Source organism: Sphaerisporangium fuscum, assembly GCF_018531465.1.
In the GTDB taxonomy this organism is placed as follows: Bacteria; Actinomycetota; Actinomycetes; order Streptosporangiales; family Streptosporangiaceae; genus Sphaerisporangium; species Sphaerisporangium fuscum.
The window spans coordinates 1-49,016 of the sequence record NZ_JAHDTF010000052.1 but is presented as its reverse complement, the minus strand read 5'-3'; the positions used below and the strand labels follow the sequence as shown (position 1 = coordinate 49,016).

The following is a 49,016-nucleotide window of genomic DNA, read 5'->3' as shown; positions in this document are numbered from 1 at the left end:
GCAGGCCGGCGATCGCCTTGCCGACCAGCTCTTCGGAGTGGCCGAGTCCGTAGACGGCGGCGGTGTCGATCCAGTTGACGCCGGAGGCGATGGCGTGGCGGATCGCGGCGATCGACTCGGCGTCGTCAGTGGCGCCCCAGCTGAAACGCCAGCCGGACCCGGAGACCGCCCAGGAGCCGAAGCCGAGGCGGGTGATCTCCATGCCGGTGGTGCCGAAGGGGCGAGTGGGCAGCCGGTCGTTGCTCATGTCAGTGATGCTCTTTCCACAGACGTCCGGGACGGTCCCGCAGGCGAGGAGGCCGTGGCCGTCCCGCCCGATCGGGGTCCCGGTGCCGGAACCGTTCCGGCGAGAACCACTCTGGCGGCCCCGCGCCGGCCGACCCAGTGGCAGCCGGTGCCTGGGCACGGCGTGACCAGGCTGAGCCGTCCCTGGGGAAGGTGGGCGCCACGTGACCAGGCACCGGCGGCGCTCGGAGGGCGGCGGCCGGGGATACTAGAGCGCATGACACTGGACAGGCGTGCCGAGCTGGGCGAGTTCCTGCGATCGCGCAGGGCGCGGCTTCGCCCCGAGGAGCTGGGGCTGCCCTCCTTCGGCGGCCGGCGGCGCGTCCCCGGGCTGCGCAGGGAGGAGCTCGCCCAGCTGGCCGGGGTGAGCGTCGACCACTACGTCCGGCTGGAGCAGGGACGCACACTGCACTTCTCCGAGGAGGTGCTCGACGCCGTGGCCCGCGCGCTGCGGCTCGACCCGGTCGAGCGCGAGCACCTCCACCGGCTGGCGCGCCCCTGGTCGGAGTCCGACCGGGCGCAGGCCGCGCCGGAGCCGCAGCGGGTACGGCCCGGGCTGCGCCGGTTGCTCGACTCCGCGGCCGACGTGCCGGCGTACATCGTCGGCCGGAACACCGACGTGCTGGCCTGGAACCGTCTGGCGGCCGCGCTGATCATCGACTTCGGCGCGCTGCCGCCGCGTGAGCGGAACCTCGCGCGCCTGGTGTTCCTCGACGAGGGGATGCGGAGCCTGTACGCCGACTGGCGCGGCAAGGCGAGCGACGTGGCCGCCTACCTCCGGCTCGACGCCGGGCGTCACCCGGGCGATCCGCGCACCTCGGAGCTGATCGACGAGCTGTCGGCCGCGAGCCCGGACTTCCAGGAGGCCTGGGCGGAGCACAAGCTCAAGGACAAGACGCACGGCCGGTACGTGTACCTGCACCCGGTGGTCGGCCGGCTCGACCTGGGTTTCGAGACGCTGCGCCTGCCCGACGACCCCGACCAGGCGCTGATCGCCCACACGGTCGGGGAGGGCTCGCCGTCCGAGACCGCGCTGCGGCTGCTCGCCACATGGGCCGAGAGCCTCGCCCCGGTGCGCTGAACGCCGCAGCGGAGCACCGCGATGGTGTCGGGCCCGTTCGGCGCGACACGCCGGAGGGCGGAGCACCGGGCCGTCCCGGTCAGGCCGTGGCGGCGCTGTGAGCGGCTCAGGCCGCTCATGCCATCACTTCCGCGGGGGGGAGCGGGGCACGGGCCGCTGCCGGGCTCTGAGCCTCGTACAGCTCCGCCTCAGAGGCCGGCCCGCACACGCGACGGCGCCCCGATCACCCGGCCGAGCCGGGCCGTGCGATCGGGGCGCCGCAGGGAGAAGCCGTACGGCCGGGAGCGCCCGTCTCGGGACGCCCCCGGTGAGCCGTCAGGAGAACTCGGCGAGGGTGCGCTCGGCCTCCTCCAGCCAGGAGCGGCGGGCCGCGATGGCCTCCTCGGCCTCCTTGGCGTCCTTGTCCTTGCCGGCGGCCCGGGCCTTGGCCAGGCGGCCCTCAAGCTGCTCGATCGACTTGCGCAGCTGGTCGACGGTGTTCTGCGCCCGGGCGCGGGCCTCGGGGTTGGACCGCTTCCACTCGGCCTCCTCGGCCTTGCGGACGGCCTCGTCGACGCGGCGCAGCCCGCCTTCGAGCCGGTCCCTGGACTCGCGCGGCACCGGCCCGACGGCCTCCCAGCGCTCCAGGATCGCCCGCAGGGCGTTCCGGGCGGCGCGGGCGTCGGTGACGGGCAGGATGCGCTCGGCGTCGGCGAGGATGGCTTCCTTGGCCTCGGCGTTCTCGCGCAGCGAGGCGTCACGCTCGGCGAAGACCGCCGAGCGGGCCTGGAAGAACTGGTCCTGCGCGGCCTTGAACCTCGCCCACAGGTCGTCCTCGGCCTCCCTGGAAGCCCGCCCGGCGCTCTTCCAGCGCCGCATGAGCTCGCGGTAGGCCGAGGCCGTCTCACCCCAGTCGGTGGAGGTGGCGAGCGCCTCGGCCTCGCTGACGATGCGCTCCTTGATGTTGCGCACCGACTCGCGCTGCTCGTCGAGCCCGGCGAAGTAGGACTTGCGCCGCTTGGCGAACGCGGTGCGGGCCGCCGACAGCCGCTTCCACAGCGCGGCCTCGGTGACCCGGTCGATGCGCTCGGCGCCCTTCCACTCCTCGACGAGCTGCCGCAGCCGCTCGCCGCCGGACTTCCAGTGGGTCGTCTCCTCGGCGATCCGCTCCGCCTCGGTGACGATGCGCTCCTTGATCTCCCGGGACTGCGCCCGCGCCTGGTCGCGGGCGGCCTTCACCTCTTCGCGGCGCTTGCCGACGAGCTCGGTGAGCGCCCCGAGGCGTCCCTCGAGGGCCGCCAGGTCCCCGATGGCGTGCGCGCCGGTGACGGACTCGCGCAGCTTGGCGATCGACGCCTCGGCCTGCGCGGGCGGCAGGTCGGTGCCCCGGACGCGCTGCTCCAGCAGTTCCACCTGGGTCGCCAGCTCGTCGTACTTGCGATGGAAGTAGGCGAGGGCCTCCTCGGGTTCACCGGCCTGCCAGGACCCGACGGCCCGTTCTCCCTCAGCCGTACGAACGTAGACGGTGCCGTCGTCGTCTACCCGGCCCCACGGGTCGGTGCTCACCGTGTCCTCCCGCACTCGAATCAGCCTCCAGGACGCTACGCGCCCTTGGTTGTATTACGTCAGCTCTTGCCAGAGATTGTCACGCGTTTGATTTCGACCGGGTCCTTGGGAGCACCCGTGCCGTCGCCCGTACCCCCCGGCAGGACGCCCTTCTTACTTACATCGTCGAGGATTTTCAGCCCCTTTGTGACGGTACCGAACGGGGTGTAGCTGGGGGGCAGCTGGAGGTCCCCGAAGATGACGAAGAACTGGCTGCCGTTGGTGTTGGGGCCGCTGTTGGCCATCGCGACCACCCCGCGCGTGTACTTCGCCCCGCTGAGGTTCTCGTCGGCGAACTTGTAGCCCGGGCCGCCGGTGCCGTCGGTCTGGCTCTTGCCGTCGGCCTTGGCCAGCGGGTCGCCGCACTGCAGCATCGGGAACGCCGCCGGGCCCATCCGGTGGCACTTCGACCCGTCGAAGTACTTCTTCTTGGCCAGGAAGGCGAAGGAGTTCACCGTGCAGGGGGCCTTGTCGGTGGCCAGCTGCACCACGATGTCGCCGTGGTTGGTGGTGAGCGTCATGGTCTGCGCGGACTTGTCGGCCTTCGCCGGCGGCATGCCGACGTTCTTCACCTGGCCGCCCGAGCTGTCGGCGACGTAGTCACAGGTGCCGGTGGCCGCGTCGTACGGCTTGGGCGTGGGGCCCGCGGACGGCGCCGCGCTCGACTGCGCCGAGGGCGTGGCCGTGGCGGCCTCGGTCTTGGAGTCGCCGCCGCCGACGAGCGCGACGGCCGCGAAGATACCGCCCACGACGACCAGCACACCCGCGCTCGTGCCGATGATCGCTAGGCGCTTCTGCTTGGCCTGACGCTCGGCGCGCCGCGCCATCTGCCGTTCGTAATGCTCTCGTGCCAGCTGCTTTTGACGGTCCTTGCCGGTCGCCACGCTGTGCCCTCCCGACTGTCCGGATTGATCGCGTTTGGCGGCCTCGCAGGGTGACCGCCACCTTTATGGAGTGGGCGAATCGTATCGGCCTACGGGCGATGGTTCGCAGCCCGGCGACCCGCACCGGTACCCTTCGGTTACATTCCCATCCGCTTTCCTTGACGACAACGATCACACCGAGGACCGTTTCCGTGCTCATCGACGGCTTTCCCGCAGGCTCCTTCCAGGCCAACTGCTACGTCGTCGCTCCCGCCGCGGGCGAGGAGTGCGTGATCGTCGACCCAGGTCAGGACGCCGTCGCGGGCCTGGACGACATGCTGCGGAAGCACCGCCTCAAGCCGGTCGCCGTGCTGTGCACCCACGGTCACCTCGACCACGTGTGGTCCGTCGCGCCGGTCTGCGGAGCACGGGACGTGCCCGCCTGGATCCACCCCGAGGATCGCGAGCTGCTGACCGACCCCGGCAAGGGTTTCTCGCTCATGGCCCGGCAGCAGCTCTTCGGCGGGCTGACGTTCACCGAGCCCGACGACGTGCGCGAGCTGTCCGACGGCGCGGTGCTCGAGATCGCCGGCATGGCCATCACCGTCGACCACGCCCCCGGCCATACCAGGGGGTCGGTGACGTTCAGGCTTCCCGAGGAGCGTGTGATGTTCTCAGGAGACCTGTTGTTCGCCGGCTCCATCGGACGCAGCGATCTGCCGGGCGGCGACTACCCGACGATCCTCCGCAGTCTCGGAGCCAAGTGCCTGACGCTGCCGGACGACACGACGGTGCTGCCCGGTCACGGACCAGAGACGACGATCGGCCGCGAACGCGCCACCAACCCGTACCTCGCCGAGGCGGTGCCGTTCGCGGGCCCAACCAGGGGACTGTGATGAGCTTTCAGGCGCCCAAGGGCGTACCAGAATACTTCCCGCCGCGCTCGGCGACCTTCCTCGCGGTCCGCGAGGCGTTCGCCACCGCGGCGACCAGGGCCGGTTATTCCTACATCGAGGTGCCCGTCTTCGAGGACACCGAGCTGTTCGCGCGCGGCGTCGGCGAGTCGACCGACGTCGTCACCAAGGAGATGTACACCTTCGCCGACCGGGGCGGACGCTCGGTCACGCTGCGGCCCGAGTTCACCGCCGGAGTGCTGCGCTCGACGCTGGAGCACGGCCTGCACACCGGCCAGCTGCCGGTCAAGCTGTGGACCACCGGCCCCGCGTTCCGCTACGAGCGCCCGCAGGCGGGCCGTTACCGCCAGCTGCAGCAGTTCGACCTGGAGGCCATCGGCACCGAGGACCCCGCCGTCGACGCCGAGACCATCGCCATCGCGTGGGCCGGCTACCGGACGCTCGGGCTCACCCAGGTGCGGCTGCTGCTCAACACCCTCGGGTGCAAGCAGTGCCGCCCGGCCTACCGCGCCGCCCTGCAGGACTTCCTGCGCGGGCTCGACCTCGACGAGGCCACCCGGGCGCGCATCGAGGTCAACCCCCTGAGGGTCCTGGACGACAAGCGTCCCGAGGTGAAGGCCCAGGTCGAGAACGCCCCGCTGATCACCGACCACCTCTGCGCGTCCTGCAAGGCCCACCACGACAAGGTGCGCTCGCTGCTGGAGGACCTCGGCGTGCCCTGGGAGGACACCCCGCGGCTGGTGCGCGGCCTCGACTACTACACTCGCACCACCTACGAGTTCGACCACCCGCTGCTCGGCGCGCAGTCGGGCATCGGGGGCGGCGGCCGCTACGACGGGCTGTCGGAGGACATCGGCGGCCCCGCGCTGCCCGGCATCGGCTTCGCCGTCGGCGTCGACCGCATCATCCTCGCCGTGGAGGCCGAGGGCCTCGCCCGTGAGACCCCCGCCCGCGTCGAGGTGTACGGCGTGCCGCTGGGCGAGGATGCCGCCAGGCGCATGTTCACGCTCGTCCACGAGCTGCGCCGGGCCGGGGTCGCCGCCGACATGGCCTTCGACGGCAAGGGGCTCAAGGGGGCCATGAAGGGCGCCGACCGCTCGGGCGCCACCTACGCGGTGATCCTCGGCGAGCGCGACATCGCCGCCGGGTCCGCCCAGGTGAAGGACCTGGCGAGTGGCGAGCAGACCGCCGTGCCACTCGCCGAGATCGTCACGACCCTTAAGGAGAAGCTGACCACATGATCCGCACGCACACCGCCGGATCGCTGCGCAGGGAGCACACCGGCCAGCAGGTGACGCTGGCCGGGTGGGTGGCACGCCGCCGCGACCACGGCGGCGTGGTCTTCATCGACCTGCGCGACGCCTCCGGCACGGCGCAGGTGGTCTTCCGCGAGGAGGACCACGCGCACGACCTCCGCTCGGAGTACTGCGTCAGGATCGTCGGAGAGGTCCGCAGCCGCCCCGAGGGCAACGAGAACCCCGACCTGCCCACCGGCGAGATCGAGGTCGTCGCCTCCGAGGTCGAGGTGCTGAGCGAGTCGGCGCCGCTGCCGTTCCCGATCGAGGGGCACACCGGGGTGTCGGAGGAGGCGCGGCTGAAGTACCGCTACCTCGACATCCGCCGCCAGCAGGTCGCAGGCGCCCTGCGCGTCCGCTCCACCGCGACCTACCTCGCCCACGAGGTCATGCGCGAGCACGGCTTCGTGTACGTCGAGACGCCCGACCTCACCCGCTCGACCCCCGAGGGCGCCCGCGACTTCCTGGTGCCCGTGCGCCTGCAGCCCGGCAACTGGTACGCCCTGCCGCAGTCGCCGCAGCTGTTCAAGCAGCTGCTCATGGTCGGCGGCCTGGAGCGCTACTACCAGCTGGCCCGCTGCTTCCGCGACGAGGACCTGCGGGCCGACCGGCAGCCGGAGTTCACCCAGATCGACGTCGAGATGTCGTTCGTCGACCAGGAAGACGTTATGGCCCTCGGCGAGGCGCTGATCGGCCGTGTGTGGAAGGAGACGGTGGGGTACGAGCTGCCCTCGCCGCTTCCCCGGCTCACCTACCGCGAGGCGATGTCCCGCTTCGGCTCCGACAAGCCCGACCTGCGGTTCGGTTGCGAGCTGGTCGAGCTGACCGACTACTTCGCGAACACGCCGTTCCGGGTGTTCCAGGCGCCGTACGTCGGGGCCGTGGTGATGCCGGGCGGCGCCTCCCAGACCCGCAAGGAGCTCGACGCCTGGCAGGACTGGGCCAAGTCCCGCGGCGCCCGCGGCCTGGCGTACGTCCTGGTGGGCCAGGACGGCGAGCTGGGCGGCCCGGTCGCCAAGAACCTCTCTGAGGAGGAGCGCGCCGGGCTGGCCGCCGCCGCGGGCGCCTCACCGGGCGACGCGGTCTTCTTCGCCGCCGGTGTGCCGTCGCACTCGCGCGACCTGCTGGGCGCCGCGCGTCTCGAGATCGGGCGGCGCTGCGGCCTGATCGATGAGTCGCAGTGGAGCTTCCTGTGGGTGGTCGACGCCCCCATGTTCGAGCCGGTGCTCGACGAGGTGGGCCGCCAGACCGGCTGGACGGCCGTGCACCACCCGTTCACCGGCCCCAAGCCCGAATGGGCCGACACCTTCCACGAGCAGCCCGGCGAGGCCCTGGCGTACGCCTACGACATGGTCTGCAACGGCATGGAGATCGGTGGCGGCTCGATCCGTATCCACCGGGCCGAGATGCAGCAGCGCGTGTTCGAGGTGCTCGGCATCTCCAAGGAGGAGGCCGAGAGCAAGTTCGGCTTCCTGCTGGAGGCCTTCAAGTACGGCCCGCCGCCGCACGGCGGCATCGCCTACGGCTGGGACCGCATCTGCATGCTGCTGGCGGGCGGCGAGTCGATCCGTGACGTCATCGCCTTCCCGAAGACCGCCTCGGGCTTCGACCCGCTGACCGGCGCTCCCACGCCGATCACGGCCGAGCAGCGCAAGGAGGCGGGCGTCGACGCGGCCAAGGGGGCCGCGGCGGGCAAGGCCACCGAGGCCTGACGCCACCGCTCCACGACGAAGGCCCCGGCGCTCGGCGCCGGGGCCTTCGTGCGTCGCGTGGGCGACTAGTGGGAGACGGTCACGTTCTTGATGATGACGGGCAGCTTGGGCGCGTTGGAGCCCTCGCCCCTGACGTCGTTCAGCGGGTCGCCGTTGAAGGGGATGATGCCGCCCTTGGCGATCTTGTCGACGACGTCCATGCCCTTCACCACGACGCCGAACGGTGTGTACGGCTCGCCCTGGGCGGCGAGCTGGGTGTTCTCGTCGGAGAACGAGATCCAGAACTGGCTGCCGTTGGAGTTGGCGTCCTCGCCGCCCTGGGCCATGGCGACGGTGCCCCGGGTGTAGGGGATGCCGTTGAGGTTCTCGTCGCCGAACAGGTAGCCCGGTCCGCCGGTGCCGTCCTCCTTGCTCTTGCCGTCGCCCTTGGCCAGCGGGTCGCCGCACTGCAGCATGCCGAGCCCGGTGGTCTCCGGGGTCGCCAGGCGGTGGCAGCGGGTGTTGTCGAAGTAGTTCTTCTTGGCGAGGAACTCGAAGGAGTTGACCGTGCACGGCGCCTGTGCGGTGGCGAGCTGGATGACGATCTGACCCTGGCTGGTGTCGAGCGTCATCGTCTTGGCCTTCATGTCCGGCTTCGACGGCGGCATGCCGACCTTCTTGGCCGGCGAGCCACTGTCGTCCTTCCGGTATTGGCACGTCACAGCGGCCGGCTTGGCCGTGGAGCTGGGCAGCGCGACGGGCGCCGAAGCGCTGGCAGAGGCCGAGGGCGCTGCGGACGTGCTGGCGGCGGCGCTCGGCTTGGGGTCCGACTTGCCCCCCATGAGCGTGGTGGCGGCGATGACGCCGCCGACGACGACCACGACCCCCACACCGGCGCCGATCACGGTGTTCCGCTTGGACGTGCCGGTGTTGTTGGCGCGCTGTTCCTGACGCTCGCGGTGCTCCCGTGCCAGCTGGGTCTGGCGATCCACGTCGGTCACGGTATGCCTTCCATTTGCCGATAGATGACTTTAGGTGCTCGGGAATCGTACCGGGCCTTTACGTTGAGCCCGTATAAAACGCCCAGTTGGGGCCAAGTGGTAGATCATGGATCAGCACCGGCCCTACCATCCTTGACGTGCGGAAAGTTGTTGAGAGGAATTCCTTATGATGGCTTGACGACGGCTTGGGGATGATCTGATTCGCGTGTGGCCGGAGGGGGCGGCCGCGCGGCCAGGCCGTCCCGGGAACCGCGTGGAGCCGGTCCGCACAGGGGACGAGCCACAACGACCAGGAGCGCACATGTTCGACCAGATCTTCGGCCTACCGGCCCACCCCCTGATCATCCACGCCGCGGTGATGTTCATCCCGTTGCTCGCCGCCGGCTCGGTCGTCTACGGCCTCGTGCCGCGCGTACGCCCCTCGATCGCCTGGGCGGTGGTGCTGCTCGGCATCGCCGCCCCCATCACCGCCTTCGTCGCCAAGGAGAGCGGGGAGGCGCTCGAGCACGGGCGGTTCGCGGGCGCCGGCGGCGCGCTGCACGAGCGCATCGAGGAGCACTCCTCCTACGCCAACCCCCTGGTCCTGAGCACCCTCGGACTCGCCGTGTCGTCCCTGCTGCTCGTGTACGCCTCGCGCAGGCTCGGGAAGACCACCACCGCGATCCTCACCGTCACGACCGTCGTCCTCGCCCTCGCCGCCGGCTTCTTCGTCATCAGGGCCGGTCACACGGGAGCCACCGCGGCCTGGGCCCAGTAGCCGCCGCCGGCGGTAGTGTCGGGCGCGTGGACAGTTTGTTCGATTCCGCGGCGGAGGAGGCCCACAAGGGGCAGGAGCCGCTGGCCGTGCGCATGCGGCCCCGCAGCCTCGACGAGGTGATCGGCCAGCGCCACCTTCTCGGGCAGGGCACCCCCCTGCGACGGCTGGTCGAGAGCGACGCCCCCATGTCGCTGTTCCTGTGGGGCCCGCCCGGCACGGGCAAGACCACCCTCGCCTACGTCGTCGCCGGGGTGACCAAGCGGAGGTTCATCGAGGTCTCGGCCGTCTCCGCCGGGGTCAAGGAGGTCCGCGCGGCGATCGACCAGGCCAAACGCGACCTCGGCATGACCGGCCGCCAGACGGTGCTGTTCGTCGACGAGGTGCACCGCTTCAACAAGGCCCAGCAGGACGCCCTGCTGCCCGCCGTCGAGAACCGCTGGGTCACCTTCATCGGCGCCACCACCGAGAACCCCTTCTTCTCGGTGATCTCGCCCCTGCTCTCCCGCTCGCTGCTGCTGACGCTGGAGTCGCTGTCGGAGGACGACATCCGGGCCGTCCTCGAGCGCGCCGTGACCGATCCCCGGGGCCTCGGCGGCAAGGTGCGGCTCGCGCCCGAGGCCGCCGGCCATCTCGTACGCCTGGCCGGGGGCGACGCGCGCCGCTCGCTGACCTACCTGGAGGCGGCGGCGCTGCTCGTCCCCGAGGGCGAGATCACGGTCGAGACCGTCGAGAAGGCGGTCGACAAGGCGGCCGTCCGCTACGACAGGCAGGGCGACCAGCACTACGACGTGATCAGCGCGTTCATCAAGAGCATGCGCGGCTCCGACGTCGACGCCGCGCTGCACTACCTCGCCCGCATGATCGAGGCGGGGGAGGACCCCCGCTTCCTCGCCCGGCGCATCATGATCTTCGCCTCCGAGGACGTCGGCATGGCCGACCCGACGTGCCTGCAGGTCGCGGTGGCCGCGGCCCAGGCCGTGCAGATGGTCGGCCTCCCCGAAGGCCGGCTCAACCTCGCCCAGGCGGTCATCCACTGCGCGCTCGCCCCCAAGTCGAACGCCGTCATCAAGGCCATCGGGGCCGCCGCCGACGACGTGCGGCGCGGCCTGATCGGCCAGGTGCCCAACCATCTGCGCGACGGGCACTACCCCGGCGCCGCCAAGCTCGGCCACGGCAAGGGCTACCAGTACCCCCACGACTTCGAGCACGGCCTGGTCAAGCAGGACTACGCCCCCGAGGAGGTGCGCGGCCGCCGCTACTACGAGCCCACGAGGCACGGCGGCGAGGCCTACTTCGCCGACCGCTGGGTGAAGATCCGCGAGTTCCTGCGCGGCCGGTCCTGACCGTCCCCGCGGCGCCCCGGACGTTCCCGCCATGGCGTGCTGGGCACGGGCCGGTGGTCAAGGCGCGATAGGGTCTCCCCATTCCACCGACCCAGCCGGGCCGCACAATCCGTAGGTCACCTACGAGGGGACGCACCGTCATGCTTACCGCGGGAGAGGTCGCCGGCCTCATCGTCGCAATGTTCTGGGCGATACTCGTCTGCTTCCTTGCCGTCGTGCTCGTGAGGCTGGCCCGGCTGATCACCCAGACCACCAAGATGGTCGCCGACCTGAGCGACAGGGTGGTCCCGCTCCTCGACGACGTCAGCGTCACGGTCAACGAGACCAACCGGCAGCTGGTCACCGTGGAGGCCATCGCCGGGAACATGAAGGAGGTCAGCGGCGACATGGCGAAGGTCACCGGGGTCGTCTCCACGGTGTTCGCCACGCCGCTGATCAAGGCCGCGGCGCTCGTGCACGGCCTGCGCGTGGCCGCCGCCCGCAGGCGGCAGGCGGCGCTGCCCTCGTCCGAGAGGCGGCACCCGTGATCCGGCGGCTGTTCTACATGGCCATCGGGGCGTACATCGCGCTCTGGGTGCTGCGTAAGCTGCAAACGTTGAAGCCCGACCACGTCGCGCGCCGCGCCGCCGACCGGGCCACCGGTCTCCTCGGTGACGCGCGCCTGTTCGCCGGCGAGGTCCGGCGCCTGGCGGCCGGCAGGGAAACCGAGTTGCGAGAGCGCTTCGGCATCGACAGTGTTAAAGAAACCCACCGTAACGACGAAAAGGATGGCCGCTGAAATGGAGTCGGCAGAGATCGCCCGCCGCTTCCTGCGCTTCTTCGAGGAGCGCGGACACACTGTCGTGCCCTCGGCCAGCCTTGTCGCCGAGGACCCGACTCTGCTGCTGGTCAACGCGGGCATGGTGCCCTTCAAGCCCTACTTCCTGGGCCAGAAGAAGCCGCCGTACCCCAGGGCCACCAGCGTCCAGAAGTGCGTGCGCACCCTCGACATCGACGAGGTCGGCAAGACCACCCGGCACGCCAGTTTCTTCCAGATGCTCGGCAACTTCTCCTTCGGCGACTACTTCAAGGAGCAGGCGATCCCGTACGCCTGGGAGCTGCTCACCAAGCCGGAGTCCGAGGGCGGCTTCGGCTTCCCCGAGGAGCGCATGTGGGCCACCGTCTACCACGACGACGACGAGGCCTACGAGATCTGGCGCAAGGTGGGCGTGCCGGCCGAGCGCATCCAGCGCCGCGGCCTGGCCGACAACTACTGGCACATGGGCGTGCCCGGCCCCGGCGGCCCCTGCTCCGAGATCTACTACGACCGCGGCCCCGAGTACGGTCAGGACGGCGGCCCCGAGGCCGACGAGAACCGCTACCTCGAGGTCTGGAACAACGTCTTCATGCAGTTCCAGCTCAGCACGGTCCGTAGCAAGATCGACTTCGACATCCAGGGCGAGCTGCCCGCCAAGAGCGTCGACACCGGCATGGGCCTGGAGCGCATGGCGGCGATCCTGCAGGGCGTCGACAACATCTACGAGATCGACACCACCTACAAGATCCTCGACCGCGCGGCCGAGCTGACCAAGTCGCGCTACGGCCGCAGCGGCCGCTCCGACGTCTCGCTGCGCGTGGTCGCCGACCACATGCGCGCGGGCGTCATGCTCGTCGGCGACGGCGTGCTGCCCTCCAACGAGGGCCGCGGATACGTCCTGCGCCGCATGCTGCGCCGCGCCATCCGCAACCTCCGCCTGCTCGGCGCGGGCGACGAGCGCTACATGCACGAGCTCACCGCCACCACCATCGAGGCGATGGGCGCGCTGTACCCCGAGCTGAAGGCCGACGCGGCCCACATCCACACGGTGATCGACGCCGAGGAGACCTCCTTCCTCGGCACCCTGCGCACCGGCACCGCGATCTTCGACGCGGCCGTCGAGGAGACCAAGCGCAAGGGCGCGGCCACGCTCGCGGGCAGCCAGGCGTTCCAGCTCCACGACACCTACGGCTTCCCGATCGACCTCACCCTGGAGATGGCGGCCGAGCAGGGCCTGCAGGTCGACGAAGAGGGCTTCCGCCGCCTGATGAAGGAGCAGCGCGACCGCGCCAAGGCCGACTCGGCGGCCAAGAAGACCGGCAACCTCGACGTCTCGGTGCTCGGCGAGATCCTCGACCGCTCCGGCAAGGTCGACTTCCTCGGCTACGACCACACCACCGCCGAGGGCACCGTCGTCGGCGTGCTGGTCGACGGCGCGTCCGTCGCCGCGGCGGGCGCGGGCAGCACCGTCGAGATCGTCCTCGACCGCACCCCGTTCTACGCCGAGGGCGGCGGCCAGCTGTCCGACCAGGGCGTGATCCGCACGAGCGGCGCCCAGGTCGAGATCGTCGACGTCCAGTCGCCGTTCGCCGGCCTGGTGGTCCACCGCGGCAAGGTCAGCTCCGGCGAGATCCGCGTGGGCGACCCGGCGCAGTCCGAGATCGACGTCGAGCGCCGCCGCGCGATCTCCCGCAGCCACACCGCGACCCACCTGGTGCATCGCGGGTTCCGCAACGCCCTTGGCGAGAGCGCCGCGCAGGCCGGCTCCGAGAACTCCCCGGGCCGCTTCCGCTTCGACTTCACCGCGGCCGGGGCGGTCTCGCCGACCGTGCTGCGCGACGTCGAGGACGAGGTCAACGCCATCCTGATCAACGACCTCAAGGTCCACGCCTACCACACCTCGCTCAGCGAGGCCCGCGCGATGGGCGCGCTGGCGCTGTTCGGTGAGAAGTACGGCGACGAGGTCCGCATCGTCGAGGTCGGCGACTACTCCCGCGAGCTGTGCGGCGGCACCCACGTGGCCAGCTCGGGGCAGCTCGGCCTGGTCAAGGTGCTCGGCGAGTCGTCCATCGGCGCCGGCGTGCGCCGCGTGGAGGCGCTGGTCGGCCTGGACGCCTTCCGCTTCCTCGCCCGCGAGAGCGTGCTGGTCGCCCAGCTCAGCGAGCAGCTCAAGGCCCGGCGCGAGGAGCTTCCCGAGCGCATCGAGGGCATCGTCGGCCGCCTGCGCACCGCCGAGCGCGAGCTCGAGAAGCTCCGCTCCGCCCAGGTGCTCGCCGTGGCGGGCGAGCTCGCCGCCGCGGCCCGCGACGTCGAGGGCGTATCGGTCGTCACCCACCGCGCGCCTGACGGCACTTCGCCCGATGACCTGCGTAAACTCGCTCTCGATGTGCGTGGTCGATTCCCCGGGGACCGCGCTGCGGTGATCGTTGTCGCCGGTGTCCCCACCGACCGGCCGGTCGTGGTCGCCGCCGTGAACGATGCGGGGCGCGGCCGGGGCCTTGCGGCCGGACGACTGGTCGGCGTCGCCGCCAAGGCACTTGGGGGTGGCGGTGGCGGTAAGGATGACGTCGCTCAGGGAGGCGGAGCCCGTCCTGAGGCGATCGGCGAGGCGCTCGGCGCCGTCGAGCACGCGATCCGGGAGGCCGTCTCCTGATCGGGCACTTCTCACGGAGACCGGCATGAGGCGCGGAGTGCGCCTCGGCGTCGACGTGGGGTCGGTCCGCGTCGGCGTGGCCCGCAGCGATCCTTCGGGGCTGCTGGCCACGCCCGTGGAGACCGTGCGGCGCGGCCGGGATGATCTCGACCGCATCGCCGAGATCGCCGGCGAGCACGAGGCGATCGAGGTGGTCGTCGGCCTGCCCACCTCGCTGTCCGGCCGCGAGAGCCACGCCGCGGGCCTCGCCCGCGACTACGCCCGCCGCCTGGCCGCGCGCCTGGCCCCGACGCCCGTCCGGCTCTACGACGAGCGGCTGACCACCGTCACCGCCCAGCAGGGCCTGCGGGCGAGCGGCGTCAAGGCCAGGAACCAGCGGGCGATGGTCGACCAGGCGGCGGCGGTGGTGCTGTTGCAGGCCGCCCTGGACGCCGAGCGGGCGAGCGGCGCCCCACCGGGCAGACCCGTCGAGCCGCCGGGGCAGCGCCCCGGCGGGGAATCGAGTGCCGGGCCGGCGAGGTGACCCGCCCCGGCGTCCCCGCCGAGGGCGAGGACGTGAGCCCCGAGGACGTCTCCGGCACCGCGAAGGCCGCACCGGACGACCGTGTCGCCGAGGCGGAGCCGGAGGACCACAGCGGGAAGCCCGTCCCGTCGGCGGGCACGCCCGGCCCGTCAGCTGAGCACGGCGAGGCCGGTCCGCACGGTGCAGGTGGTGCGCCCGGCGAGGCCGGTTCATCGAGTCCGGGTGGATCGCCCAGCGAGGGCGCTCCGTCCGGTTCAGGCGATTCGCCCAGCGAGGGTGGTTCCTCCGATCCGGGCGATTCGCCCAACGCCGGTGGTTCCTCCGGTCCGGGTGGTTCCTCCGACGACCACGGTTCGCCCAGCGAGGGTGGTTCGCCCGGCGTGGAGGGCGAGGCGGGCGACGGTGGTTCGCCAGAGGAGGGGAGCGACGCCGGCGAGCTCATCGCCTTCACCGACGACGAGGAGCCCGAGGACGACGACGCGCGGCGGGCGCGCAGCCGCCGTACGCTCCTGCTGCTGGCGGGAGGCGGCACCGCCGTGCTGGTCGCCGCCGGGCTCGCCGGGGCGCTCGCGCTCGTGCACCCCCTCATGGGCCCCGACGACTTCCAGGGCCAGGGGGCGGGCTCCGTCGTCGTCGAGATCCCCCCGGGCGCGAGCGCCGGTCAGATCGCCGAGGTCCTCGCCCGCGCGGGGGTGGTGGCGAGCGCCAGGGCGTTCGTCGGGGCCGTCGAGCAGCGCGGCGAGGAAGGCAATCTCAGACCCGGACGCTACCGGCTGCGCAGGCGCATGGCGGCGGCCTCGGCCCTCGACCTGCTTCTGGCGCCGGGATCCCGGATCCGCAGGCGCGTTCTGATCCCCGAGGGCCTGCGCGGGGTCGAGACGGCCGCCCGCCTGGCCCAGGGCACGGGCCTGCCCGCCGACCAGTTCACCGCGATCATCGCCAAGCCGGACGGCCTCGGACTGCCGGCGTACGCCAAGGGGGCCGCCGAGGGGTTCCTGTTCCCCGCCACCTACGACGTGGAACGTGCCACGACGCCGCGCGATCTGGTGCGGGCGATGATCCGCAGGTTCAGGCACGCCGCCGCGCACCTCGACCTGGAGGAGGGGGCCAAGAAGATCCACCTCCACCCCCGTGAGGTGGTCATCGTCGCCAGCATCGCCCAGGCGGAGGGGGGCCGGGTCGACGACTATCCGAAGATCGCCAGGGTGATCTACAATCGCCTGGCGTCCGGAGCCAAGCTGGAGATGGACAGCACGGTGATGTACGGCCTGGGCAAGCACGGCATCGTGGCGTCGAACGCCGAGATCAAGCGCGACACCCCCTACAACACCTACATGCATCGAGGCCTGCCGCCCGGGCCGATCAGCAACCCCGGGGAGGCGGCACTCCGAGCGGCGCTCCAACCAGCTAAGGGTGATTGGTACTGGTTTGTCACGATTGACCCAGAGCATAGAATCACGAAATTCACCGACAAAGAGAGTGAGTTCGTGAAGTTGCGGGAAGAGCTGAACAAACGTCTCGGGCAGCACTGATGCCCGGCGTCGCAGCCACTGCCTCGCGTACGCGCTCGGTCCTCCGGCCCGGCGCGGCCCCGCAGGCGGAGACGGCGACCCGCCGGGTCCGTCGCACCAATTCGGGGCACTCGCTTGACGACAGGCCCGTCCTAGCGCGAGATTGGCGAGCGCACCTATGAACGATCTGGACCTCGATAGTCTGCTGGGTGCCGAGGACGACGAAGGTCCCCGGCGCAGGTCACGCGGCTCCAGAGTCGCCCGCTCCCGCAGCAGGAGACGGCAGCGGCGGCAGCGCCGCAAGGGATTCGTCGCCTTCGTCGTGGCGATCGTGGTCATCGTCGGCATCCTCGGCGTCGGCGGGTACTACGGCTACAACTGGGTCCGCGGCGTCGCCGTCGCCAAGGACTTCTCCGGCCCGGGCTCGGGCGAGGTCCTGGTGGAGATCAAGGACGGGCAGAGCGCCAGCGACGTGGCCCAGACCCTCGTCGCCCAGGGCGTCGTCGCCAGCGAGCGCGCGTTCGTCAACGCCCTCGGCGACGCCGGCAAGACCGCCTCTCTCCAGCCGGGGCAGTACAAGCTGCGCAAGGGCATGGCGGCCAAGCAGGCCGTCCCCCTGCTCGACCCCAAGCTCCGGCTGAGGACCACGCTCACGATCCGGGAGGGGCTGCGGCTCACGCAGATCCTCGACCAGTTGTCGACCGCCACCGGCAAGCCCGTCGAGGACTTCAAGAAGGCCTCCAAGGACCGCAAGGCGCTCGACCTGCCGTCGTACGCCAAGGGCAGGCTCGAAGGGTTCGCCTTCCCCGCGACCTACGAGCTCTCGCCGAAGTCCACGCCCGAGGACATCCTCGGGAGCATGGTCGAGCGCTACAAGAGCGCGGCCGACGACGTCGGCCTCGTCGCGGGCGCCAGGCGGCTCAACCGCACCCCGCTGGAGATCCTGACGATCGCCAGCATCGTGCAGGCCGAGACCGGTAACACCCGCGACATGCCCAAGATCGCGCGGGTCATCTACAACCGGCTCAATCTGCCGATGAAGCTGCAGATGGACAGCACGACGATGTACGCGCTGAACAAGTTCGGCACCCGGGCCACCCACGAGGAGACCAGCAACCCCTCGCCGTACAACACCTACGCGCACCTCGGCCTGCCCCCCGGGCCGATCGGCAACCCCGGCGAGCACGCCATCGAGGCCGCCCTCAAGCCCGCCAACGGCAACTGGCTGTACTTCGTCGCCACCGACCCCAAGCGCGGCATCACCAAGTTCACCGACTCCTTCGCGGAGTTCAACAAGCTCGTGCAGGAGCTCAACCGCAACAGCGGGAGCACCGGCTGATGCCCGCTGAGCGCCGGGCGGCCGTCCTCGGTTCGCCGATCGCGCACTCGTTGTCGCCGTTCCTGCACCGGGCCGCGTACGAGGCGCTCGGCCTGCACGGGTGGCGTTACGACGCCATCGAGTGCGACGAGGCCGGGCTGCCGGGGCTGCTGGCGGAGATGGGCCCCGAATGGGCGGGCCTGTCGCTCACCATGCCGCTCAAGCGCGCCGTGCTGCCGCTGCTCGACACCGTCGCCGACCTCGCCGTCGAGGTCGGCGGGGTGAACACCGTGGTCTTCCGCGACGGCGCGCGGCACGGCGAGAACACCGACGTGTACGGCATCGTCCAGGCCCTCGCCGAGGCCGGGGCGGGCGCCCCCCGCTCGGCCACCGTCCTCGGCGGCGGCGCCACGGCCGGCTCCACGCTCGCCGCCCTGCGCGAGCTCGGCCTGCCCGCGGCCACCCTGGTCGTACGCGAGCCGTCGCGGGCCAGGGAGACCGCCGAGGTCGCCGAGCGGCTCGGCATGGCCCTGGCCGTGCGGACGTTCGACAAGCTGGAGGCGGTCCTCGACGTCGACCTGGTCGTCTCCACCCTGCCCTCGGGGGCCGCCGACCCCTACGCCGCGGCCCTCGCCGCGGTGCCGGCCGTGTTCGACGTCGTCTACGCGCCCTGGCCGACGCCGCTGGCCCGCGCCGTGGGGGAGGCCGGGGGCACGGTGGTCAGCGGGTTCGCCATGCTGCTCCACCAGGCCGCCCGCCAGGTGGAGCTGCACACGGGCCTGCCCGGCGCGCCGGTCGAGGCCATGCGCGCGGCGGGCGAGGCCGAGATCGCCAGGCGCGCGGCCGGGTGACACCCGGATCACACCCCGCAGGGTTAGGGGGATGATTCGATGGGCACTCGGTGTTGTGGTAATGTAACTGCTTGATCGGTCCGGCATGACTGCTGGACGCGCAAGCGGAGGTCTTCCTCCCACCTGCTCGGCCGAGAGGTCGACGGGTCAAGGATCACTCCGGACTCCTCCGGGGAGCTCACCATTCGGGTGACCGAAGAGCTCAGTGGCCCCGCATGCGCGACGTGTGGGGCTTTTCGCATATATGCGGAAAGTCCCGGACACGGTCGAGCACCGACGCGGATATATGCCAGGTACCTAGGAGGTCCCATCAGCACTGAGCCCCGCATCAACGAGCGCATTCGTGTGCCCGAGGTCCGCCTCGTGGGACCGAACGGCGAGCAGGTCGGCATCGTCTCCATCGGTGACGCTCTGAAGCTGGCCCAGGAGTCCGATCTCGACCTCGTCGAGGTCGCGGCGACGGCTCGTCCGCCCGTGTGCAAGCTCATGGACTACGGCAAGTTCAAGTACGAGTCCGCCATGAAGGCACGCGAGGCGCGCCGCAACCAGGCGCACACGATCATCAAGGAGATCAAGCTCCGGCCGAAGATCGACCCGCATGACTACGAGACCAAGAAGGGTCACGTCGTGCGGTTCCTCAAAGCGGGGGACAAGGTCAAGGTCACGATCATGTTCCGCGGACGTGAGCAGTCCCGTCCGGAACTCGGCTTCCGGCTCCTGCAGCGGCTGGCGGAGGACGTGACGGAGCTCGGCTTCGTCGAGTCCCAGCCCAAGCAGGACGGCCGAAACATGATCATGGTGATCGGGCCGCACAAGAAGAAGGCCGAAGCCAAGGCCGAGAAGGCCGCGGCCCGTTCCAGGACCTCCGCCGACGAGCCGGCGGAGACCGAAGCCTGAGCCGACCGCGGCGCTGCGCGGGCACGCGCACCGCGGGAGTGACGCGCCCCGCCTGACGGCTCGGCGGGAAGCGAAAGACACCGAGACCGGGTCAGGTCCGCGGTCAGGGCGAGCCCTGACTGGGGTACCTTGACCCGGGACATCGGCACGGACGAACGAGGGAGACACGGCTGACATGCCGAAGATGAAGACGCACAGTGGTGCGAAGAAGCGGTTCCGCCTCAGCGGAAGCGGCAAGATCATTCGCCGGCGTGCGAACCGTGCCCACTACAACGAGTGGAAGTCGTCGAAGCTGACGCGTCGTCTCAAGGATGAGGTCGTCATGTCCGATGCCGACACCAAGAAGATCAAGAAGCTGCTCGGCAAGTAACCGAACCCCCGGGGAGAAAGAACAATGGCACGCGTAAAGCGGGCGCTCAACGCCAAGAAGAAGCGCCGCGTCGTCCTCGAGCGGGCGAGTGGTTACCGGGGTCAGCGGTCGCGGTTGTACCGCAAGGCCAAGGAGCAGATGCTCCACTCTCTGACCTATGCGTACCGGGACCGCAAGGACAAGAAGGGCACCTTCCGGCGCCTGTGGATCCAGCGGATCAACGCCGCGGCCCGCGCCAACGGCATCACCTACAACCGGTTCATCCAGGGCCTCAAGGCCGCCGGTATCGAGGTCGACCGCAAGATCCTCGCCGACCTCGCGGTCAACGACAGCCAGGCCTTCGCCGCCCTGGCCGAGGCGGCCCGCAAGGCGCTTCCGGCCGACGTGAACGCGCCGGTCGCCAGCTGACCCGACGCACCACCCCGTGAACGACTCGTTCTCTCGCGGAGCGGGTCGTTCACTGCTTTCCGGGCAGCACCCGGAGGTCGTCCCGTGGCCGAACCGCACGGGTGCCGTAAACGGTTCGAGGTTGAACCTGTTTCCGCCCAGGCGCTGTGTGCGGACGACGGGTCAAGAGGGGGGCACATGGCCGGGGCCGAGCTGACCAACACCAAGTCTCCGCGGGTCAAGGCGGCCAAGCGCCTGACCAAGCGCGCCTTCAGGGACCGCGACCGCGCCTTCCTCGCCGAGGGGCCGCAGGCGGTCAGGGAGGCGCTGGCGCTCCCCGGGGTGACCGTCGAGCTGTTCACCACCGCCGACGCCGAGACGCGGCACGCCGACATCGTCGCCGCGGCGCGCGAGGCGGGAGTGCCGGTGTTCGGCACCAGCGGCGAGGTGATGGCCGAGCTCGCCCAGACCGTGACCCCGCAGGGGTTGCTCGCGGTCTGCCGGTTCGTGCACGTCCCGCTGGCCGAGGCCGTCACCGGCGAGGCCGGCCTGGTCGCGGTGCTCGCGCACGTGCGCGACCCCGGCAACGCCGGCACGGTGCTCCGCACGGCCGACGCGGCGGGAGCCGACGCCGTGGTCTTCACCGACGCCTCGGTCGACCCCTACAACGGCAAGTGCGTCAGGGCCAGCGCGGGAAGCCTTTTCCACCTTCCCGTGGTCACCGCGGCCCCCGTGGCCGAGGCCGTGCGCCACCTGAAGGACAAGGGGCTGCGCGTGCTGGCCGCCGACGGGGCGGGCACCAAGACCCTCGACGACGTCGACCTCACCGGCCCCACCGCCTGGATCTTCGGCAACGAGGCCTGGGGCCTGCCCGAGGAAATCCTCGAGCTCGCCGACGAGGTCGTCCGCGTGCCGATCTACGGACGCGCCGAGAGCCTCAACCTCGCCACGGCGGCCGCCGTCTGCCTGTACGCCTCCGCTCGCGCCCAGCGCACCCCCTAGCCGTATCGGCCACCCCGCCCCCGCGTGGGCGACACATCGCGGTGGCCCCGTCGTCTCAGACCCGCCGTGGGGCTGCCGCGGGCGACGGGAAACCCGCTATTGTCGGGCCTGTAGGTCGAGGAGGCGATAGTGCGGGGCGGACAATCCCACCAACATGGCGCGGATGCCGCATGCTCGATCGAGGTCGACGATCTCCCCGACGGGGTCGTCGTCGCCGACGACCGGGGCCGCGTGATCGCGTTCAACCGGGCGGCGGGCCGCCTGACGGGCATCGAGCACGACGCCGTGATCGGCAAGCTCTTCCCCGACGTCCTGCCCTTCCGCGACAACGACGGCCGCGACTGGTGGAAGTGGCTCGACGCCTACGGCGGCCTGCGCATCCGCACCCGCCAGCCCGAATGCTCGCTCTATCTGCCCGGCGGCCACGAGCTGCTGGTGGCCGCCCGTTTCGTCCGCACCCCGCCGCGCGGCGGCGACGTCGTCCGGGTCGTGGTCACGCTGCGCGACGCCGCGGCCCGGGCCCGGCTGGAGCGCAGCCGCGCCGACCTGGTCTCCACCGTCGCCCACGAGCTGCGGTCCCCGCTCACCAGCGTGAAGGGTTTCACCGCCACCCTTCTGGCCAAGTGGGAGCGCTTCACCGACGACCAGAAGCGCGTGATGCTCGAGACCGTCAACGCCGACGCCGACCGCGTCACCCGCCTGATCACCGAGCTGCTCGACGTCTCGCGCATCGAGTCGGGGCGCCTGCAGATCCACCGGCAGGTCGTCGACATCCCTGCCCGAGCCAGTAAGATCATCGCAGGTCGGGTCGCCGCAGGGGAGCCCGAGGGCCGCTTCCGGCTCGAGGTGCACGGCGAGCTGCCCGAGATGTGGCTCGATCAGGACAAGGTCGACCAGATCCTCGGAAACTTGTTGGAAAATGCGGTGCGCCATGGGCGAGGCACCGTCACCATAGTCGTGGAGCCCGTCGAGTGGGGAGTGGCCGTGTCCGTGCGTGACCAGGGAGAGGGTGTCGCACCCGAGCTGGCCTCACGCGTCTTCCGCCAGTTCTGGCGCGGCAACAGCCGCCGCCGCGGCGGCACGGGGCTCGGCCTCTTCATCGTCAAGGGCCTCGTCGAGGCCCACGGTGGCACGATCACGGTGCAGCGGGCGCCCGGCGGCGGCGCCGAGTTCCGATTTACCATGCCCGCCGGCACCCCCGACTTCGCCTGAGGCGTCGCACGGGACGGCCGGTGGGCCACACCAGGCCGGCATCGTTCGCGCTCGTGCCGCACGGGTGCCGAGCACAAGGTCGCGGGGCAGGCTCCTGATGGCGTCCGCCGCGTGATCGAGACGTCCCGGAGTCCTCGCCCACGCCGTCTCACCTGATCGCCGGAAGTTTTCCACAGGGCCCCGGCTCGCGGCCGGGCGCCCACTCTGGACGGACTAGACTCGTGCCCGCTCAAGCCCTGGATACGGAGCTCTCTCTTGTCGAACACCTATGACCCGGTCGAGGTGACGCCGTTGCACGCCGACGAGGTGGCGCGCATGGAGGCGGAAGCCATCGCCGCCATCGACGCGGCCGCCGACCTCGACGAACTCAAGCAGGTGCGCCTGGCGCACTCCGGCGACCGCTCGCCGATCGCGCTCGCCAACCGCGAGATCGGCGCGCTGCCTCCCCAGGCCCGAGCCGAGGCCGGCAAGCGCATCGGTGGCGCGCGCAAGGCCATCAACGAGGCGCTGGCGGCCCGGCAGGCCGTGCTGACCGCCGAGCGCGACGAGCGCGTCCTGGTCGAGGAGACCGTCGATGTCACCCTCCCGTGGGGCCGCGCGCCCCAGGGGGCCAGGCATCCGCTCACCACTCTGCAGGAGCGCATCGCCGACGCCTTCGTCGCGATGGGCTACGAAGTGGCCGAGGGGCCCGAGCTGGAGGGCGAGTGGTTCAACTTCGACGCCCTCAACATCTCGCCCGACCACCCGGCCCGCTCCGAGCACGACACCTTCTTCGTCGAGTCGGTCGACTCCGGCAAGGTGCTGCGCACGCAGACCTCCCCGGTGCAGATCCGGGCGCTGCTGTCCCGTGAGCTGCCGGTGTACGTCGTCTCGCCCGGCAAGGTCTTCCGCACCGACGAGCTCGACGCCACCCACACCCCCGTCTTCCACCAGGTCGAGGGCCTGGCGATCGACGAGGGGCTGACGATGGCCCACCTGAAGGGCACGCTCGACCGCTTCGCCGAGGTCATGTTCGGCGAGGGCATCGGCACCCGGTTCCGGCCCAACTACTTCCCCTTCACCGAGCCGTCCGCCGAGATGGACCTTCGCTGCTTCGTGTGCCGCGGCTCCTCCGCGGTGCCGGGCAACCCGCCGTGCCGCACCTGCAAGTCCGAGGGCTGGATCGAGTGGGGCGGCTGCGGCATGGTCAACCCGCGGGTGCTGGTGGCCTGCGGTGTCGATCCTGAGCGCTACAGCGGATTCGCCTTCGGCATGGGCGTCGAGCGCACGCTGATGTTCCGCCACAACGCCGAGGACATGCGAGACATGGTCGAGGGAGACGTGCGCTTCACGCTCCCGTTCGGTATGGAGGTCTGATGAAGTTCCCGCTCTCCTGGCTGCGGGAGTACGTCGACCTGCCCGCCGCCACCGCCCACGAGGTCGCCGAGAAGCTCACCGCGGCCGGGCTCAAGCTCGAGTCCATCGAGTCGGTCGGCAACGACGTCAAGAACGTCGTGGTGGGCGAGGTGCTGTCGATCGAGGAGCTCACCGGCTTCAAGAAGCCCATCCGCTACTGCTCCCTCGAGGTGGGCGAGGCCGCGCCGCGCTGGGTCATCTGCGGCGCCACCAACTTCTCGGTCGGCGACCGCGTGGCCGTCGCGCTGCCCGGCGCGGTGCTGCCCGGCGGGTTCGAGGTCGGGTCCCGCAAGACCTACGGCCGCGTCTCCGACGGCATGATCTGCTCGGCGCGAGAGCTCGGCATCGGCGACGACCACAGCGGCATCCTGATCCTGCCGCCCGACACCCACCTCGGCGCCGACGTCGTCGAGCTGCTCGGCCTGCGCGACGACGTCATCGAGCTGGAGATCACCCCCGACCGGGGGTACGCCCTGTCGATCCGCGGCGTCGCCCGTGAGGCGGCCACCGCCTTCGGCGTGCCCTGGCGCGACCCGGCCGACATCGAGCCGCCGCCCTTCACCGAGGAGGCCCACCCGGCGTCCATCGCCGACCCCTCCGCGTGCGACAGGTTCGTGCTGCGGTCGGTGACCGGGTTCGACCCGTCCGCCGAGACGCCGATGTGGATGCAGGTGCGGCTGATCAGGGCCGGCATGCGGCCGGTCTCCCTGGCCGTCGACGTCGCCAACTACGTCATGCTCGAGCTGGGCCAGCCGCTGCACACCTTCGACCGCTCCCGGCTGACCGGCCCCATCGTGGTCCGCAGGGCCGAGCCGGGCGAGACGCTGGAGACGCTCGACCACGTCACGCGCGAGCTGCACCCCGAAGACGTCCTGATCACCGACTCCTCCGGCCCCATCTCCATGGCCGGCACGATGGGCGGTCTCGCCACCGAGATCTCCGCCGAGTCGGCCGACATCGTCATCGAGGCGGCCCACTTCTCGCCGAGCGGTGTGGCCCGCATGTCCCGCCGGCACAACCTCGTCAGCGAGGCGTCGCGCCGGTTCGAGCGGGGTGTCGACCGCGAGCTGCCGCTGTACGCCTCCTGGCGCGCGGTGCAACTGCTGGTCGCGCTCGGCGGCGGCACCGCCGACCACGGCGTGACCGACGTCTCGGTCGAGGTCGAGCCGATCACGATCACCATGCGGGCCGACCACCCCGACCGGGTCGCGGGTGTCGCATACGGCCGAGACGCCGTGGTGCGATGCCTGGAGCAGGTCGGATGCACCGTGGCCGGGCAGGGCGGGGCCGCGGCGCCGGCCCGCGGCGAGACGGCGTCCGGCATCCCGGCCGACGTGCTCGAGGGTCCCGACGCGGCCGACGCGGCCGAGGTGCTCACGGTGACGCCGCCGACGTGGCGTCCCGACCTCACCGACCCGAACGACCTGGCCGAAGAGGTCATCCGGCTCGAGGGGTACGACCGCATCCCCTCGGTGCTGCCGGCCGCCCCGGCGGGCGGCGGGCTGACGGAGGCCCAGCGGCTGCGGCGGCGTGCCGGCCGCGCGCTGGCCGCCGCCGGATACGTCGAGACGCTGGCCTACCCGTTCGTCAGCCCGCGTGACTTCGACCACCTGCAGCTGCCGGCCGACGACGCGCGGCGCCGGGCGGTGCCCCTGTTCAACCCGCTCAGCGAGGACGAGCCGCTGCTGCGCACCACGCTGCTGCCGGGGCTGCTCAAGACCCTGGTGCGCAACGTCGGGCGCGGGTTCGGCGATCTGGCGCTGTTCGAGTCCGGGCTGGTCTACCGGCCCGAGCAGGGCACCCCGGTGAAGGCGCCCGTGCTGGGGGTCGAGCGCAGGCCCACCGACGAGGAGCTGGAGACGATCGCCGCGGCCCTGCCCCGGCAGCCGCTGCGCGTCGCCGTCGTGCTGGCGGGCGAGTTCGAGCGGTCCGGCTGGTGGGGGCAGGGTCGCGCGGCGACCTGGTCCGACGCCATCGAGGCCGCGCGCACCGTGGCCCGCGAGGCGGGGGTCGAGATCACCGTCCGCGCCGACCGGCACGCGCCCTGGCACCCCGGCCGGTGCGCCGCGCTGTACGCCGGGGAGACCCTCCTCGGCCACGCCGGCGAGCTGCACCCGCGCGTCGTCGAGGCGTACGGGCTGCCGCCCCGCACCTGCGCGATGGAGCTGGAGCTCAGCGTGCTGGAGGCCGGCCTGCCCGGCCCGGTGCAGGCCCGGCCGGTCTCGGCCTACCCCGTCGCCACGCAGGACGTCGCGCTCGTCGTGCCGGCCGGGGTGCCGGTGGCCGAGGTGGAGGCGGCCCTGCGCGAGGGCGCGGGCGAGCTGCTGGAGTCGATCCGGCTGTTCGACGTCTACACCGGGGCCCAGGTGGGCGAGGGCAACAAGTCCCTGGCCTACACCTTGCGTTTCCGGGCCGGCGACCGCACCCTGACCGTCGAGGAGACCACCGCGGCCCGCGACGCCGCGGTCGCCCTCGCCGGCGACCGCACCGGCGCCCAGCTCCGCAGCGCCTGACACCACACGGGAGCCCGGTCCCCCGGCGCGTGACGCGCCGCGGGGGCCGGGCTCCGCGGCATGTGACGCCGCACGGGAGCCTGGCTCCGTGCTGCCCTGACACCGCGCCGGCCGCTCCGCGAGGCGGACACGCTTCGCGGAGCGGCCGATGCCTGTCTCGGGTGACCGGCTGGGCCTGGTGCCGGTGGATCGTCGCGAAGGGTCAGCGGGAGTAGGCCTCCAGTTCGTACAGCGAGTAGCCGTAGGAGGTCCCCCGCTTGACGCCCTGCATCCGGATGTAGCGGGCGGTCGTAGGGGTGAGGGGCACGTTGTCCACTCCGCCGTTGCCGGTGGTGGTGGAGTGGACCGTGGTCCAGGTGGAGCCGTCGGTGGAGGTCTGCAGGGAGTACGCCGAGCCGTAGGCCGCCTCCCAGCGCAGCACCACCCTGGCCACCGTCCTGGCAGAGCCGAGGTCGACCTGCAGGTACTGGGCGTCGCTGGACGCGCTCGACCAGCGGGTCGTCGGGTCGCCGTCCACGGCCTTGCCCGCCGGGTAGGCGGAGCTCTGGGTGCTGGACGCGGTGGCCGTGCCGCCGCTCGCCAGGTTGGCGACCGGGTCGCCCCGGTGGGCGGGGAAGGACACCGCCTGCTGGTAGGTGGGCCGGTTCTGCCAGGAGATCAGCGCCTGCTTGATGCCGCCGAGCGGCGACTGCCTGATCGCGTCGGCGCACCACTGGTTCCCGGCGGAGCAGACGTCGTCGGCCGGGTAGGTCGTCGCCGCGGGCTCGGCCAGCGCGGCGGACAGGCTGTTCAGCAGCACGGTACGGCAGCCCGCCACCGTGCCGTCCCCGCAGTACTTCCTGGGCAGCGGGCCCGCGACCGTGTCGCCGAGCACGGCGCGGATGTCCTTGCTGACGTAGCCCCACCAGCCGTACTGGAACGACGACCCCTTGTGCGACTGGGCCTCGTTGGCCGAGGACGGCAGGCTGGACACGTCGCCCTGCTGGTGGCCCGAGGGTGACTCGTTGATCTGCAGGGCGTTGACCAGCGACTGGTAGAGCCCGTCGCCCAGGCCGGGCCTGAACTCCGCCTGCACCAGCTTCGGCCACCACGCGTCGAACACCCGGATGGCGTCGGCGTTCGCGTAGGCCTTGCTCCCCGGCGAGCTCTCGACCCGCTTCGCGCCCGCGGCCGTCCACGCCGCCAGCTTGGACACCGCCGAGGAGAGGGACGGGTCGGAGACGGAGGCGCTGTTGATGACCCGCAGCAGGTTCGGCAGGACCTCCTTGCCCCGCAGGTCGGTCACGGCCGCCTCAGCCATGATCTTCACCGTGCCTGCCCGGTCGAGCTTGCCGCCCCCGGACAGCGCGGCCTTGACGGGGGCGTCCAGCAGGTCGGCCCGGTGCACGGCCCCGAAGCTGAAGTTGCCGTCGGCCGCCCCGTAGTCCTTGGCCTGCTTGTTGTTCCAGCTCACGAGGTAGTCCTGGCCGGTCGTCTGCGGATGGCTGGAGGCGGGGGCGTAGGTCGCGGTGTTGGTCGAGGGGTCGAAGCCCGCCCATTCGTGCGCCGCGTCGGCGGTCATCGGCAGGTTCGGGTCCGAAACCGCCGAGCGGACCGGAGCGGCGCCGGACATGAAGTACGCCGCGTCGGTGGAGTTCACGTAGAACCAGTTGAACGCGAAGGCGATGTTCGAGGCGGACCTGGTGAACGCCGCCGCGTCGCCCATCTGGGCCGGGTCGTTGAACATCTGGAACCCCACCGCCGAGTCGGCCTCGTGCTGGTAGGTCGACCTGAGCGTGGCGAACGCGGTCGGCTGCCCGTCGACGGTGCCGCGCCAGGTGACCAGGCCGTACTTGGTGCGTTGGATCACCAGGTCGTAGGAGCCGGCGGCGGTGGAGTCGGCGGTGTTCGGTTTCCAGGAGTTGGTCTTCTTCAGCGTCTCCATCGCCGTGCAGACGCCGTGGTAGAGGTAGTGGTCGGACGCCGTGGTCACCGGGCCGCCGTCGGGGTCGCACAGGCGCAGCGCGTAGGTGTCGGTGATGTCCTGGGTGCTGGAGGTGGCGCTCCAGGCGTAGTCCGTGCCGCGCCCGATCAGCACGTACAGGTTGAGCCCCGAGAACGCCACGCCGCGCGCCCTGATGCCCGGCCCCGAGATCTCCTCCAGCATGAGCAGCTGCGGCGCGAAGTACCCGGTCTGCGGGCCGAACACCGCGATGGGGTGTCCCGTGGCCGACTTGGCGGCCGACACCACCACCGCGTTCGACATGTGCGGCTTGGAGTTGTCGACCACCAGCCCGTCGAGCACGCCCTTGGCGGGGGAGGCGGACGTGGTGGCCGAGCCCGTCTCGTTCTGGGTGATGTCGACGGGGGCGGTCGTCGCCGCGTCGGGCAGTACGACCCCGGTCGCCCCGGAGACGTTCCCGAAGGGGAAGCTCTGGCCGTTGTGCAGGGTCAGGGTGGTCTCCGGGTCGTTCTGGGACCGGAACGCCGACCACACCTGATCCCCGGCGGCGGTGCCGTACTCGGCGCGGGCCGCCACCCGGGCGAGAGCGGACTGCATCTCGGCCCCGCCACCGCCGCCGAAGAGGCCGCCGATCACGCCGGAGACCGCGATCAGGTCGGTCATGGTGAAGTCCACGGGCCCGCCGGCGTTGGTGATCGCGTCCAGGTGCCCGGTGAGGACGTATTCGCCGGGGCAGTCGCGGTTGGCCATGCAGTGGTCGATGTAGGCGTTGATGCCGTTCACGTAGTTCTGTACGTCGCTGTACAGCTGGGCGCCGCCGGGGCCGGAGTTCTTCAGCCGGGTGATCTGCGCCTGCAGGTCGGCCTCGGTGTAGGGGGAGTTGCGCCACACGCTCTGCTCCAGGGCGCGGTTGCCCGGGGCGCCGCCGGCGAACGGCGTGAGCTCGCCGCGGCCGACGTGCCGCATCAGGTCCATCAGCCACAGCCGGTCCTGCGCGCCCGCGTACCCGGCGCCGAACATCGTGCCCTCCCGGGTGGTGCCGGTGATGTGCGGCACGCCGGTGGCCTTGTCCCGGACGATCGTCACGTCCGTGCGGGGGCTCGTGGTGCTCTCCACCTGCCCCGCCGGCACGCCGAAGGAGCTGTCGTTGAAGAACGAGGTGATCTGGTCGTCGGTGAGCCCGGTGTAGGCCGACACCAGGCCCGCGTACTTGCCGAGCTGGTCGTCGCTGTGCTTCGGCATCGTGCCGAACGCCTGGTTGCCGAGGATCTCGACCAGGGTGGCGTTGCCGTTCTGGCCCGGCGGCAGGATGTCGGCGCACTGGCCGAGGCAGTAGTCGTCGGGGGTGTAGACGGCGGCGGACGCGGGCACGGCGGGGGATGCCAGCGCGAGGACCACGAGCGCGGAGGCGGCGGTGATCGTGCGCCGGAGGCGTGGATGCATGGGTGAGGACCCCCAAAACATGAGGCGTACTCGAAACTTGCGAGGAACATACGTCCGCGCCCACGCCGGATCAATGCCGGAAGTGATAATCGCCGCGCCGGATCTTGACCGTTCGTGACAACCGCGGTCATCCCGGGCTCGTACGGCCATACCGGTGCCGCGACGCCTAGGCTCGCTGCCATGCCCGACGCCATCCTCCGCCCGTCCGCCCGGATCCTCCTCATCGACGATCACGACCGGATCCTGCTGTACCGCGGCCTCGGCCTGCTCAAGACCCCCGATCACGCCTGGTTCACCCCGGGCGGGGGAGTGCGCCCCGGGGAGGAGCTGACCGTCGCCGCCGCCCGCGAACTGCTCGAGGAGACCGGATACCGCGCGGCGCCCGAGGCGTTCGGACCGGTCGTGGCCGTCAGCTCGGGACACTGGACCAGCGCCGACGACCGGCTCTTCCGCTCAGAGGACTCCTGGTTCTTCCTCCGCGTTCCCGCCTTCGAGGTGGACGACGGCGGCATGGAGGATCTCGAAAGCTCCCTGATCGACGCGCACCGCTGGTGGTCGCTGCCCGAGCTGGAGGCGACGTCGGAGCACGTCATCCCGCTCGGCCTGGCCCCGCTCCTGGAACGCCTGCTCGGCGGCCGGATCCCCGAGGAGCCCGTCGTCCTGCCCTGGCACCATCCCGAACCGCCCGTGTGACGATCACGGCTGGGGCGTGCGGGCCAGGCGGGCGAACGACAGCGCCACGACGGTCGACAGCAGCCAGCCGAGCAGCGTCGCCAGGTGCAGGAACACCGAGACGAGGGCACCCAGCGGACGGTGCTCGTCCGGGTACCAGGTCGATCTCTGCTCCAGCGACACCAGCGGGACCACCGTGTCGACGGCGTAGAAGACCGGGCTGAAGCAGCGGACCTGCCCCTCGCCGCACGGATCCATCCGGGGACGGTCGCCCGCGGGTGTGGCGTAGTCGCCGGTCGGCCCCGCCTCCCGGGCGCCGGCGGCGGTCCCGGAGGCCGCGGCGTCGACCGTGACCAGCCGCCCCTGCGGCGAGTACACGTTGCCGCGGGCGTCGGTGGCGCGCATGGTCGCCTGTACCGGCGGGGTCGAGAGCGCCGCCCCGGTGACGGCGAGGAGCACCAGCACCAGCCACAGCGCGCGTCCGGGCCGGTAGCCGTAGCCGACGGTGAGCCCGTAGAGGCCGTCCAGCCAGGAACGGGCACGCGAACGCGTCCTGGCCCGGACGGAGGCGCCCGGCGGGGTCCGGGTGGTCGCGCGCCGGGCGTCGCGGCGCTGCCTGATCAGGATGTTCTCGGCCTCGGTGGTGTAGCCGTGCTGCCGGAACACCCGCGCGGCCTGCTCGTACGGCCCGGGGTCGAAGGCCGCCTGCCTGCCGAGCCACTCGCATCGGGCCCGCCAGTCCCACGGGGCTCCCGGGCGTCTGCTCCCGGCGGTGTCGAACCGCTCGTAGGTCAGGCCGGAGATGACGAAACGGGCGGGCCAGTTCTCCGGCCGGTCGACCAGTAACGAGGTGGAGACACCGGTCAGGTCGACGCTGGGCGAGACCTCGCGCCACCCGAGATACAAGCCGCCCCGGACCGTGGCGGAGATCGCTTCGAGGGCGTGGCCGCCGAAACAAGTCAGAACGGCGTCCTCGCCGTCCAGCCTTCCCTCGATCGTGCAGCGGTTCAGCCGAACGGCGCCACTCGATACGAACCCCTCGCAGATCAACACAGAGCTCTTCACGTAGGCCTGCTGGAGATTCAGCGTGCGGCCGCCGGGATTCTCCAGCCGTGCGCCGGCGGCGTTCAGGCCGCTGCCCAAGGACGCCGACCGGAACTGCAGCTGCCCGCCCGTCGCCGTCAACCCCCGGAGATCGACGTCGCCCGTGATCACGGCCGCCTGGGCCTCGATGATCGACCGATCCGCCGGTTCACGCCACTCGGTGTCCCGCAGGACGAGGCTGCCGCGGACGGTGGCGCCGCTCAGCCTCAGCGTGCCCCGCACCCGCGTGCCCTCCTCCAGCAGCAGGGTGGACCGCAACTGGGCGTTCGTCAGGTCGAGGGCGCGGCCGCCCGGCGCGTCCAGGACGCAGTCCTTGGCCACGGACAGCTTGCCGAGGTCGCCGAGCGAGAGGTCGACGCCGCCGGTGATCCGGCACGCCCCCTCGATGTTGATGTCCCCGCCGACGAACAGCCCGGACGCGCTGATCGCCGCCGTCCCGATGCGGCGGCTGGAGTACCCCCGCCCCGGTTCCAGCGGGTCGCCGGGGGCCAGCGTCGCGTTGCGCACCAGGATCTGCCCGGCGATGCGGGCGCTCCCCAGGTTGAGGCACCCGTCGATCGAGGCGCGCCGTCCCTCCTGGGTGTCGACCAGGAACAGGCTTCCGCCGATCGTCGCGTCGGCGAGGTTCAGCGCGAGCCCGTGGTCGGGACGGCGCAGCCGGGCGCCGGTGAGATCGAGGGAGCCCTGGATGTGCACGCCGAGCAGCCGCAGCTCGCCGTGGGCCTCGAAGTCGTGCAGCAGCCTGACGGTGCCGCCGACGCGCATCCTGTCGGCCTGCACGGCGCGGTCGCCGCCGGAGTCGATCACCGTGTCGACGCACAGGAGGCGTCCGCCGATCTCGGACTCGCAGAGCCAGACGGCGGCGGCACGCGACGTGCTCGCGGCGGTCCGGTGCGCGCCGCTGATCCGTGACCGCGACAGGTCGAGGTCGCGGCGCACGTGCAGCCCGTTGGCGAGGAGGCCGGGGAGCCGGCAGCCGTCGAGGGTCAGCCGGTACAGCGCGGCGCCATCGAGCGTGACGGGGGCGTCGAAGACGCAGTCGAGGAAACGGAGCGGGAAGGGGATCTCCATCCCGCTGAGGTCGAGCCGCCCCTCGACGGTGACATGCCGGAGGGTCACACCGGACGGGTCCATGGCCTCCCGGCGCCGAAGGCACAGCCGTCTCAGCGTCTCCGCCCGGACGACCTGAGGCCGTCCGCCCTCCAGCCACCGCCGCATCCGCCCCAACCCCGTCCGCCGAAGGATCCCGTCAAGATCTCTTCTACGCCAATTGGGCGTTACGCGGGGGTGGCGGCTTCGCGGCGGGTGCGTTCGGCCAGGGCGTGCTCGTCGGTGCGGACGTCGTAGGCGCGGAACCTCGGCAGGACCGCGGCCGTGAGGGCGACCGCGCCGACGCACATCAGGCCGCCGGCCCTGAGCGAGAAGCGGGGGCCTCCGACCTGGGCCAGGAACCCGGCGCGGGCGTCGCCGAGCATCGGCCCGGTGGAGTACGACAGCAGCTCGATCCCGGCGAGCCTGCCGCGGTACTCGTCGGGGATGGTCTGGTTCCAGATCGTGCTCCGGAACACGCCGCTGATCATGTCGGCGCCTCCGGCCACGGCCAGGAAGACGGCCATGAGCCAGATGTTCGGCATGAACGAGGCGGCCACGACCCCCGCGCCCCACAGGGCGGCCGAGACGATGACGGCGAGGCCGTGCCGGTGGACGTGCGCCGTCCATCCCGAGGTGGCCGAGGCGATCACCGAGCCGATGCCGCCCGCCGCGTACAGCAGGCCGAGGGCCTTGGTCGCGTGCAGGTCGTCGGCGAGGAAGGGGAACAGCGCGTTGGAGAACGCGAACACCATCGCGGCGATGTCGACCAGGTAGGTGCCCACCAGGTCGGGCCGCCCGGCGGCGTACCTGACCCCCTCCACCAGCGACCTCAGCGACGCCGGGGCGACCTCGCCGGACGGCGGCACCGGCGCGACCCGGACCAGCAGCAGGAGCGAGAGCAGGAAGGAGAGCACGTCGACGCCGTAGGAGACGGCCGGGCCGAAGGTCACCACGACCACGCCGCCCACCGCGGGACCGATGATCATGCCGGCGTTGCGCGCCAGGCCTTGCAGCGCGAAGGCCGGGGCCATCTGGTCGAGCTTCAGCACCCGGTTGACGATCGCCTGCTCGCTCGGCCCGCGCAGGCTGGAAAGGCCCGCGGCGAGCGCCGCCACGACGTACAGCACCGGGATCTGCACGTGCGCCGGGAGCACCAGGGCGTTCACCATCAGCAGCACGGAGGTGAGGCACAGGCCCACCTCGGACACCACGACGATCTTGCGGCGGTCCATCGCGTCGGCGATCGCGCCGCCCCACAGCCCGCACACGACCATCGGCGCGAACTCGGCCAGCGCCACCAGGCCGACCGCGACGTACGAACCGGTGAGCTGCTTCATCTGGTACGGCACGGCCACCATGGTGAAGACGCTGCCCAGCATGCTGACCACCTCGGACCCGAGCAGCAGCCGGAAATCCCGGGAGTCGCGTAGCGGGCTGACGTCCATGCGCAGGCGGCGCAGCAGGGTCTTCAGGGATCGCGCGGGGCTGGTCGACACAGGCGGCAAGTGTGGTCGCCGGAGCAGGCGGTGGGCAACCGAATTTCGCCCCGCGGCGGCCCTCCCGGCCGGCCGGCGGCACCGTGCCGCCGGCCCTTCTTCGGGTCACGGTGTGGCGGGGACGGCCTCGATGTCGTGGGGGTCCAGCCGGTTGACCAGCGTGATGCCGCCGATCGTGAGCTGCGCGTCGGAGTCGGCGTGCTTCGCCCCCCAGTCCTGGGCCTTCTTCCGCAGGGCGGGCTGGGTATGGAGCACTTCCCATCCGAGGTTGGCGAACAGTGACGTGCAGGTGCGGGTGCCGGGCCCCAGGTGGTAGCAGTCGGCGCTCACCATCCGGACGTGCGTGTCGTCGTCGTACTCGATGTTGACGTCGATCTCGTACCTCAGGTCGCCCTTGGGGGTGCAGTTCAGCCAGGACTTGGCGCCGGTGTGCGGCTTGTTCTCCGTCCACGGCGCGCAGGTCCAGTGGTTGACCTTCTTGAGCCACTCCTCGGAGATGAAGTCCACCGTGACGCCGGGCAGGTAGATCTGGCGGCCGTTGGGGAAGCCCTCAGGGATCTTGCCGGGGGCGCCGGGGCCGTGCGGTGGCGTCGCCGAACGGGCGATGGCCGCCCCGCCCGCGCCGCCCACGACCAGGCCCACCAGCATCGTCACGGCGACCAGCAGCACCGCGGGCACGCCGCGGCGTGGGCGCGCGGGCGGGAACGCCGGTAGGGGAGGACCGTTGAAAGCTTGAGGGCCCTGCTGCCAGGCCGTGCCGCCGGGGGGCTGCTCTGTCATGTCTCCACCGCCCTGAACCTCACGCTGACCTGGCCCTTGCCTCCGGAGGCGTACACCTCGTACTTGTAGCCGGCGATCTCACTGCGGACGTCCTTGCGGCCGTCGATCTGCCGGGTCAGCCACTTGCCGACGTACGCCACCGTCTGCGGGTCGTCGGCGAAGGGCAGGGTGGCCAGCCACGATATGTAGGACCTCGCGCCGCGCGTGATCTCACCGTCGGTGCCGCATCTGACCTCGACCGACACCTCGGAGATCCCGCCGGCGGGCGCCTCCAGCCCCATCTCGAAGCCCGCGTTGCCGACGTACAGCTCACACTTCCAGGACTCGGCGTATCCGCTCCGCATGCCGCACTGGTGTCCCTGGGCCTTCAGCGCGTCCAGGACCTGATCGAACTTCAGGGAGGGGATACAGCGCTTGTAGGTGTCCGGCGCGCACGGCACCGGACCGGTCACCGCGGCCTGGGCGCGGGCCGTCACCGTGTACCCGGCGGCGCCGGCGCCGGCGAGCGCGATCAGCCCCGCGGCGGAGGCGATCAGCCACGTGCGTGCCGCCACGTCAGGCCTCCTTCCGGACGAAGCCGGCCCAGCGGGCGAGGAAGGCGTCGTTCCCCATGCCGAGCACCCTCCGGCAGATGCCGTCGAAGGCGGGCGCCTTGGCCAGGGGGGCGCCCTCCACGTCCACGTACCTGATCGCCGAGGCGTAGAGCTCGATGGCGGCGTCACGGCCCTTGAGCCGCTCGGCGAAGCCGAAGATGGTGCTGCTCAGGGAGTAGTTGAACTGGATGAGGTCGTCCCTGTAGAAGGTCTTGCTCGAGGGGGGCAGGCCGGTGAACCTGCCCGCGCGCACCCCCTGGGCGACGACGGCGCGCTGCTGGTCCTGCCGGGAGGGCACCTCCAGGTTCTCCACCCAGCTGGCGAACCCTTCCTGCGCCCACCGTGGCGTGTCCAGGAACGAGAGCCCGGGGGTGACGACGGTCGCCCGGGCGGTGACGGCGTGGGCCAGCTCGTGCCGCATGACCAGCGCGGGGTCGTCGTTCCACTTCTCGATGCCGGCGAGGTTCACCAGGACCCGCGAGCCGGCGTACTGCTCGGTGTAGACCTCCCCGTTCTGCCGCACTCCCTTCAGCGGCCTCATGATTCCCTCGTTCTGCGCCTGCTTCCCGGTCTCGTACCAGGCCCGCATGTTGGCCGTCTTCCGGGTGAGGAACAGGACGTGACCAGGGAACCTGATCCGGTCGCCCCACAGCGCCTCGACCTTCCCGGCCTGCGCCTCGGCCGCGGCGGCGTACTTCTTCAGGTCCGGGACGCTCTCGTCCCCGGCCACGCAGACGTTGCCCGCCTGGATCACCTTCAGGGCGCTCAGATGCCAGGGGGCGTCGGCCAGCAGGCTCTGGTCCCTCACCTGGTCCTTCTCGGCGCCGGCCCGCGTGGTCCGCCTGATGTCAGTGACCACCAGCCCGTCGCCCTTCTTGGCCACCCGGTACTCGAACGCCTCCGCCGGCGCCACCCCACCCCGCCCGGCCCGACGTCCGCCGTGAGCTGGGTCACCGCGATCACCGGCGTGAACGTGTAGGTGTTCCCGCCGCCGGCGGCGCCGATGATCCGCTCGGTGATGAAGTGGAAGTCGCGCAGCTCGAACTGGGTGAGGTTGGCGAACAGCAGCTTCTCCTGCCGGACCAGCCTGGTGTTGGAGGCGTCCAGGTCGGCCAGGAACGCCTGCTCGTTCTTGTCCCTGACCGCCTTGGCCCGCCGGTCGAGGATCGCCTGTAACTCCTGCGTGCCGGGCTCGTCCGAACCTCGTTCATCGGTGGACCCGAAAGTGGGCCGCGCCGGCGTCGTACAGCCGCCGACCGCCAGCAGTCCCCCCAGCCCGGCCACCAACGCACCCCGCCGCGTCAGTAAGGCCGGGCCGGATCGTCCTTCTCCCCTCATCGACAGATCACATCCCTCCTGCCGCACCCCCTGAGGGCGGGGGTGTCGATGCGTTCCGGATGTATAGAGTCTTCGGCCGCGGGGATTGTTGCGGACGGCGAGCCGATTTCTGGTCGTCTTTCCGGCGCCCCGGAGACGACGTACGGCCCGCGCCCTCCCGCGGAGGGCACGGGCCGCCGGTCTCACAGGCCCAGGGTCTCCCTGCGGAGGTGGGTCTTGAGGATCTTGCCGCCAGGGTTGCGCGGGAGCTCCGTCTCGCGGAACCAGAACCTGACCGGGATCTTGAACGTCGCGAGCGACCCGCTCAGGAACTCCTGTAGCTCCTCGGCCGTCGCAGCGGCGCCGGCCCTCAGCCGTACCACCGCGCCGACCTGCTCGCCCAGCTCGTCGTCCGGGACGCCGATCACGGCGGCGTCGTCGACGTCCGGGTGCTCGAACAGCGCGGCCTCCACCTCGGCGCAGTAGACGTTCTCCCCGCCCCGGATGACCATGTCCTTGGCCCGGTCGACGATGTAGACGTACCCCTCCTCGTCGACCTTGGCCAGGTCCCCGGTGTGCAGCCATCCGTCGACGAAGGTCTCGGCGGTGGCGTCGGGGCGGTTCCAGTACCCCGTGATCACGTTCGGGCCGCGCATGCACAGCTCGCCGACCTCGCCCACCGGCACCTCCTGCCCGAGGGGGTCGGTGATGCGCACGTCGCACACGGCGAGCGGCAGGCCGATGCTGTCGGGCTTGGCGAGGTAGGCCGGGCCGCTGTTGTAGATCGCCAGGGCGGTGGTCTCGGTCATCCCGTACCCGTTGGACGCCTGGCGCTGCGGCAGCTGGTCGCCGATGCGCTCCAGCAGCTTGGGCGGGGCGGGGGCGCCGCCGTAGCTGATCCCGCCGAGGCTGGAGATGTCGTGCTTGCCGAGGTCGGGGTGGGAGAGCAGCTGCCAGGCGTTGGTGGGGACGCCCGTCATGATGGTGACCTTCTCGCGCTCGATCAGCCGCAGCGCCTGCCCGGGGTCCCACTTGAACATCAGCACGAGCCCGCCGCCGCTGAACATGGTGGCCGTCATGACCGCGAAGCAGCCGGTGACGTGGAACAGCGGCACCGTGAGCAGGGTGATCCGCCGGGTGCCGGCCGCCGAGGCGGGGTCCTTGCCGGCGAGCGCGACGCTGCGCAGCAGCGCGTAGGCGACGGTCATGGGCGACTGGCCGAGGTTGCGGTGGCTGCCGAGGGCGCCCTTGGGACGGCCGGTGGTGCCGGAGGTGTAGAAGATCGTCGCCGGGTCCTCGGGGTCGAGCTCGACGGAAGGGAGGGGCACGTCGGCCCGCACCTCGCCGAGGACCTCGCCGAACTCGCGCGCGCCCGGCGGCAGCCCCCCGGTGGCGCGGGTGACGATCATCGGCACCTCGGTCCCCCGCAGCCGCTCGGCCCGCTCGCCGTCCACGATCACGACCTTGGCGCCGGAGTCCGACAGGCCGTACTCCAGCTCGGAGGTGGTCCACCAGGCGTTCAGCGGTACGGCGACGGCCCCGGCGGCGAGGGCGGCGGAGAACGAGACGATCCACTCGGGGTAGTTGCGCATGGCGATGGCGACCCGGTCGCCCTTGGTCACGCCGTAGTCCTCGACGAGCCGGTTGGCGAGCGTGGCGGCCCGGCGGAAGTGCTCCTCGTAGGTGACGCGCTCGTCCTCGTATACGACGAAGACGGCCTCGCCGTGCCAGCGGCTGTTCTCCAGGAGGGTGCGGAAGGTCGTGGGGGCGTGCTTCCAGGTCCGGATCTTCGCCCCGCGGACCTCGACCTCGTCCATCTCGAAAAGCTGGCCCGGTCCGGTGAGCTGTGCCAGGACCTGGTCGTGAGTGACAGTCATGCGCGGTGACTCCCGGGGGTGAGTAGGTGCCCTTGCCTATGCCCTTGCCTTGAAAGGTGACGATACCGACCAGTAGGTACGGACAACAGAGGTCGCCTCGCACGCGTTTCCCCTTGACGGGGCGGCGCCCGGCGGCTTGCATGAAGATGCTTAGACATGCATACTCTTGCTGGACAGAGAAACCATGAGGACGAGTGCATAAACATACGGAGGGGTCGATGAGAGCGGCGGTCGCCGGAGCCAGCGGGTACGCCGGAGGCGAGCTGCTGCGCCTGCTCCTCGCCCACCCGGCCGTCGAGATCGGCGCCCTCACCGCCGGCGCCAGCGCCGGTGACGTCCTCGGGGTCCACCAGCCCCACCTGCCCGCCCTGGCCGGCCGCGTCCTGCTGGAGACCACGCCCGAGACCCTCGCCGGCCACGACGTCGTCTTCCTCGCCCTGCCCCACGGCCAGTCGGCCGCCATCGCCGAGCGGCTGGGCGACGACACGCTCGTCGTCGACTGCGGCGCCGACTTCCGCCTCGAGGACGCCGCCGAGTGGACCCGCTTCTACGGCGGTGCCCACGCCGGCACCTGGCCCTACGGCCTGCCCGAACTGCCCGGACAGCGCGACGCGCTGCGCGCCGCCCGGCGCGTGGCCGTCCCCGGCTGCTATCCGACCGCCGCGACCCTCGCCCTGTTCCCCGCCTTCGCGGCCGGGCTCGCCGAGCCCGACGTCGTGGTGGTGGCGGCCAGCGGCACCTCCGGCGCCGGCAGGTCCCCCAAGCCGAACCTCCTCGGCAGCGAGGTGATGGGCTCCGCCTCCGCCTACAGCGTCGGAGGCACCCACCGCCACACCCCCGAGATGGAGCAGAACCTCTCCAAGGTCGCCGGCACGCCGGTGAAGGTCTCCTTCACCCCCGTGCTCGCCCCGATGAGCCGCGGCATCCTCGCCACCTGCACCGCCCCCGCCGCCCCCGGCGTCACCGCCGCCGGGCTGCGGGAGGCGTACGAGGCGGCCGTCAAGGACGAGCCGTTCCTGCGGCTGCTCCCCGAGGGCGCCTGGCCGGCGACCGCCATGACGCTCGGCGCCAACACCGCCGTGCTGCAGGTGACCCTCGACGAGCGGTCCGGCCGCGTCGTCGCGGTCATCGCCATCGACAACCTGACCAAGGGCACCGCGGGCGGGGCCATCCAGAGCGCCAACCTCGCCCTCGGCCTGGCAGAAGAACTCGGCCTTCCCCTCAATGGAGTCGCCCCGTGAGCGCACGCAGCGAGAAGATCGCCACACCGTCCGGGGGTGAGCGGGCATGAGCGTCACCGCCCCCCTCGGCTTCCGCGCGGCCGGTGTGGCCGCGGGCCTGAAGACCCGCGACGCCCGCGACCTGGCCCTGGTCGTCAACGACGGCCCCTCCCGGGCCGCCGCCGGCGTCTTCACCCGCAACCGCGTCAAGGCCGCCCCCGTCCTGTGGACCCAGCAGGTGCTCACCGGCGCCCGGGTCAGGGCCGTCGTCCTCAACTCCGGCGGCGCCAACGCCTGCACCGGCCCCGCCGGCTTCCAGGACACCCACGCCACCGCGGAGAAGGTCGCCGAGGTCCTCGGCGACTCGGCCGGCGAGATCGCCGTCTGCTCCACCGGCCTCATCGGCGAGCGGCTGCCCATGGACCTGCTGCTCCCCGGCGTCGACGCCGCGGCCTCCCAGCTGTCCAGGGACGGCGGCCTCGCCGCCGCCGACGCCATCCGCACCACCGACACCGTCAGCAAGATCTCCTTCCGCAGGGGAGAGGGCTACATGGTCGGCGGCATGGCCAAGGGCGCCGGCATGCTGGCCCCCGCCCTGGCGACCATGCTCTGCGTCATCACCACCGACGCCGACGTGCCGGCCGAGGAGCTCGACCGGGTGCTGCGCAAGGCGACCCGCGTGACCTTCGACCGGCTCGACACCGACGGCTGCATGTCCACCAACGACACCGTGCTGCTGCTGGCCAGCGGCGCCTCCGGCGTCACCCCCGACCCGGCGGAGTTCGAGAAGAAGATCACCGAGGTCTGCGCCGACCTGGCCCGCCAGCTCCTCGTCGACGCCGAGGGCGCCACCAAGGCCATCGCCATCGAGGTCGTCGGCGCCGCGAGCGAGGACGACGCCGTCGCCGTCGGCCGCGCCGTCGCCCGGTCCAACCTGCTCAAGTGCGCCATCCACGGCGAGGACCCCAACTGGGGCCGTGTGCTGTCGGCCGTCGGCACCACCGACGCGCCCTTCGAGCCCGACCGCGTCAACGTCGCCATCAACGGCATCTGGATCTGCCGCGGCGGCGCCGCCGGGGACGACCGCGCCAAGGTCGACCTGCGCCCCCGCGACGTCACGATCACCATCGACCTGTCGGCCGGCCCGCACTCGGCGACCGTCCACACCACCGACCTCACCGCCGAGTACGTCCACGAGAACTCGGCCTACTCCACATGAGCCACGACATGATCCGCGCGGCGGGCCTGCAGGCGCACGCCAAGGCGGCCGTGCTCATCGAGGCCCTGCCCTGGCTGGAGCGCTTCCGCGGCCGGACCGTCGTCGTCAAGTACGGCGGCCACGCGATGTCCGACGAGGCGCTGCGCCAGAGCTTCGCCGATGACATGGTGTTCCTGCTGCACGCGGGCCTGCGCCCCGTCGTCGTCCACGGCGGCGGCCCGCAGATCAACGCCCACCTCGACAGGCTCGGCATCGAGAGCAGCTTCACCGCCGGGCTCCGCGTCACGACCCCCGAGGCCATGCAGGTCGTGCGCATGGTGCTGGTCGGCCAGGTCAACCGCGACGTCGTCGGCCTGATCAACCGCCACGGGCCGTTCGCGGTCGGCATGTCCGGCGAGGACGCCCACCTGTTCACCGCCGAGCGCAAGCACGCCGAGGTCGACGGCGAGAAGGTCGACATCGGACAGGTCGGAGAGATCGTCAAGGTGGAGGCGGGTGCCGTCCGGGCCCTCCTCGACGACGGCCGTATCCCGGTGGTCTCCTCGGTCGCGCGCGGCGAGGACGGCGAGGTCTACAACGTCAACGCCGACACCGCGGCCGCGGCCCTGGCGGTCGCGCTGGGCGCCGGCAAGCTCGTCGTGCTCACCGACGTCGAGGGCCTGTACGCCGACTGGCCGGCCTCCTCCGAGGTGATCAGCCGCCTCACCGCCGGCGAGCTGGCCGACCTGCTGCCCGGCCTGTCCAGCGGCATGGTGCCGAAGATGGAGGCCTGCCTGACCGCCGTCAACGGCGGCGTGCCCCAGGCGCACGTGCTCGACGGCAGAGTGCCCCACTCGGTGCTGCTCGAGATCTTCACAGACGAGGGAATCGGAACCATGGTGCTACCGGAGGCGAAGTCATGACGGCCCCGCTGAGGGAACGCTTCGAGGCCGCGTTCATGCCGAACTACGGCGTGCCGCCCGTGGCCCTGGCCCGAGGCGAGGGCTGCCACGTCTGGGACGAGGACGGCAACCGCTACCTCGACCTGATCGCGGGCATCGCGGTCAGCTCGCTCGGACACGCCCACCCCGCGCTGGCCGAGGCCGTGTCCAAGCAGGCCGCCACGCTCGCCCACACCTCCAACCTCTTCGTCAACGAGCCCGAGGTGCTGCTCGCCGAACGCCTCCTCGGCCTGCTCTCCGCCCCCGGCCGGGTCTTCATGGCCAACTCCGGCACCGAGGCCAACGAGTGCGCGCTCAAGATCGCCCTCAAGTACGGCAAGGCGAACGGCCGCACCTACTTCGTCGCCGCCGAGAACGGCTTCCACGGACGCACCCTCGGCGCGCTCTCCCTGACCGGCAAGGCCTCCATCCGCGACCAGTTCGGGCCGTTCCCGATCGACGTCCGCTTCGTCCCCTACGGCGACGCCGACGCGCTCAAGCAGGCCGTCACCGACGACTGCGCCGCCGTCTTCCTCGAGCCCACCCAGGGCGAGGCCGGCGTGGTGCCCCCGCCCGCGGGCTACTTCACCGCCGCCCGCGAGATCTGCGACGCCACCGGAGCGCTGCTGGTGCTCGACGAGATCCAGTCGGCGATCGGCCGCACCGGGCACTGGTTCGCCCACCAGCACGACGGCATCCTGCCCGACGTGCTCACCCTGGCCAAGGGGCTCGGCGGGGGCATGCCGATCGGCGCCTGCGTCGGCTTCGGCGACGCGGCCACGATCTTCGCCAAGGGCGACCACGGATCCACCTTCGGCGGCAACCCGGTCTCCGCCGCGGCGGCCCTCGCGGTCCTCGGCACCATCGAGAGCGAAGGGCTGCTCGCCCACGTCCGCGCCGTCGGCGTCCGGCTCGCCGAGGGCATCGCCGCCATCCGGCACCCGCTGCTGTCGGGCGTGCGCGGACGCGGCCTGTGGCTGGCCGCCGTCCTCACCGAGCCCCGCTCGGTGGAGGTCCAGGACGCCGCCCGGCGCGCCGGATTCCTGGTCAACGCCGTGCAGCCCGACGCGGTGCGCATCGCCCCGCCGTTGATCATCACCTCCGAGCAGGCCGAGTCGTTCCTCGCGGCCCTCCCGGCGATCCTCCAGGAGGCGGCGGCGTGAGCTCCTACGACCAGGACGTCCCCGTGATCTCGCCTCACGCCGCCCCGGCGGCCGTCCGGCACTTCCTGCGAGACGACGACCTGAGCCCCGCCGAGCAGGCCGAAGTGCTCGACCTCGCCGAGGCCATGAAGAAGGACCGCTACGGTCACCGCGCCTTCGAAGGCCCCAAGACCGTCGCGGTGCTCTTCGACAAGCACTCCACCCGCACCCGCGTGTCCTTCGCCGTCGGCATCGCCGAGATGGGCGGCCAGCCGCTCATCATCGACGCCGGCAACTCCCAGATGGGCCGCGGCGAGCCCGTCGAGGACACCGCGCGCGTCCTCGACCGGCTGGTCGCCGCGATCGTCTGGCGCACCTTCGGCCAGGAGCGCGTCGAGGCCATGGCCTCGACGTCCTCGGTGCCGGTGGTCAACGCCCTCACCGACCAGTTCCACCCCTGCCAGATCCTCGCCGACCTGCTCACCATCCGCGAGCACCGCGGCACCCTGGCCGGGCGGACCCTCGCCTACTTCGGCGACGGCGCCAACAACATGGCCCACTCCTACCTGCTCGGCGGCGCCGTCGCGGGCATGCACGTCCGCGTCGCCGCCCCCGCCGGCTACCAGCCCGACCAGCTCATCCTCAACCGCGCGGCCGAGATCGCCGCCGGCACCGGAGGATCGGTCACCGCGGTGTCCGACGCGCGGGCGGCCGCCGCCGGCGCCCACGTCCTGGCCACCGACACCTGGGTGTCCATGGGCCAGGACGGCAAGGACGAGCGCGTCGCCGCGCTCATGCCGTACCAGGTGAACGCCGAACTGCTCGCCGCCGCCGCGCCCGACGCGATCGTGCTGCACTGCCTGCCCGCCTACCGTGGCCTGGAGATCACGGCCGACGTGCTCGACGGCCCCCGCAGCGTGGTGTGGGACCAGGCGGAGAACCGCCTGCACGCCCAGAAGGCCCTGCTCCACTGGCTGGTGACGAGATGACCATCCCGCTCACCAAGGCCGGAAGGCTCGCCAAGATCGCCGAGCTGGTCAACCGCCACAAGGTGAAGTCGCAGCTGGAGCTGGCCAAGCTGCTCGCCGAGAGCGGCGTCGAGGTCACCCAGGCCACCCTGTCGCGCGACCTCGACGAGCTGGGCGCGCTGAAGCTGCGCGCCGACGACGGCTCGCTGGTGTACGCCCTGCCCGGCGAAGGGGGCGCGCGGATCCCGCTGGCACGCCTCGGCTCCGGCGAGACCCCGGCGGCGCGGCTGCGGCGGGTGGCCGAGGAACTGCTCGTCTCGGCCGAGGCCTCGGCGAACCTCGTGATCGTGCGCACGCCTCCCGGCGCCGCGCAGTTCCTCGCCTCGGCGCTCGACCACGCCGACTGGCAGTCGATCCTCGGCACGGTGGCCGGCGACGACACCATTCTCGTGATCAGCCGCGACCCGGCGGGCGGAGCCCAGCTCGCCGAGTCCCTGCTCAAGCTCACCGACCGACGTAGCGCGCCCGCGGGAGGCGGGCTGACGAGCACGTCCGACGGCTGATGGCGCTTGTTTGCACTAGGGTCGCGGATTGACCGAGTTGGAACTGGGGAAGAGGAGAACGGTGGCTGAGGGTGGCAAGCCCATGCGGCTATGGGGTGGCAGGTTCGAGGGCGGGCCGGCCGACGCGCTGACACGGCTTTCGGTCAGCGTGCAGTTCGACTGGCGGCTCGCGCCGTACGACCTGCTGGCGTCACGGGCGCACGCCCGGGTGCTCCACCGCGCCGGGCTGCTGAGCGAGGAGGAACTCCAGCGCATGCTCGCAGCGCTGGACGACCTGGAGGCGGCCTGCAAGTCGGGGGACTTCCGGCCCACGGTGGCCGACGAGGACGTCCACACGGCGCTGGAGCGCGGCCTGCTGGAGCGGCTCGGCTCCCTCGGCGGCAAGCTGCGCGCCGGACGCAGCCGCAACGACCAGGTGGCCACCGACCTGCGCCTCTACCTGCGCGATCACGTGCGTCACATCGTCTCGCGCCTGGTCGAGCTGGAGACCGCGCTGATGAGCCAGGCCGAGGAGCACGCCGCCACCGCGGCCCCCGGCATGACCCACCTGCAGCACGCCCAGCCGGTGTCGTTCGGCCACCAGCTCCTCGCCCACGTCCACCCGATCGCCCGCGACGTCGACCGGCTGCGCGACTGGGACCGCCGCGCCGCGATCTCCCCGCTCGGCGCGGGCGCGCTCGCCGGCTCGTCACTGCCGCTCGACCCGCAGGCGGTCGCCCAGGAGCTCGGCTTCGACGCGGCGGCGCCCAACTCGATGGACGCCGTCGCCGACCGCGACTTCGCGGCCGAGTTCCTGTTCTGCGCGGCCATGATCGGCGTCCACCTGTCGCGCCTGGGCGAGGAGATCGTCCTGTGGGCCTCGCAGGAGTTCCGCTGGATCGAGATGGACGACGCCTACTCCACCGGCTCGTCGATCATGCCGCAGAAGAAGAACCCCGACGTCGCCGAGCTGGCCCGGGGCAAGTCCGGCCGGCTCATCGGCAACCTCATGTCGCTGCTGACCACGCTGAAGGGCCTGCCGCTCACCTACAACCGCGACCTGCAGGAGGACAAGGAGCCGGTGTTCGACGCCGTCGACACCCTGCTGCTGGTCCTGCCCGCGGTGTCCGGGCTGGTGGCCACCATGCGGGTCAACACCGCCCGCCTCGAGTCGTCCGCGCCCGACGGCTTCGCCCTGGCGACCGACCTCGCCGAGCTGCTGGTCCGCAAGGGCGTGCCGTTCCGCGACGCCCACGAGGCGGTCGGCCACCTGGTGGTGTGGTGCCAGGTCAACGACACCACGCTCGAGCAGCTCACCGAGGACGACCTCGCCAAGATCTCGCCCCACTTCGCGGCGGCCACGGGCGCTTCCGACGCCGCGCTCGACGTACTGAACGTCCAGGGCGCGCTCGCCGCTCGCAAGGCGTACGGCGGCACCGCCCCCGACCGCGTCCGCGACCAGCTCACCGCCCTCCGCGAGATCGTCGACGGCCAGGCGGCGTGGGCGAGCGGATCCTAGACACGGTTTCCGCACCCTGGATGATCACTGACGGTACCGGAGACCAGGGAGATTCGGGTTCGTGCGGAAAACAGCCCTAGAACGGAAGTTCTTCGACCGGCCCTCCCACGAGGTGGCCCCCGACCTGCTCGGGCGCGTCCTCGTGCACGGGCCGGTCGCGGTACGCCTCACCGAGGTCGAGGCCTACGGCCCGCCGGGGGAGGACCCGGCGTCCCACACCTACCGGGGGCGCACTCCGCGCAACTCGGTGATGTTCGGGCCGCCGGGGCACCTGTACGTCTACTTCACCTACGGCATGCACTTCTGCGCCAACCTCGTCTGCCTGCCCGAGGGCATGGGATCGGGGGTGCTGCTGCGGGGCGGCGAGGTGATCGAGGGCGTGGACCTCGCCCGCACCCGCCGCCACCGGCCCAGCACCTCGGCCCCCCTCACGGGTCCGGGCCGCGTCGTCCCTTACCGTGATCTGGCTCGCGGCCCCGCCCGCCTCGCCGTGGCCCTCGGCATCGGCAGGGAACACAACGGCGCCGACTGCTGCCACGACCTCGCCTCACCTGACCCGTCCCCAGGTGCGGGGACGGAGCGGGCGGGTGAGATGTTCCTGGTGCTGGAGGGGGAGCCGAGCGACCCGGCCCTGATCCGCTCCGGTCCCCGCACCGGCGTGTCCTCCGCCGCCGACACCCCGTGGCGCTTCTGGATCGACGGCGACCCCACGGTCTCCCCGTACCGTGAACACGTCCCCAGGAAGCGCCCGACCTAGCGGGACGTCGAGTGGTGCTCGATGGGCGACCGAGTGCCTTCGGGGTGTTCCGAGTGGCTTTCGGTGGTCTTTCGGATGGCTTTCGAGTGGCGAAGTGGCTCAGTGATCGGGCAGGCTGTAGGCACAGAGGCGAAAGCCCACGTTGTCCATCCACCGATCGAACAATGAAGGCCAGGATCGTGACCGACATCCTCGATGACCTTGCGTGGCGCGGCCTGATCGCGCAGTCCACCGACATCGACGCCCTCAGGGCGGCGATGGCCGAGGGTCCGATCACGGTCTATTGCGGCTTCGACCCCACCGCACCGTCGCTGCACGTCGGCAACCTCGTGCCGCTCCTCACCCTGGCGCGCATCCAGCGGGCGGGTCACCGCGCGATCGGCCTGGTCGGCGGGGCCACCGGGCTGATCGGCGACCCCAGCGGCAAGAGCGAGGAGCGCTCGCTCAACTCCACCGAGGTGGTCGCCGAGTGGGTGCGCCGCATCCGGGTCCAGGTCGAGAAGTTCCTCGACTTCTCAGGTGACTCCGGCGCCGTCCTGGTCAGCAACCTCGACTGGACGGAGGGTCTCTCGGCGATCGACTTCCTGCGTGACGTCGGCAAGCACTTCCCGGTGAACCGCATGCTCGCGCGCGAATCCGTCTCCGCCCGGCTGGCAGGGGAGGGGCTCAGCTACACCGAGTTCAGCTACCAGATCCTCCAGGCCAACGACTACCTCGAGCTGTACCGCCGGCACGGCTGCACGCTGCAGATCGGGGGCAGCGACCAGTGGGGCAACATCACGGCCGGCTGCGACCTCATCCGGCGGGTGGAGGGCGGGCATGTGCACGCGCTCACCGTGCCGCTCATCACCAAGGCCGACGGCACGAAGTTCGGCAAGACGGCGGGAGGCGCGGTGTGGCTCGATCAGGAGCTCACCTCGCCGTACGCCTTCTACCAGTTCTGGCTCAACGCCGATGACCGCGACGTCGTGAAGTTCCTGAAGATCTTCAGTTTCAGGTCCAGGGACGAGATCGAGGCCCTGGAGAAGAGCGCCTCGGAACGTCCGGCGGCGCGCGAGGCGCAGCGCGCTCTCGCCGAGGAGTTCACCACGCTGCTGCACGGCCCCGAGGAGTGCGCCGCGGTGATCGCGGCGTCGGCGGCGCTGTTCGGGCAGGGATCGCTGGAGGAGCTGCCCGAACGCACCCTCGCCGCCGCGCTCGCGGAGGTGCCGAAGGCCGTCGTTCCGGCGCCCGGGGCGTCGTACGTCGATCTGCTCGCCGAGAGCGGTCTCGTCGAGAGCAAGTCGGCGGCGAGGCGTGCCGTGAAGGAAGGCGGCGCGTACCTCAACAACGTGAAGGTGACGGACGAGGCGTACGTCCCGACCAGCGACGACCTGCTGCACGGGCGCTTCCTGGTGCTCCGCCGCGGCAAGCGGTCGGTGGGTGGCGTCGAGGTCGTCGCGGGGTAGCCCCCATCTGCGTTCTCCGGCCCCCTGGCGCGTTCTGTCGCCGGGGGGCCGGCGACGTCTTCGGTAACAGTCTCATAGCGAACCGGCCAGACTTGGCAGGGCGGCGCGATGACCTGGGCGGTTTGCCCGCGGAGTGATTTGACGGACCCGGGAACCCGGCTTAGTGTTTTGTCTCGCCCCAAGGGAACGGCGGGGCGCCGATCAGGCGCCTGGCTCCCGGGCATCCCGACTGACACACCCTCGGATCCGGTGTCCATGACGCAGGATCCGGCTCTGATGTGTCGCCCGCGCAAGGTCGATTGAACTTCTTCTGAAGTTCGGCTGGACAACGGGCGAGCGACAGGGTAAGTTAGAAGGGTTGCTCTGGCGACAGGGCAGCCCGGTTCGTGCCGATCTGGGCGACCGTGGGAAGTTCGAGAGAATTGACCGCGGTTGACCGGTCTGGTACGGTTGGGATAGCGAGATGTGAGCCCTAGAGGGGTTCGGAGCCTGACGGCCCGGGACTCTGACAGTGTACGCGTCCGTTTCTTGAGAACTCAACAGTGTGTTAAAAGCCAGTGCATGAATATGCATTACCTCCGTCTTCCACGCTTTGCGTGGGGATGGTTCCTTTGATTGGCACCACGGTGTGTGGTGTCTGTCGGGATTTTCTTCAGACATTGTTTGGAGAGTTTGATCCTGGCTCAGGACGAACGCTGGCGGCGTGCTTAACACATGCAAGTC

Annotated in this window: 42 protein-coding genes and 1 rRNA gene; 31 read left to right on the top strand and 12 right to left on the bottom strand. The window is 71.4% G+C overall.

The window, feature by feature from the left end; all coding sequences use genetic code 11:
- Positions 1-247: aldo/keto reductase (locus KIK05_RS43765; RefSeq protein ID WP_250564445.1), on the bottom strand; the 247-nt coding region annotated here is incomplete at its 3' end.
- Positions 248-502: 255 nt separating this feature from the next.
- On the opposite strand from KIK05_RS43765, the gene KIK05_RS43760 reads away from it, so the two are divergent.
- Positions 503-1,366: a helix-turn-helix transcriptional regulator gene (locus tag KIK05_RS43760; RefSeq protein WP_308250393.1), complete on the top strand. Its 864-nt coding sequence runs from the start codon at positions 503-505 to the stop codon at positions 1,364-1,366.
- Positions 1,367-1,681: 315 nt separating this feature from the next.
- Here KIK05_RS43760 and KIK05_RS43755 read toward each other — a convergent pair whose 3' ends face one another.
- Complete coding sequence (locus KIK05_RS43755; protein WP_214416825.1) at positions 1,682-2,911, bottom strand: DUF349 domain-containing protein; 1,230 nt, start codon at positions 2,909-2,911, stop codon at positions 1,682-1,684.
- Positions 2,912-2,970: 59 nt separating this feature from the next.
- Positions 2,971-3,834 carry a peptidylprolyl isomerase gene (locus KIK05_RS43750; RefSeq protein ID WP_308250392.1) on the bottom strand — a complete coding sequence of 288 codons (864 nt, stop codon included), beginning with the start codon at positions 3,832-3,834 and terminating at the stop codon, positions 2,971-2,973.
- Between the two features lie 191 nt (positions 3,835-4,025).
- On the opposite strand from KIK05_RS43750, the gene KIK05_RS43745 reads away from it, so the two are divergent.
- From KIK05_RS43745 to aspS, 3 genes are read left to right on the top strand one after another with little or no spacing between them, the layout of a single operon-like run.
- On the top strand, positions 4,026-4,709 hold the full coding sequence (locus tag KIK05_RS43745) for an MBL fold metallo-hydrolase (RefSeq protein ID WP_214416824.1): 684 nt from the start codon (positions 4,026-4,028) through the stop codon (positions 4,707-4,709).
- Entirely contained in the window at positions 4,709-5,968 is a 1,260-nt protein-coding gene (gene hisS, locus KIK05_RS43740; protein WP_214416823.1) for a histidine--tRNA ligase, read from the top strand. The genes KIK05_RS43745 and hisS overlap by 1 nt, the downstream gene beginning before the upstream one ends.
- Entirely contained in the window at positions 5,965-7,734 is a 1,770-nt protein-coding gene (aspS, locus tag KIK05_RS43735; protein WP_214416822.1) for an aspartate--tRNA ligase, read from the top strand. Before hisS ends, aspS begins: the two co-directional genes overlap by 4 nt.
- Before the next feature lie 65 nt (positions 7,735-7,799).
- On the opposite strand, the gene KIK05_RS43730 is transcribed toward aspS, so the two are convergent.
- On the bottom strand, positions 7,800-8,705 hold the full coding sequence (locus KIK05_RS43730; protein ID WP_308250391.1) for a peptidylprolyl isomerase: 906 nt from the start codon (positions 8,703-8,705) through the stop codon (positions 7,800-7,802).
- 310 nt (positions 8,706-9,015) lie between these two features.
- Between KIK05_RS43730 and KIK05_RS43725 the strand changes: the two genes are divergently transcribed.
- The 16 genes from KIK05_RS43725 (at position 9,016) to KIK05_RS43650 (ending at position 26,242) form a co-directional block, all read left to right on the top strand.
- A complete protein-coding gene (locus KIK05_RS43725) occupies positions 9,016-9,471 on the top strand; it encodes a DUF2231 domain-containing protein (protein ID WP_214416820.1) in 456 nt (151 codons plus the stop codon).
- Between the two features lie 26 nt (positions 9,472-9,497).
- Positions 9,498-10,814, top strand: a complete 1,317-nt coding sequence (locus KIK05_RS43720; protein ID WP_214416819.1) for a replication-associated recombination protein A — start codon at positions 9,498-9,500, stop codon at positions 10,812-10,814.
- Between the two features lie 140 nt (positions 10,815-10,954).
- Complete coding sequence (locus KIK05_RS43715; RefSeq protein WP_214416818.1) at positions 10,955-11,341, top strand: DUF948 domain-containing protein; 387 nt, start codon at positions 10,955-10,957, stop codon at positions 11,339-11,341.
- Positions 11,338-11,592, top strand: a complete 255-nt coding sequence (locus KIK05_RS43710) for a hypothetical protein (RefSeq protein ID WP_214416817.1) — start codon at positions 11,338-11,340, stop codon at positions 11,590-11,592. Before KIK05_RS43715 ends, KIK05_RS43710 begins: the two co-directional genes overlap by 4 nt.
- A 1-nt stretch (position 11,593) precedes the next feature.
- On the top strand, positions 11,594-14,263 hold the full coding sequence (gene alaS, locus KIK05_RS43705) for an alanine--tRNA ligase (protein WP_214416816.1): 2,670 nt from the start codon (positions 11,594-11,596) through the stop codon (positions 14,261-14,263).
- Between the two features lie 25 nt (positions 14,264-14,288).
- A complete protein-coding gene (gene ruvX / locus KIK05_RS43700; protein ID WP_214416815.1) occupies positions 14,289-14,786 on the top strand; it encodes a Holliday junction resolvase RuvX in 498 nt (165 codons plus the stop codon).
- Positions 14,787-15,166: 380 nt separating this feature from the next.
- A complete protein-coding gene (mltG, locus tag KIK05_RS43695) occupies positions 15,167-16,318 on the top strand; it encodes an endolytic transglycosylase MltG (RefSeq protein ID WP_308250390.1) in 1,152 nt (383 codons plus the stop codon).
- 157 nt (positions 16,319-16,475) lie between these two features.
- Positions 16,476-17,636 (top strand): endolytic transglycosylase MltG, encoded by a 1,161-nt coding sequence (gene mltG, locus KIK05_RS43690; protein WP_214416814.1) that lies wholly within the window; start codon positions 16,476-16,478, stop codon positions 17,634-17,636.
- Entirely contained in the window at positions 17,636-18,466 is an 831-nt protein-coding gene (locus KIK05_RS43685) for a shikimate dehydrogenase (RefSeq protein ID WP_214416813.1), read from the top strand. The genes mltG (KIK05_RS43690) and KIK05_RS43685 overlap by 1 nt, the downstream gene beginning before the upstream one ends.
- Before the next feature lie 240 nt (positions 18,467-18,706).
- Entirely contained in the window at positions 18,707-19,363 is a 657-nt protein-coding gene (infC, locus tag KIK05_RS43680; protein WP_443729137.1) for a translation initiation factor IF-3, read from the top strand.
- A 175-nt stretch (positions 19,364-19,538) separates the two neighbouring features.
- A complete protein-coding gene (gene rpmI / locus KIK05_RS43675) occupies positions 19,539-19,733 on the top strand; it encodes a 50S ribosomal protein L35 (protein WP_214416812.1) in 195 nt (64 codons plus the stop codon).
- 24 nt (positions 19,734-19,757) lie between these two features.
- Positions 19,758-20,141 carry a 50S ribosomal protein L20 gene (gene rplT / locus KIK05_RS43670; protein ID WP_214416811.1) on the top strand — a complete coding sequence of 128 codons (384 nt, stop codon included), beginning with the start codon at positions 19,758-19,760 and terminating at the stop codon, positions 20,139-20,141.
- 177 nt (positions 20,142-20,318) lie between these two features.
- On the top strand, positions 20,319-21,122 hold the full coding sequence (locus KIK05_RS43665; RefSeq protein ID WP_214416810.1) for a TrmH family RNA methyltransferase: 804 nt from the start codon (positions 20,319-20,321) through the stop codon (positions 21,120-21,122).
- Positions 21,123-21,251: 129 nt separating this feature from the next.
- Positions 21,252-22,334 carry a sensor histidine kinase gene (locus KIK05_RS43660; protein ID WP_214416809.1) on the top strand — a complete coding sequence of 361 codons (1,083 nt, stop codon included), beginning with the start codon at positions 21,252-21,254 and terminating at the stop codon, positions 22,332-22,334.
- Positions 22,335-22,649: 315 nt separating this feature from the next.
- The gene (gene pheS / locus KIK05_RS43655) at positions 22,650-23,690 is read left to right on the top strand and encodes a phenylalanine--tRNA ligase subunit alpha (RefSeq protein WP_250564448.1); all 1,041 of its coding nucleotides are present in this window, start codon (positions 22,650-22,652) and stop codon (positions 23,688-23,690) included.
- Positions 23,690-26,242, top strand: a complete 2,553-nt coding sequence (locus KIK05_RS43650; RefSeq protein WP_214416807.1) for a phenylalanine--tRNA ligase subunit beta — start codon at positions 23,690-23,692, stop codon at positions 26,240-26,242. Before pheS ends, KIK05_RS43650 begins: the two co-directional genes overlap by 1 nt.
- Positions 26,243-26,444: 202 nt before the next feature.
- Here KIK05_RS43650 and KIK05_RS43645 read toward each other — a convergent pair whose 3' ends face one another.
- Positions 26,445-29,627 (bottom strand): penicillin acylase family protein, encoded by a 3,183-nt coding sequence (locus KIK05_RS43645; protein ID WP_214416806.1) that lies wholly within the window; start codon positions 29,625-29,627, stop codon positions 26,445-26,447.
- A gap of 180 nt (positions 29,628-29,807) precedes the next feature.
- Here KIK05_RS43645 and KIK05_RS43640 point away from each other — a divergent pair, with 180 nt between their 5' ends.
- Positions 29,808-30,320, top strand: coding sequence for an NUDIX hydrolase (locus KIK05_RS43640; protein WP_214416805.1), 513 nt, complete (start codon positions 29,808-29,810; stop codon positions 30,318-30,320).
- A 3-nt stretch (positions 30,321-30,323) separates the two neighbouring features.
- Here the strand turns inward: KIK05_RS43640 and KIK05_RS43635 are convergent, their stop codons facing one another.
- The 7 genes from KIK05_RS43635 to KIK05_RS43605 form a co-directional block, all read right to left on the bottom strand.
- Positions 30,324-32,522, bottom strand: coding sequence for a hypothetical protein (locus KIK05_RS43635; protein WP_214416804.1), 2,199 nt, complete (start codon positions 32,520-32,522; stop codon positions 30,324-30,326).
- Between the two features lie 158 nt (positions 32,523-32,680).
- On the bottom strand, positions 32,681-33,991 hold the full coding sequence (locus KIK05_RS43630) for an MFS transporter (protein WP_308250389.1): 1,311 nt from the start codon (positions 33,989-33,991) through the stop codon (positions 32,681-32,683).
- Positions 33,992-34,096: 105 nt separating this feature from the next.
- The gene (locus KIK05_RS43625) at positions 34,097-34,771 is read right to left on the bottom strand and encodes a hypothetical protein (RefSeq protein ID WP_214416803.1); all 675 of its coding nucleotides are present in this window, start codon (positions 34,769-34,771) and stop codon (positions 34,097-34,099) included.
- The gene (locus tag KIK05_RS43620; protein ID WP_214416802.1) at positions 34,768-35,325 is read right to left on the bottom strand and encodes a hypothetical protein; all 558 of its coding nucleotides are present in this window, start codon (positions 35,323-35,325) and stop codon (positions 34,768-34,770) included. The genes KIK05_RS43625 and KIK05_RS43620 overlap by 4 nt, the downstream gene beginning before the upstream one ends.
- 1 nt (position 35,326) lies before the next feature.
- Positions 35,327-36,172, bottom strand: coding sequence for a hypothetical protein (locus tag KIK05_RS43615; protein ID WP_214416801.1), 846 nt, complete (start codon positions 36,170-36,172; stop codon positions 35,327-35,329).
- Positions 36,169-36,648, bottom strand: coding sequence for a hypothetical protein (locus tag KIK05_RS43610; protein ID WP_214416800.1), 480 nt, complete (start codon positions 36,646-36,648; stop codon positions 36,169-36,171). Before KIK05_RS43610 ends, KIK05_RS43615 begins: the two co-directional genes overlap by 4 nt.
- A gap of 236 nt (positions 36,649-36,884) precedes the next feature.
- Positions 36,885-38,558: a class I adenylate-forming enzyme family protein gene (locus KIK05_RS43605; protein WP_214416799.1), complete on the bottom strand. Its 1,674-nt coding sequence runs from the start codon at positions 38,556-38,558 to the stop codon at positions 36,885-36,887.
- Between the two features lie 218 nt (positions 38,559-38,776).
- Between KIK05_RS43605 and argC the strand changes: the two genes are divergently transcribed.
- The 10 genes from argC to KIK05_RS43555 form a co-directional block, all read left to right on the top strand.
- The gene (argC, locus tag KIK05_RS43600; protein ID WP_214416798.1) at positions 38,777-39,799 is read left to right on the top strand and encodes an N-acetyl-gamma-glutamyl-phosphate reductase; all 1,023 of its coding nucleotides are present in this window, start codon (positions 38,777-38,779) and stop codon (positions 39,797-39,799) included.
- Positions 39,800-39,845: 46 nt separating this feature from the next.
- Positions 39,846-40,997: a bifunctional glutamate N-acetyltransferase/amino-acid acetyltransferase ArgJ gene (argJ, locus tag KIK05_RS43595; RefSeq protein WP_214416797.1), complete on the top strand. Its 1,152-nt coding sequence runs from the start codon at positions 39,846-39,848 to the stop codon at positions 40,995-40,997.
- Positions 40,998-41,005: 8 nt separating this feature from the next.
- The gene (gene argB / locus KIK05_RS43590) at positions 41,006-41,899 is read left to right on the top strand and encodes an acetylglutamate kinase (RefSeq protein WP_214416827.1); all 894 of its coding nucleotides are present in this window, start codon (positions 41,006-41,008) and stop codon (positions 41,897-41,899) included.
- Complete coding sequence (locus KIK05_RS43585) at positions 41,896-43,080, top strand: acetylornithine transaminase (protein ID WP_214416796.1); 1,185 nt, start codon at positions 41,896-41,898, stop codon at positions 43,078-43,080. The genes argB and KIK05_RS43585 overlap by 4 nt, the downstream gene beginning before the upstream one ends.
- Positions 43,077-44,048, top strand: a complete 972-nt coding sequence (gene argF / locus KIK05_RS43580) for an ornithine carbamoyltransferase (protein ID WP_308250388.1) — start codon at positions 43,077-43,079, stop codon at positions 44,046-44,048. Before KIK05_RS43585 ends, argF begins: the two co-directional genes overlap by 4 nt.
- Positions 44,045-44,590: an arginine repressor gene (locus KIK05_RS43575; protein ID WP_214416795.1), complete on the top strand. Its 546-nt coding sequence runs from the start codon at positions 44,045-44,047 to the stop codon at positions 44,588-44,590. Before argF ends, KIK05_RS43575 begins: the two co-directional genes overlap by 4 nt.
- 82 nt (positions 44,591-44,672) lie before the next feature.
- A complete protein-coding gene (argH, locus tag KIK05_RS43570; protein ID WP_214416794.1) occupies positions 44,673-46,088 on the top strand; it encodes an argininosuccinate lyase in 1,416 nt (471 codons plus the stop codon).
- Between the two features lie 61 nt (positions 46,089-46,149).
- Positions 46,150-46,845: a DNA-3-methyladenine glycosylase gene (locus KIK05_RS43565; protein ID WP_214416793.1), complete on the top strand. Its 696-nt coding sequence runs from the start codon at positions 46,150-46,152 to the stop codon at positions 46,843-46,845.
- 179 nt (positions 46,846-47,024) lie between these two features.
- Positions 47,025-48,293: a tyrosine--tRNA ligase gene (gene tyrS, locus KIK05_RS43560; protein ID WP_308250394.1), complete on the top strand. Its 1,269-nt coding sequence runs from the start codon at positions 47,025-47,027 to the stop codon at positions 48,291-48,293.
- Between the two features lie 660 nt (positions 48,294-48,953).
- Positions 48,954-49,016: ribosomal RNA gene (locus KIK05_RS43555) — 16S ribosomal RNA — on the top strand; the annotation flags it as partial.

Bases quoted from the DNA above. Each gene is read 5' to 3' on its own strand.
- KIK05_RS43760 (WP_308250393.1), top strand. From the start codon at position 503: ATGACACTGGACAGGCGTGCCGAGCTGGGCGAGTTCCTGCGATCGCGC.
- hisS (WP_214416823.1), top strand. From the start codon at position 4,709: ATGAGCTTTCAGGCGCCCAAGGGCGTACCAGAATACTTCCCGCCGCGC.
- aspS (WP_214416822.1), top strand. From the start codon at position 5,965: ATGATCCGCACGCACACCGCCGGATCGCTGCGCAGGGAGCACACCGGC.
- KIK05_RS43725 (WP_214416820.1), top strand. From the start codon at position 9,016: ATGTTCGACCAGATCTTCGGCCTACCGGCCCACCCCCTGATCATCCAC.
- KIK05_RS43715 (WP_214416818.1), top strand. From the start codon at position 10,955: ATGCTTACCGCGGGAGAGGTCGCCGGCCTCATCGTCGCAATGTTCTGG.
- alaS (WP_214416816.1), top strand. From the start codon at position 11,594: ATGGAGTCGGCAGAGATCGCCCGCCGCTTCCTGCGCTTCTTCGAGGAG.
- ruvX (WP_214416815.1), top strand. From the start codon at position 14,289: ATGAGGCGCGGAGTGCGCCTCGGCGTCGACGTGGGGTCGGTCCGCGTC.
- mltG (WP_214416814.1), top strand. From the start codon at position 16,476: ATGAACGATCTGGACCTCGATAGTCTGCTGGGTGCCGAGGACGACGAA.
- KIK05_RS43685 (WP_214416813.1), top strand. From the start codon at position 17,636: ATGCCCGCTGAGCGCCGGGCGGCCGTCCTCGGTTCGCCGATCGCGCAC.
- rpmI (WP_214416812.1), top strand. From the start codon at position 19,539: ATGCCGAAGATGAAGACGCACAGTGGTGCGAAGAAGCGGTTCCGCCTC.
- rplT (WP_214416811.1), top strand. From the start codon at position 19,758: ATGGCACGCGTAAAGCGGGCGCTCAACGCCAAGAAGAAGCGCCGCGTC.
- KIK05_RS43665 (WP_214416810.1), top strand. From the start codon at position 20,319: ATGGCCGGGGCCGAGCTGACCAACACCAAGTCTCCGCGGGTCAAGGCG.
- pheS (WP_250564448.1), top strand. From the start codon at position 22,650: ATGGAGGCGGAAGCCATCGCCGCCATCGACGCGGCCGCCGACCTCGAC.
- KIK05_RS43650 (WP_214416807.1), top strand. From the start codon at position 23,690: ATGAAGTTCCCGCTCTCCTGGCTGCGGGAGTACGTCGACCTGCCCGCC.
- KIK05_RS43645 (WP_214416806.1), bottom strand. From the start codon at position 29,627: ATGCATCCACGCCTCCGGCGCACGATCACCGCCGCCTCCGCGCTCGTG.
- KIK05_RS43640 (WP_214416805.1), top strand. From the start codon at position 29,808: ATGCCCGACGCCATCCTCCGCCCGTCCGCCCGGATCCTCCTCATCGAC.
- KIK05_RS43625 (WP_214416803.1), bottom strand. From the start codon at position 34,771: ATGACAGAGCAGCCCCCCGGCGGCACGGCCTGGCAGCAGGGCCCTCAA.
- KIK05_RS43605 (WP_214416799.1), bottom strand. From the start codon at position 38,558: ATGACTGTCACTCACGACCAGGTCCTGGCACAGCTCACCGGACCGGGC.
- argC (WP_214416798.1), top strand. From the start codon at position 38,777: ATGAGAGCGGCGGTCGCCGGAGCCAGCGGGTACGCCGGAGGCGAGCTG.
- argJ (WP_214416797.1), top strand. From the start codon at position 39,846: ATGAGCGTCACCGCCCCCCTCGGCTTCCGCGCGGCCGGTGTGGCCGCG.
- argB (WP_214416827.1), top strand. From the start codon at position 41,006: ATGATCCGCGCGGCGGGCCTGCAGGCGCACGCCAAGGCGGCCGTGCTC.
- KIK05_RS43585 (WP_214416796.1), top strand. From the start codon at position 41,896: ATGACGGCCCCGCTGAGGGAACGCTTCGAGGCCGCGTTCATGCCGAAC.
- KIK05_RS43575 (WP_214416795.1), top strand. From the start codon at position 44,045: ATGACCATCCCGCTCACCAAGGCCGGAAGGCTCGCCAAGATCGCCGAG.
- argH (WP_214416794.1), top strand. From the start codon at position 44,673: ATGCGGCTATGGGGTGGCAGGTTCGAGGGCGGGCCGGCCGACGCGCTG.